The organism is Caballeronia arationis, from assembly GCF_001544975.2.
GTDB lineage: Bacteria > Pseudomonadota > Gammaproteobacteria > Burkholderiales > Burkholderiaceae > Caballeronia > Caballeronia arationis.
In genome coordinates, this window is the sequence record NZ_FCOG02000008.1 from 56,250 (window position 1) to 112,797 (window position 56,548).

At 64.2% G+C, this 56,548-nt stretch carries 54 protein-coding genes and 5 tRNA genes (2 of these 59 only partly in view); 17 read left to right on the top strand and 42 right to left on the bottom strand.

Going from position 1 to position 56,548, the window contains the following annotated elements; all coding sequences use genetic code 11:
* On the top strand, positions 1-1,099 hold the 3' portion of the coding sequence (locus AWB81_RS06820; RefSeq protein WP_062633517.1) for an ABC transporter ATP-binding protein. 722 nt of this gene lie to the left of the window's left edge; 1,099 of the gene's 1,821 nt are visible here — the last part of the coding sequence; its start codon lies beyond the left edge, outside the window; its stop codon occupies positions 1,097-1,099.
* Between the two features lie 40 nt (positions 1,100-1,139).
* Here the strand turns inward: AWB81_RS06820 and otsA are convergent, their stop codons facing one another.
* On the bottom strand, positions 1,140-2,519 hold the full coding sequence (gene otsA / locus AWB81_RS06825) for an alpha,alpha-trehalose-phosphate synthase (UDP-forming) (protein WP_062633519.1): 1,380 nt from the start codon (positions 2,517-2,519) through the stop codon (positions 1,140-1,142).
* Positions 2,516-3,280, bottom strand: coding sequence for a trehalose-phosphatase (gene otsB, locus AWB81_RS06830; RefSeq protein WP_062633521.1), 765 nt, complete (start codon positions 3,278-3,280; stop codon positions 2,516-2,518). Before otsB ends, otsA begins: the two co-directional genes overlap by 4 nt.
* A gap of 299 nt (positions 3,281-3,579) precedes the next feature.
* On the opposite strand from otsB, the gene AWB81_RS06835 reads away from it, so the two are divergent.
* Positions 3,580-4,209, top strand: a complete 630-nt coding sequence (locus AWB81_RS06835; RefSeq protein WP_062633524.1) for an SCO family protein — start codon at positions 3,580-3,582, stop codon at positions 4,207-4,209.
* A complete protein-coding gene (locus tag AWB81_RS06840) occupies positions 4,206-5,072 on the top strand; it encodes a cytochrome c oxidase assembly protein (RefSeq protein ID WP_062633525.1) in 867 nt (288 codons plus the stop codon). Before AWB81_RS06835 ends, AWB81_RS06840 begins: the two co-directional genes overlap by 4 nt.
* On the opposite strand, the gene AWB81_RS06845 is transcribed toward AWB81_RS06840, so the two are convergent.
* From AWB81_RS06845 to ltrA, 8 genes are all read right to left on the bottom strand, one after another.
* Positions 5,069-5,551, bottom strand: coding sequence for a GNAT family N-acetyltransferase (locus AWB81_RS06845; RefSeq protein WP_062633526.1), 483 nt, complete (start codon positions 5,549-5,551; stop codon positions 5,069-5,071). The genes AWB81_RS06840 and AWB81_RS06845 overlap by 4 nt on opposite strands.
* A gap of 149 nt (positions 5,552-5,700) precedes the next feature.
* Positions 5,701-5,774: transfer RNA gene (locus AWB81_RS06850), tRNA-Cys, on the bottom strand.
* Between the two features lie 92 nt (positions 5,775-5,866).
* Positions 5,867-5,942: transfer RNA gene (locus AWB81_RS06855), tRNA-Gly, on the bottom strand.
* A gap of 59 nt (positions 5,943-6,001) precedes the next feature.
* Positions 6,002-6,077: transfer RNA gene (locus tag AWB81_RS06860), tRNA-Gly, on the bottom strand.
* A gap of 59 nt (positions 6,078-6,136) precedes the next feature.
* A tRNA-Gly gene (locus tag AWB81_RS06865) sits at positions 6,137-6,212 on the bottom strand.
* A gap of 124 nt (positions 6,213-6,336) precedes the next feature.
* On the bottom strand, positions 6,337-6,933 hold the full coding sequence (gene pgsA / locus AWB81_RS06870) for a CDP-diacylglycerol--glycerol-3-phosphate 3-phosphatidyltransferase (protein ID WP_062633528.1): 597 nt from the start codon (positions 6,931-6,933) through the stop codon (positions 6,337-6,339).
* Between the two features lie 105 nt (positions 6,934-7,038).
* Positions 7,039-9,195, bottom strand: a complete 2,157-nt coding sequence (gene uvrC / locus AWB81_RS06875) for an excinuclease ABC subunit UvrC (protein WP_062633529.1) — start codon at positions 9,193-9,195, stop codon at positions 7,039-7,041.
* 169 nt (positions 9,196-9,364) lie between these two features.
* Entirely contained in the window at positions 9,365-11,083 is a 1,719-nt protein-coding gene (ltrA, locus tag AWB81_RS06880; protein WP_062633531.1) for a group II intron reverse transcriptase/maturase, read from the bottom strand.
* Positions 11,084-12,276: 1,193 nt separating this feature from the next.
* Between ltrA and earP the strand changes: the two genes are divergently transcribed.
* The 4 genes from earP to AWB81_RS06900 all read left to right on the top strand — a co-directional run bounded on the left by earP (position 12,277) and on the right by AWB81_RS06900 (position 16,384).
* Positions 12,277-13,479 (top strand): elongation factor P maturation arginine rhamnosyltransferase EarP, encoded by a 1,203-nt coding sequence (gene earP / locus AWB81_RS06885; RefSeq protein WP_062633532.1) that lies wholly within the window; start codon positions 12,277-12,279, stop codon positions 13,477-13,479.
* 172 nt (positions 13,480-13,651) lie between these two features.
* The gene (efp, locus tag AWB81_RS06890) at positions 13,652-14,209 is read left to right on the top strand and encodes an elongation factor P (RefSeq protein ID WP_062633534.1); all 558 of its coding nucleotides are present in this window, start codon (positions 13,652-13,654) and stop codon (positions 14,207-14,209) included.
* Positions 14,210-14,479: 270 nt separating this feature from the next.
* Entirely contained in the window at positions 14,480-14,815 is a 336-nt protein-coding gene (locus AWB81_RS06895; RefSeq protein ID WP_062633682.1) for a BON domain-containing protein, read from the top strand.
* Positions 14,816-14,998: 183 nt separating this feature from the next.
* A complete protein-coding gene (locus tag AWB81_RS06900) occupies positions 14,999-16,384 on the top strand; it encodes a sigma-54-dependent transcriptional regulator (RefSeq protein ID WP_062633536.1) in 1,386 nt (461 codons plus the stop codon).
* Between the two features lie 72 nt (positions 16,385-16,456).
* Here the strand turns inward: AWB81_RS06900 and nagZ are convergent, their stop codons facing one another.
* The 22 genes from nagZ to AWB81_RS07010 form a co-directional block, all read right to left on the bottom strand.
* Entirely contained in the window at positions 16,457-17,485 is a 1,029-nt protein-coding gene (gene nagZ / locus AWB81_RS06905) for a beta-N-acetylhexosaminidase (RefSeq protein WP_062633537.1), read from the bottom strand.
* A 22-nt stretch (positions 17,486-17,507) separates the two neighbouring features.
* On the bottom strand, positions 17,508-17,912 hold the full coding sequence (gene acpS, locus AWB81_RS06910; RefSeq protein WP_062633539.1) for a holo-ACP synthase: 405 nt from the start codon (positions 17,910-17,912) through the stop codon (positions 17,508-17,510).
* Positions 17,913-17,925: 13 nt separating this feature from the next.
* Positions 17,926-18,693, bottom strand: a complete 768-nt coding sequence (pdxJ, locus tag AWB81_RS06915) for a pyridoxine 5'-phosphate synthase (protein WP_062633541.1) — start codon at positions 18,691-18,693, stop codon at positions 17,926-17,928.
* Complete coding sequence (gene recO, locus AWB81_RS06920; RefSeq protein ID WP_062633543.1) at positions 18,690-19,577, bottom strand: DNA repair protein RecO; 888 nt, start codon at positions 19,575-19,577, stop codon at positions 18,690-18,692. The genes pdxJ and recO overlap by 4 nt, the downstream gene beginning before the upstream one ends.
* On the bottom strand, positions 19,564-20,463 hold the full coding sequence (gene era, locus AWB81_RS06925) for a GTPase Era (RefSeq protein WP_062633545.1): 900 nt from the start codon (positions 20,461-20,463) through the stop codon (positions 19,564-19,566). Before era ends, recO begins: the two co-directional genes overlap by 14 nt.
* Positions 20,464-20,518: 55 nt before the next feature.
* Entirely contained in the window at positions 20,519-21,604 is a 1,086-nt protein-coding gene (rnc, locus tag AWB81_RS06930) for a ribonuclease III (RefSeq protein WP_235025738.1), read from the bottom strand.
* 176 nt (positions 21,605-21,780) lie between these two features.
* Positions 21,781-22,674, bottom strand: coding sequence for a signal peptidase I (lepB, locus tag AWB81_RS06935; protein ID WP_062633547.1), 894 nt, complete (start codon positions 22,672-22,674; stop codon positions 21,781-21,783).
* 65 nt (positions 22,675-22,739) lie between these two features.
* Entirely contained in the window at positions 22,740-24,530 is a 1,791-nt protein-coding gene (gene lepA / locus AWB81_RS06940; protein WP_062633549.1) for a translation elongation factor 4, read from the bottom strand.
* Positions 24,531-24,680: 150 nt separating this feature from the next.
* The gene (locus tag AWB81_RS06945) at positions 24,681-24,938 is read right to left on the bottom strand and encodes a glutaredoxin family protein (RefSeq protein ID WP_062633551.1); all 258 of its coding nucleotides are present in this window, start codon (positions 24,936-24,938) and stop codon (positions 24,681-24,683) included.
* Positions 24,939-24,948: 10 nt separating this feature from the next.
* The gene (locus AWB81_RS06950; RefSeq protein WP_062633553.1) at positions 24,949-26,493 is read right to left on the bottom strand and encodes a DegQ family serine endoprotease; all 1,545 of its coding nucleotides are present in this window, start codon (positions 26,491-26,493) and stop codon (positions 24,949-24,951) included.
* A 16-nt stretch (positions 26,494-26,509) separates the two neighbouring features.
* Positions 26,510-27,562 (bottom strand): MucB/RseB family sigma factor regulatory protein, encoded by a 1,053-nt coding sequence (locus tag AWB81_RS06955; protein ID WP_062633555.1) that lies wholly within the window; start codon positions 27,560-27,562, stop codon positions 26,510-26,512.
* 3 nt (positions 27,563-27,565) lie between these two features.
* A complete protein-coding gene (locus tag AWB81_RS06960) occupies positions 27,566-28,198 on the bottom strand; it encodes a sigma-E factor negative regulatory protein (RefSeq protein ID WP_062633557.1) in 633 nt (210 codons plus the stop codon).
* Positions 28,199-28,282: 84 nt separating this feature from the next.
* A complete protein-coding gene (gene rpoE / locus AWB81_RS06965; protein WP_035925408.1) occupies positions 28,283-28,882 on the bottom strand; it encodes an RNA polymerase sigma factor RpoE in 600 nt (199 codons plus the stop codon).
* 96 nt (positions 28,883-28,978) lie between these two features.
* Positions 28,979-29,437: a protein YgfX gene (locus AWB81_RS06970; RefSeq protein ID WP_327371677.1), complete on the bottom strand. Its 459-nt coding sequence runs from the start codon at positions 29,435-29,437 to the stop codon at positions 28,979-28,981.
* A gap of 33 nt (positions 29,438-29,470) precedes the next feature.
* Positions 29,471-30,709, bottom strand: a complete 1,239-nt coding sequence (fabF, locus tag AWB81_RS06975) for a beta-ketoacyl-ACP synthase II (RefSeq protein ID WP_062633561.1) — start codon at positions 30,707-30,709, stop codon at positions 29,471-29,473.
* Between the two features lie 146 nt (positions 30,710-30,855).
* On the bottom strand, positions 30,856-31,095 hold the full coding sequence (acpP, locus tag AWB81_RS06980; RefSeq protein ID WP_004197638.1) for an acyl carrier protein: 240 nt from the start codon (positions 31,093-31,095) through the stop codon (positions 30,856-30,858).
* 232 nt (positions 31,096-31,327) lie between these two features.
* A complete protein-coding gene (fabG, locus tag AWB81_RS06985; protein WP_062633563.1) occupies positions 31,328-32,068 on the bottom strand; it encodes a 3-oxoacyl-ACP reductase FabG in 741 nt (246 codons plus the stop codon).
* Between the two features lie 23 nt (positions 32,069-32,091).
* Positions 32,092-33,024: an ACP S-malonyltransferase gene (gene fabD / locus AWB81_RS06990; RefSeq protein ID WP_062633565.1), complete on the bottom strand. Its 933-nt coding sequence runs from the start codon at positions 33,022-33,024 to the stop codon at positions 32,092-32,094.
* Positions 33,025-33,119: 95 nt separating this feature from the next.
* A complete protein-coding gene (locus tag AWB81_RS06995) occupies positions 33,120-34,109 on the bottom strand; it encodes a beta-ketoacyl-ACP synthase III (protein ID WP_062633567.1) in 990 nt (329 codons plus the stop codon).
* Entirely contained in the window at positions 34,109-35,275 is a 1,167-nt protein-coding gene (plsX, locus tag AWB81_RS07000) for a phosphate acyltransferase PlsX (protein ID WP_062633570.1), read from the bottom strand. Before plsX ends, AWB81_RS06995 begins: the two co-directional genes overlap by 1 nt.
* Positions 35,276-35,404: 129 nt before the next feature.
* On the bottom strand, positions 35,405-35,584 hold the full coding sequence (rpmF, locus tag AWB81_RS07005; RefSeq protein WP_062633572.1) for a 50S ribosomal protein L32: 180 nt from the start codon (positions 35,582-35,584) through the stop codon (positions 35,405-35,407).
* Positions 35,585-35,698: 114 nt separating this feature from the next.
* Complete coding sequence (locus AWB81_RS07010; RefSeq protein WP_062633574.1) at positions 35,699-36,343, bottom strand: YceD family protein; 645 nt, start codon at positions 36,341-36,343, stop codon at positions 35,699-35,701.
* Positions 36,344-36,632: 289 nt separating this feature from the next.
* Here AWB81_RS07010 and AWB81_RS07015 point away from each other — a divergent pair, with 289 nt between their 5' ends.
* Positions 36,633-37,241, top strand: a complete 609-nt coding sequence (locus tag AWB81_RS07015; RefSeq protein WP_062633576.1) for a Maf-like protein — start codon at positions 36,633-36,635, stop codon at positions 37,239-37,241.
* Positions 37,238-37,957, top strand: a complete 720-nt coding sequence (locus AWB81_RS07020) for an SAM-dependent methyltransferase (RefSeq protein WP_062633578.1) — start codon at positions 37,238-37,240, stop codon at positions 37,955-37,957. Before AWB81_RS07015 ends, AWB81_RS07020 begins: the two co-directional genes overlap by 4 nt.
* 56 nt (positions 37,958-38,013) lie before the next feature.
* On the opposite strand, the gene AWB81_RS07025 is transcribed toward AWB81_RS07020, so the two are convergent.
* The 4 genes from AWB81_RS07025 to rluC are packed head-to-tail and all read right to left on the bottom strand — an operon-like array spanning position 38,014 to position 41,111.
* Positions 38,014-39,024, bottom strand: coding sequence for a S49 family peptidase (locus AWB81_RS07025; RefSeq protein ID WP_062633580.1), 1,011 nt, complete (start codon positions 39,022-39,024; stop codon positions 38,014-38,016).
* Positions 39,025-39,060: 36 nt separating this feature from the next.
* Positions 39,061-39,450, bottom strand: a complete 390-nt coding sequence (locus AWB81_RS07030) for a Rieske (2Fe-2S) protein (RefSeq protein ID WP_062633582.1) — start codon at positions 39,448-39,450, stop codon at positions 39,061-39,063.
* Positions 39,447-40,106, bottom strand: a complete 660-nt coding sequence (locus AWB81_RS07035) for an HAD-IIIA family hydrolase (protein ID WP_062633584.1) — start codon at positions 40,104-40,106, stop codon at positions 39,447-39,449. The genes AWB81_RS07030 and AWB81_RS07035 overlap by 4 nt, the downstream gene beginning before the upstream one ends.
* Positions 40,107-41,111, bottom strand: a complete 1,005-nt coding sequence (gene rluC / locus AWB81_RS07040) for a 23S rRNA pseudouridine(955/2504/2580) synthase RluC (protein ID WP_062633586.1) — start codon at positions 41,109-41,111, stop codon at positions 40,107-40,109.
* Between the two features lie 918 nt (positions 41,112-42,029).
* Here rluC and AWB81_RS07045 point away from each other — a divergent pair.
* The 6 genes from AWB81_RS07045 (at position 42,030) to AWB81_RS07070 (ending at position 49,608) form a co-directional block, all read left to right on the top strand.
* Entirely contained in the window at positions 42,030-45,419 is a 3,390-nt protein-coding gene (locus AWB81_RS07045) for an Rne/Rng family ribonuclease (protein WP_062633588.1), read from the top strand.
* 208 nt (positions 45,420-45,627) lie between these two features.
* Complete coding sequence (gene moaA / locus AWB81_RS07050) at positions 45,628-46,737, top strand: GTP 3',8-cyclase MoaA (protein ID WP_062633590.1); 1,110 nt, start codon at positions 45,628-45,630, stop codon at positions 46,735-46,737.
* Positions 46,738-46,807: 70 nt separating this feature from the next.
* Positions 46,808-47,362 carry a molybdenum cofactor guanylyltransferase MobA gene (mobA, locus tag AWB81_RS07055; RefSeq protein ID WP_062633684.1) on the top strand — a complete coding sequence of 185 codons (555 nt, stop codon included), beginning with the start codon at positions 46,808-46,810 and terminating at the stop codon, positions 47,360-47,362.
* 141 nt (positions 47,363-47,503) lie between these two features.
* Entirely contained in the window at positions 47,504-48,805 is a 1,302-nt protein-coding gene (moeA, locus tag AWB81_RS07060) for a molybdopterin molybdotransferase MoeA (protein WP_062633592.1), read from the top strand.
* A 48-nt stretch (positions 48,806-48,853) separates the two neighbouring features.
* Entirely contained in the window at positions 48,854-49,129 is a 276-nt protein-coding gene (locus tag AWB81_RS07065; protein ID WP_062633594.1) for a hypothetical protein, read from the top strand.
* On the top strand, positions 49,129-49,608 hold the full coding sequence (locus tag AWB81_RS07070; protein ID WP_062633596.1) for a GNAT family N-acetyltransferase: 480 nt from the start codon (positions 49,129-49,131) through the stop codon (positions 49,606-49,608). The genes AWB81_RS07065 and AWB81_RS07070 overlap by 1 nt, the downstream gene beginning before the upstream one ends.
* Positions 49,609-49,616: 8 nt before the next feature.
* Here AWB81_RS07070 and AWB81_RS07075 read toward each other — a convergent pair whose 3' ends face one another.
* The 5 genes from AWB81_RS07075 to pncB all read right to left on the bottom strand — a co-directional run bounded on the left by AWB81_RS07075 (position 49,617) and on the right by pncB (position 55,478).
* Positions 49,617-51,083, bottom strand: coding sequence for a DNA recombination protein RmuC (locus AWB81_RS07075; RefSeq protein WP_062633598.1), 1,467 nt, complete (start codon positions 51,081-51,083; stop codon positions 49,617-49,619).
* Complete coding sequence (locus AWB81_RS07080) at positions 51,080-52,060, bottom strand: 2-hydroxyacid dehydrogenase (RefSeq protein WP_062633600.1); 981 nt, start codon at positions 52,058-52,060, stop codon at positions 51,080-51,082. The genes AWB81_RS07075 and AWB81_RS07080 overlap by 4 nt, the downstream gene beginning before the upstream one ends.
* A 9-nt stretch (positions 52,061-52,069) precedes the next feature.
* Positions 52,070-53,476, bottom strand: a complete 1,407-nt coding sequence (locus AWB81_RS07085; RefSeq protein ID WP_062633603.1) for a sodium:proton antiporter — start codon at positions 53,474-53,476, stop codon at positions 52,070-52,072.
* Positions 53,477-53,481: 5 nt separating this feature from the next.
* On the bottom strand, positions 53,482-54,153 hold the full coding sequence (locus tag AWB81_RS07090; RefSeq protein WP_062633605.1) for a LutC/YkgG family protein: 672 nt from the start codon (positions 54,151-54,153) through the stop codon (positions 53,482-53,484).
* Between the two features lie 134 nt (positions 54,154-54,287).
* Positions 54,288-55,478 carry a nicotinate phosphoribosyltransferase gene (gene pncB, locus AWB81_RS07095; RefSeq protein WP_062633686.1) on the bottom strand — a complete coding sequence of 397 codons (1,191 nt, stop codon included), beginning with the start codon at positions 55,476-55,478 and terminating at the stop codon, positions 54,288-54,290.
* A 323-nt stretch (positions 55,479-55,801) separates the two neighbouring features.
* Here pncB and fdxA point away from each other — a divergent pair, with 323 nt between their 5' ends.
* Positions 55,802-56,125, top strand: coding sequence for a ferredoxin FdxA (gene fdxA / locus AWB81_RS07100; RefSeq protein ID WP_062633607.1), 324 nt, complete (start codon positions 55,802-55,804; stop codon positions 56,123-56,125).
* A 112-nt stretch (positions 56,126-56,237) separates the two neighbouring features.
* A tRNA-Asn gene (locus tag AWB81_RS07105) sits at positions 56,238-56,313 on the top strand.
* A gap of 104 nt (positions 56,314-56,417) precedes the next feature.
* Here AWB81_RS07105 and AWB81_RS07110 read toward each other — a convergent pair.
* Positions 56,418-56,548 carry the 3' portion of a LutC/YkgG family protein gene (locus AWB81_RS07110; RefSeq protein WP_062633609.1) on the bottom strand. The gene runs 454 nt beyond the window's last position, so 131 of the gene's 585 nt are visible here — the last part of the coding sequence; its start codon lies beyond the right edge, outside the window; the stop codon is at positions 56,418-56,420.

Here is a 56,548-nt window from a genome sequence, read left to right on the forward strand (position 1 = left end):
CTTCGGCTCGACCGTGAAGGCTGAAATGGTCGCGCGCCAGCAAAGCCTGCTGTATCTGGAAAAGCTGCGGCTTTTCCACGCGGTCGTGACCGCGATCCTCTCGGCCGGCCTGCTCGGCTGGGCGCTGTGGCTGTGGTCGCAGGGCAGGGCCACATCCGGCGACATCGTGCTCGTCAGTTCGCTCGGCTTCACGATCCTGCACGGCACGCGCGATCTGGCCGTCGCGCTGGTCGATGTCACGCAGCACGTCGCGCGCCTTTCGGAGGCCGTGCAGACGCTGCTCGAACCGCACGGCATGCCGGACCGCTCGGACGCGACCGAACTCGTGCCGCAGGGCGGGCGGGTCGATTTCGAGGGCGTGACGTTCGCGTATCCGCGCCGCCGCCCGATTCTCGACACCTTCCACCTGCACATCGAGCCGGGCCAGCGCGTCGGGCTGATCGGCAAATCGGGCGCGGGCAAGTCGACCGTGCTCGCGCTCCTGCAGCGCTTCTACGAGCCGCAGGGCGGCACGATCCGGATCGACGGACAGGACATCCAGTCGATCACGCAGGACAGCCTGCGCCAGTCGATTGCGCTCGTGCCACAGGACATTTCGCTGTTCCACCGTACGGTGTACGAGAACATCGCGTACGGGCGCCCGGACGCGAGCCGCGAGGAAGTGCTGGCGGCCGCCCGCGAGGCGCGCTGCACGGACTTCATCGAGGCGATGCCGGAAGGATTCGACACGATCGTCGGCGATCGGGGCGTGAAGCTGTCCGGCGGCCAGCGCCAGCGAATCGCGATCGCGCGCGCCATCCTGAAGAATGCGCCGATCCTGCTCCTCGACGAGGCGACCTCCGCACTCGACAGCTCGTCGGAAGAAGCGATTCAGCAGGCGCTCGACCGGCTGATGGTCGGCCGCACGGTGATCGCGATCGCGCACCGCCTTTCGACGCTGCAGAACTTCGACCGGATCATCGTGATGAGTTCGGGCAAGGTGATCGACGACGGCTCGCCGCAGGAACTGCGCGACCGGCCGGGCTTGTATCGCGAACTGCTGTCGAAGCAGCACGGCAAGCTTCCGGTAGCGCCGGTGCCTTCGCAGCAGCCGGCCTGAAATCAAAAAGGGGCGCTTCGAAAAGCGCCCCTTTTCACACTCACTGCTGCAAATCCCGCAGGAAATTATCCCGCCACACGGAGACGTTGTTCTCCCGCAGCGATTCGAACATTCCCCGATACCGCGCCTGCCGCTCGTCGAGTGACATGGCCAGCGCGGTCGCGAGCGCGTCGGCCATGCCGTCGATGTCGAGCGGATTCACGATCAATGCGCCGTCCAGTTCCCGCGCCGCGCCTGCAAACTGCGACAGCACGAGCACGCCCGGATCGTCCGGGTCCTGCGCCGACACGTATTCCTTCGCGACCAGATTCATCCCGTCGCGCAACGGCGTGACGAAGCCGACGTGCGATTCGCGGAACAGCGCCGCGAGCACCGGCCGCTCGTACTGCCGGTGGATATAGCGGATCGGCGTCCAGTCGAGTTCGGCGTAACGCCCGTTGATGCGCCCCGATTCCGCCTCGAGCTGGAGCCGGATGTCGCGATAGGCGTCCATGTCGGCGCGCGTCGGCGGCGCGATCTGCAGGAACGACACGTTGTTGCGCTGCTGCGGCTGGTGCTCGATCAGCCGCTCGAACGCGCGAAACCGCTCGACGAGGCCCTTCGAGTAATCCAGCCGGTCCACGCTCATCACGAGCTTGCGCTCGTGCAGCGTCGCCTTGACGATCTGCACGTCGCGACCGCTTTCGCCGTCCTTCGCGAGCGCCGCGATCTCGTCCGGATAGACACCGATCGGGTACGCCGCCGCCTTCAGCGTCTTGCCGAACGCGCTGATCCGGCACGGCTCGTCCGCGCGGCGCTCGATCGAACCGTTCGCCTCCGATTCGATGTAGTCGCAGAACGCACGCAGGTCGGGCGCCGTCTGGAAGCCGAGCAGGTCGAAGGAACAGAGTGCTTCGGCGAGTTCGCGGTGACGCGGCACGGAAAGCAGGATCTGCGACGCGGGAAACGGAATGTGCAGGAAAAACCCGATCCGGTTCGTCACGCCGATTTCGCGCAGCGCCTCTGCGAATGGGATCAGGTGATAGTCGTGGACCCAGATCACGTCGTCGGGTTTGAGGAGCGGCGCGAGTTGCTCTGCGAGCCAGCGGTTCACGCGGCAATAGCCCTCGAACTCGTGGCGTTCGAACTGGATCAGGTCCGGGCGATAGTGGAATGCGGGCCAGAGCGTCGCGTTCGAGAAGCCGCGGTAATACTGGTCGTAGTCGCGCTGCACGAGGCCGATGGTCGCGAAGGTCACCGGCCCGCGCTCTTCCAGACTGATGCCGTCGGGCGGCGCCGAGAGCACGTCGCCGCTCCAGCCGAACCACATGCCGCCGGTTTCCTTAAGCGCATCGTAGACGCCGACCGCGAGCCCGCCCGCCGCCGGGCCGCCTTCGGAGATCGGCGCGACGCGGTTCGAAACGATGATGAGGCGGCTCATGTACCCGCCCCGGCGCCCTTCCCCGCCGCGTCGGCCACGCCCTGCAGCCAGCCGAGGAACGCCGGAACCGACTCCAGGCGCGCATGCGCGAGCGTGTCGCCGCCGCCGACCTTGATAGACAGCCCGCCGAATTCGTTGACGACCGCGAAACCTTTCTCGTCGGTCAGGTCGTCGCCGACGAAGACCGGCTTCCTGCCCGTGAACGGCGGCTCGTTCATGAACGCACGCACGGCACGTCCCTTGTCGACGTCCTTCGGCTTGATCTCATAGACCATCTTGCCGGGCTGCAGCACGTAGGCGTCGGCGTATTGCGCAACGAGGCGCTCCGTCGCCACGCGTGCCGCCGCTTCGCGGTCCGGCGCGTTGCGATAGTGGAGCGCGAGCGCCGCGCCCTTGATTTCGAGCAGCATGCCGGGGTTCCGGCCGACCACGTCTTCGAGGACGTGCTCCATGCGCAGGAGCCGCTCATCGTTGAATCCGATGCGCTCTACGTCGCCGTTCGAGTCGCGCCGCTCGGCGCCGTGCAGGCCCGCGACCGGCAAGTCGGGCATCGACACGAACGAGTCGATGCTGTCGATGCCACGTCCCGAAACCACCGCGACCGCGCCGTTGGTCGCCCGCCTGAGCGTCGCGAGGAGTTCGGGCACGACGCGCGGCACGACGATGCCGTCGGGCGTCGGCGCGAGTTCGACGAGCGTGCCGTCGAAATCGAAGAAAAAAGCCGTGTCGGCGAGAGACAGGGTGCGAGGAAGTTCTTGCATCGATGTAGACCTTCGAACCGGAGATGACCGGAAAAGTTTGCGCATATTACCGCGAGCCGCGCCATTTTCGAGAGAGCAAGGTTTTCGCCAGACGCCGTTCGCGCGAGACGGCTCGATGGCGCCGCACCGTTCCAAATCCGCTTGCGAGCGCGCCTCATCGCCCTTACAGCCTTATTCGGCGGGGCTGCGGCAAAACGCCCCATTTTCGAGATGATGCGCCGAGTCGCCGAAGCAGGCTTCTATTTTGCGATAGAGTCGCGAGAGCCGGTCTTGCCCGGCTGCATCTGATCGAGTCCGAAATGCCCTCTTTGATCCAGTTTCGGCGTGACGGACGGCTCGTCGCCGCCACGCTCGCGCTTTGCGCGCTTTGTGCGTTCCTCGCCGGCTGTTCGCGGCCCGCAGAACCCTGGCGCCTGACCGATGTCAGCGGTCATCTACCCGACCTGTCGTTCTCGCTTGTCGACGACGACGGCCGTGCCGCGAATGGCGAGTCGTTCGCCGGCCACGCGACGCTCGTCTACTTCGGCTATACGCACTGCCCGGACGTGTGCCCCGAAACCATGGCGCGGCTCATGCAAGTGCTGCAGCAGATCGGCGCCGATGCGAACCGCGCGCGGATCGTCTTCATCACCGTCGATCCCGCGCGCGATACGCCCGCCGCATTGCACACCTACGTGCGCGCGTTCGACGCGCAGCACGCGGTCGGACTGACGGGTTCGGACCGGGCGATCGCGTCGCTCGCGAAACGCTATCGCGTGGCGTACCAGATGGAAAAGCGCGACGCGAACGGCACCTATGAGGTCACGCACAGTTCGGCGGTCTATATCTTCGATGCGCAAGGCCGCGCGCGCCTGCTCGCGACCGACAACGATTCCATCGACGCCATCGCGCACGACCTGCGACGCGTCATCGAGACGGCGAAGTCATGATCGAATCGCTTTTCTACTGGCTCGAACCATGGGAATTCTCGCCGACGGTCGTCATCGCCGTGCTGATCGCGGCGATTCTGTTCGCGCGCGGCGCGCGGCACGCGCGGGTGTCGTTTGCGCGTCGTCTGTCGTTCTGGCTGGGTCTGGCGGGCATCTACGTCGCGCTGCATACGCGGCTCGACTACTTCTTCGAGCATGAGTTTTTCATGCACCGGTTGCAGCATCTCGTGCTGCATCATCTCGGGCCATTCCTGATCGCGCTGTCGTATCCGGGCGCGGCGCTGCGCGCGGGCATCCCGTTTCGCTGGCGACAGCGCGGGCTGACTCCCGCGATGAACACGTGCGCGGCGCGCGTCATCGCCGATGTGCTGTTCCATCCAGTGGTCGCGGTGACGCTCTTCGTCGGCCTGATCTATTTCTGGCTGCTATCGCCGATCCACTTCAAGGCGATGCTCGACTGGCGCCTCTATCGCGTGATGAACTGGAGCATGGTGCTCGACGGACTGCTGTTCTGGTGGCTCGTGCTCGATCCGCGACCCGCGCCGCCCGCACGGCTCGCGCCGGGTCGGCGCATCCTGCTCGTGATCGCCGCGATCCCGCCGCAGATTCTGCTCGGCGCCTACATCTTCTTCACGCCGCACGAGCTGTATCCGATCTATTCGATCTGCGGGCGCGCGTTCACCTGGATCAGCCCGATGCGCGATCAGCAGGTCGGCGGGCTGCTGTTGTGGATTCCGGGATCGATGATGAGCGTGATCGGCGCGCTGATCGCGCTGCGTCACTGGCTGCGGCTGTCGGCGCGCTCGCGTCTGCGTGAGACACGAGCGCGCCGCCCGTCGGCTGCGACACCCGTCAGGGCTTAAGGACGGCGCATCCAGACGTGCGGAATGTCGTCTTCGTCGTGGATGTCGGAGATCGGCTCGAAGCCGAACGCCCCGTAAAATTTCTGCAGATGCGCCTGCGCGTGCAGCCGGATCGGCTGTTGCGGCCACTGCTTCAGGATATGTTCGAGCGCGCGTTCGAGCATCGCGTTGCCGAGCTTCATGCCGCGAAAGCCGGCGGTCGTCAGCACGCGGCCGATGCGGATATCGGTCTCCGATGCGTCCGGGTATCCGGGCAGAAGTACGCGCAGATAGCCGGCGAGCGCCGGGCGCGTTTCGCCTTCGCCATACGCGAAGAGATGCCACGCATCGACGTCGAGGCCATCGACATCGCCATAAACACAGTTCTGCTCGACGACGAACACGGCGCTGCGCGCGCCGAGCATGTCGTAGACCTCGGTGGTCGAGAGTTCGTTGAATGGCTTCCAGCGCCAGTCGAATCGGGAAAAGTGGTCGGTCATGATCGGCTGCGGACGGGCGGTGCGGCACGTGGCCGCCGTTGGAAAATCCTGCGATTATGCCGCGCGATGCAAACGCGCGGGGATGGGCGCTGGAAACGGACGCGCAAAACAAAAAGCCCCGACCGAGAGGTCAGGGCTTTTCTCTTACTTGGAGGCGCGAACCGGAGTCGAACCGGTCTAAACGGCTTTGCAGGCCGCTGCATAACCGCTTTGCTATCGCGCCGTAAGCGGTGTTGGTGCCGGTTGCGCTTCGAAGTGTTCTGAAGCATCCGTCCGGGCCACCAAACAAAAAGGGAAGCTCGGCTTCCCCTTGATTGGAGCGGGAGACGAGTCTCGAACTCGCGACCTCAACCTTGGCAAGGTTGCGCTCTACCAACTGAGCTACTCCCGCATTGTCCTGCACTTTCCTGCCACATCACCGCTGTGCCAGACAGCGACGACTTCAAAACCTGGAGCGGGAGACGAGTCTCGAACTCGCGACCTCAACCTTGGCAAGGTTGCGCTCTACCAACTGAGCTACTCCCGCATTGTCCTGCACTTTCCTGCCACATCACCGCTGTGCCAGACAGCGACGACTTCAAAACCTGGAGCGGGAGACGAGTCTCGAACTCGCGACCTCAACCTTGGCAAGGTTGCGCTCTACCAACTGAGCTACTCCCGCATATTGCTTCTTTGCCTTCGTTTTGCGCTTTGTTTCAGCGCTCACTCGACAGAAACGAGATTATGTAGAAGCCTCGATGCGGTGTCAATAGTTTTGTATGCGCCCTTTCACTCTTCGACGCAATTTATAACGTGCCGCCGCGTTCGCGGATCTGCGGCCACGCGAGCTTCATGTAGTAGAGCATCGACCACACGGTGAGGAACGCCGCGACATAGATGAGCCACAGGCCCCACACACGCGTATCGATGACGAACTGCGTCCCGTAGATGTGCAGCGGCCCGTAGAAAAGCAGCATCGGGATAGCGACCATCTGGCACACGGTCTTGAACTTGCCGAGCTGGTTCACGGCGACGCTCTTCGACGCCCCGATCTGCGCCATCCATTCGCGCAGCGCCGAAATGGTGATCTCGCGTCCGACGATCACGAGCGCGATCACCGCGTTCAGGCGCATCAACTGCACGAGCACGAGGAGCGCGGCGGTGACCATCAGCTTGTCGGCGACGGGATCGAGAAACGCCCCGAATGACGACGTCTGGTTGAGCTTGCGTGCGAGAAAGCCGTCGAACCAGTCGGTGAGCGCGGCGAGCACGAAGATGACCATCGCGAGCAGGTTGCGATGCTCCGGGCTCATCATCACGTCCGGCAGATAGAAGATGCCCACGACGAGCGGAATCAGCACGATTCGCAGCCACGTCAGAAAGATCGGTAGGTTGAACGGCATCGGCTCAGGCGAAGCAACGTGTAAGGGAGGTGCCATTGTGCCGCTTGACACCTCATGCCACAAGGCAAGCGCCACGGCCGCCCCCAGGCGGCCCGGCGCGGCGGTTCAGTGCAACTGCTTGTAGATCTGCTCGGCGAGCGCGTGCGAGATGCCTTCGACGCTCGCCAGGTCCTCGACGCTCGCCGCCTGCACGCCGCGCAATCCGCCAAAGCGCGACAGGAGCCGCTGGCGCCGTTTCGCGCCGACGCCTTCTAGTTCTTCCAGCCGCGACGTCTGCCTCGTCTTCGCCCGCTTCGCGCGCATGCCGGTGATCGCGAAGCGGTGCGCCTCGTCGCGGATCTGCGCGACGAGCATCAGCGCCGCGCTTTCCTTGCCGAGTTCGAGCGGCGCCCGTTGATCGGCGAAGATCAGCGTCTCCAGGCCGACCTTGCGCCCTTCGCCCTTCGCGGCGCCGACCAGCATCCCGCGATCGAGCCCGAGTTCCGCGAACACCTGGCGCGCGATTTCCACCTGACCCTTGCCGCCGTCGATCAGCACGATATTCGGCAAGAGACCGCCCGCCGCGACCGGCTCGGCCGCATCGGGCGTGACGTTGGGATCGGCGGCGTCTTCCGGTTGCAGCGTCGTAGCTTCGTCGGCGGCGTTGGCCGCGGCCTGCGCGACCATTTTCTCGTAGCGGCGCGTGAGGACCTGGCGCATCGCGGCGTAGTCGTCGCCGGGCGTGATGCCGGTGATGTTGTAGCGCCGGTATTCGCCCGACTGCATCTTGTGATGGTGGTACACGACGCACGACGCCTGCGTCGCCTCGCCCATCGTATGGCTGATGTCGAAACACTCGATGCGCAGCTGCGCGAGGTCGTTCATTTCGAGGCTGAGCGTCTCGGCGAGCGCGCGCGTGCGGGCCTGTTGCGAGCCTTGCTCGGAAAGCAGGCGCGCGAGCGCGAGCTTCGCGTTCTGTTCGGCCATCGAGAGCCATACGCGCTTTTGGCCCTGCGGCTGGCGCAGGAGCGTGACCTTGTGCCCGGCCTGCTCGATCAAAAGATCGACCAGCTCGCGGCTCGCCGGCGCGTGGCTCACGACCAGCACGGGCGGCACGCGGTTGCCGATGTAATGCTGCGCGATGAACGCTTCGAGCACTTCCGATTCGAGCGCGCCTTCGCGACTCGGTGCCGGTTCGGGCTCGGGCGACGATTCCTGCTCCTGCTCCTGCTCCTGCTCGGGCGCGGTTGCGTCCATCGCGCCGCCGCTTTCTTCGGGCGCGCCATCGAGCAGCAACGCGGTCTCCTCGACCCCGACTTCCTCGATGACGATCGGCGCCACGCCCTCGATCAGTTCGAGGTCATCAGGGTGCGCGGCGTCCTCGGCGGTTTCGTCCCCGATGCCGAGCGCCGATTCGACGTGCGCCGGGAAATAGGCCTTGTCGCCGAGATGACGGCCGCCGCGCACCATCGCGAGATTCACGCACACCTTCCCGCCCAGCGCGACAACCGCGAGGATATCGACGTCGTTGTCGCCGCCCACTTCGATCGCCTGCTGGTGCAGCACCGTCGACAGCGAACTCATCTGGTTGCGCACGGCCGCGGCCTGCTCGAATTTCAGTTCGGCGGCAAAGCCGTGCATCTTCTGTTCGAGCTCCTTCATCACTTCGCCCTGCCGTCCGAGCAGGAAGCGCGATGCATTGGCGACGTCGCGCGCGTAGTCTTCCTCGTTGATCGCGCCGACACACGGCGCGGTGCAGCGCGAGATCTGGTGCAAAAGGCACGGCCGCGTGCGGTTGGTGAAGACCGAATCCTCGCAGGTGCGCAACTGGAACACGCGCTGGAGGATCTGGATGCTCTCGCGCACCGCCCACGCGCTCGGGAACGGGCCGAAGTACTGGTTCTTCTTGTCGACGGCGCCGCGGTAGTACGCCATCCGGGGAAACTGATGGCCGGTCAGTTTCAGATACGGATATGACTTGTCATCGCGAAACAGGATGTTGTAACGCGGCGTCAGCGCTTTGATGAGATTGTTCTCAAGCAACAGCGCCTCGGCTTCGGAACGCGTGACGGTCGTCTCGATCTTGCGGATGCGCGTCACCATCATCGCAATACGCGGCGAATGCAGCGTCTTCGTGAAATAGCTCGACACGCGCTTTTTCAGGTTGCGCGCCTTGCCGACGTACAGCACGGCGCCCTCGGCGTCGTAGTAGCGATATACGCCGGGCAGGTTCGGCAACTGGGCGAGAATCTTCTTGGGGTCGAAAACGTCGGTGTCTGTCATGCAGCTAAACGAAGCGGAAAGTGCGCGGCGAGCGGGCCATGCCTGCTGTCAAGCGGCAGTGGGCTGGCTGTGAAGCAATCGGCGCTGTCTGTCGGGTAGCCCGACTTTCTTGCGAAAGCCGGGCCCCCCGAGAACCGTACGTGCGAGTTTCCCCGCATTCGGCTCAAATCTACAAACAAAGTTCTGTCGACGACAGAACCGGCTTAGTTACAACCAGCTTACCAGCGTGCACTTGCTGATGGCAGTGCGGGTGAAGCAGCACCCGGTTGGATAAAGCGTCGGTACCGCCATGCATCCGATATTCCAGTTGATGGTCGTGCCAGCCCGATTCGTCCGTTAAGGCACAGCCACAATGCGCGCAATGCCCGCCTTGTGACATATACAGCGTCGCCCACTGCTTTCGGTAGCGCATTTGTTCCCACATGCGCCCCTGCCGCAGGGTCTCGCCATATTGCTCCCATGTCGGATCAAAAGGATTGAACTCGCCCTTGATCCTCGTGTGCCGTTTGATAGCCATACCGCTAAGCTGGTATAGCTCATTCAGCCCCCAACTGCCGTCTTCGCGTACCGTACGAACCGCAAACACCCAGCGCCGGGCACCGATAGAGTGAAAGTACTTCTGTTTCACCCACACAGCGCTCTTTTGCGGGTGCCTCCGCTTCGACCACCGCCAGAGCTTCCGAAAAATCAGATGCTCCATGCGGCTGTACGTCTGCTTGGCCGAGACCGGACGGTGGTACTGCGCCCATCCGCGCAACATCGGGTTCAGCAGTTGGATTAGACCCCCCTGCTTTACCGTTTTGTTGCCGCTGATCGTTTCCGCCACGTTGCGATAAAACGCTTGCGCGTTTTTCTTGCTCGGCTTGATGAGCAATTTTCCCGAGTACTTCCGGAAATTCCACCCAAGGAAATCGAAGCCTTCATCAATGTGGGTGATGCGCGTTTTCGCCTCAGACAGTTGCAGGCCCCGAACCGCAAGGAACGCTTCCACCCAAGGCCTGACCACGCGTTCCAGTATCTCTTTCGAGTCACCGGTAATCACGAAGTCATCCGCGTATCGCACCACATTGACCTTCAACTTCTTAGCTTTGACGATCCCGAATTTCGCACCGAGGTGCGCAACCAGTTCACGCTCCAGCCCGTTCAGCGTCACATTCGCCAGCGTCGGGGAGATGATCCCTCCCTGCGGCGTACCGGCCTCAGTCGCCTGTAGCTGACCCTTGTAAATCAGGCCAGCCTTCAACCACTTCCGGAGAATCTCCCTGTCCATGGGGACATGGTTTGCCAGCCAGTCGTGGTTGATGTGGTCAAAGCAGCCTTTGATATCCGCTTCCAGTACCCATCGGGACGAATCCTTCCGGGACGTGCAAGCGCGTACCTGACCCATAGCATCAGCTGTCGAGCGGTTTATCCTGAACCCATATGAATTCGGGTCGCTCGTCGATTCCGACACTGGCTCCAAAGCCAGCAGATACAGAGCCTGCATCGCCCTGTCCCGCATGGTCGGAATGCCCAGAGGGCGTTCCTTTCCATTGGCTTTGGGGATAAAGACTCTCCGTAATGGCAGAGGCTTGTATCCACGCCGCTTCAACCTGCCGATAGCTTCCCACCGGCTTTCAGGCGAATCCCACAGTTCGCGATCGACTCCAGCCGTTCGCGCCCCCTGGTTCTGCGTAACACGTCGTACCGCATACAGCTTCGCGGATAACGTGCGAGTCAGCATCCATTGCAGGGCTTTCACCCTGCGCCAGTCACTTTCCCGCGTCGCCTTCGCAATTCGAATCTGCATCCCTCGCACGTTCCGTTCAACCCGACGCCAATCTACGGCGTTCCAATTGTCCGGCGCGTGGGTAAGCGCAGACCCGGTCTTTCGACCAGATACTTTCATGCTGCTCTCCTACTTGGAAGAAGTCCCCAGGCAGAAGGCGCATCTCCCCCAGAGGGGCAGACACACCCCTCTGGGGAACAACAGACATCTCAATAGGAGCGCATGCGCCCCTATCTCGGACAAACACCTCAGTACGAGCGCATGCGCTCGCACCTAACCAAGTTACAGAGTGTAGTCAGCCGCCTTGCGACGGTAGACCAGACGGAAGTCTGCCCGCTTTCGCGTGGAGTAATGTCTCAACCCCTATCCAGGCCATTACAGCCGACATTCGCTTTTTCCGTCCTCCCATACCTGCACAATCAACAGCGTCCCTTACGGTTCGCCTGCCAGCCAAAAGACAGCTGGCAACCATACAGGCTTACCACGTTCCCGGCATGTCACACGACTGACGTAGGTTCTGCCTATCCCCCGGTGGCTTGACAACGACGTAGCCCAAATTCTAAGTGGACTAACCAGCCACGTACCTTTTGGTTAGAGCCCGATGTTCAAGCAGCTTTGGCTCCTCACTGGTAACGAGGTTTATCAGCAGTTCACATACGTTAACCCTATCAGCCAGCCTAGCTCCTCGACCGCTTTGCTGCTAGGAGTGTCCAGACCAATCCCTCGCGGGAAGGGCCTGCCCGAAACATCCGGAGGCTACATTGTCAGAAGAGCTTCACACCCCACCGTTGCCAGTGACGCATGTCTTCTTAGGCTACTGCTGGTCGTACAGCAGGTTCACTGTCCTCGCCGTACAACTGACGAGGCCAAACAATGACACACCGAGCTTTCGCTCGTATCGGTTCGCGAATCCATTGCCGCTGACGGCGCAGGAATTACATACATCACTCCACCCTGTCGGCGGAGGTGAAGCCGCTGACGGGGCGGAACCTGACGGTAATCAGGTCAATGCAATGCGAGCTCTCGGAGAATGTGCTCTACCGAGACTCGTATGAACGAGACCCGGCAAACCTCTACCGGCTCTCGCTTCGCTAAAAGAGATACCCCGCTTCTGAGCAGTTGCGTCGAGGGACTCACGCCCCTTCCCGATGCTCCACGTGATATCTTCGCGACCGGTTAGGCTCATACAGACGCCTCCTTTGTCGCTAGTCGATGCCCCTTACGTTGGGGCTACCCGGACACGAGCGTGCGTGTCGCACTAGAATCGCCAGTTTAGATCATTACGCGGCTCGTTCGCCGCGCGAGGCGCGTCCATGGCCACAGCCGCTCACTCCCCGGAAATCGCGTGCGACATTTTCTGCGCGGTCATCGACAACTTCGGCGACATCGGCGTCTGCTGGCGCCTAGCGCGCCAGCTCGCTGACGAGCACGGCTGGCAGGTGCGCCTATTCGTCGACGATCTGCGGGCTTTTCACGCGCTCTGCCACGCCGTCGACCCGGCCCTCGCGCGGCAGGAGGCGGCCGGCGTCGTGATCGAGCACTGGCACGAGCCGTCGCACGCGGGCGAGGTCCTGCAGATCGCCGATGTCGTGATCGAGGCGTTCGGGTGTGAACTGCCGCCCGTGTACGTCGCGGCGATGGCGCGGCGCGAGCGCAAGCCGGTGTGGATCAATCTCGAATATCTGAGCGCGGAGGACTGGGTTGCGGATTTCCATCTGCGGCCGTCGCCGCATCCGCGCTTTCCGCTCGTGAAGACGTTCTTCTTTCCCGGCCTCGGCCCCGGCACGGGCGGCGTGCTGAAGGAGCGCACGCTCGATGCCGGGCGCGTCGCGTTCGACCGCGATGCCTGGTGGCGGGAGCGTGTCGGCACGGCGCCGCCGAGCGCGGAACGCACGGTCGTATCGCTGTTCGCCTACGAGAATCCCGCGATCGACACGCTGCTGGCTCAATGGCGCGATGCTGCGTCGCCGGTCGTGCTGCTCGTGCCGCAAGGGCGCATTTCGGGCGCGGTCGCCCGGTTTTTCGGCCTCCCGCAGTTCGCGGCGGGCGACTCGGCCACGCTCGGCTCGCTCGCCGCGTACGCGATCGGGTTCGTCGAACAGCCGCAATTCGACGCCCTGCTGTGGGCTGCCGATATCAACTTCGTGCGCGGCGAGGATTCGTTCGTGCGAGCACAGTGGGCGCAAAAGCCGTTCGTCTGGCACATCTACCCGCAATCCGACCACGCCCATTTGCCGAAGCTCGACGCCGCTCTCGCCCATTACGCGAGCGGCCTGCCCGACGCGGCCCGCGAGTCGGTCGCGCGCTTCTGGCACGCCTGGAACGGGGCCGGAACGCCGGACTGGGCGGATTTCTGGCGACATCGCGCGCTGCTCGACGCGCGCGCTGCGCAATGGGCGACGGAACTCGCCGCCGTCGGCGATCTGGCGGGCAATCTGGCGGCGCATGCGGCGTCGCATCTCGATGGCAATCTGCCCGCCGAACTGGCCGAAACCGCAAAAACTCAGTTAAAATAAGCGGTTATCCAACGGCTCGCGTCTTGCGAACTCCGGTTGCGTCGCCGAGCGATGCACGGAAGCGCAGCTCGCGCCGTCCAGATTTCCCGGCTCCCGCTAATTTGTCGGCGTCCGCCAGCGAAGCTTCGCGGGGCGCTGAAGTATCGAAAGAAACCACAGGACAGTTTTACTTATGAAGACCGCACAAGAACTCCGCGTTGGCAACGTCGTCATGATCGGCAACGATGCCATGGTCGTGCAGAAGGCTGAGTACAACAAGTCGGGCCGCAACTCGGCTGTCGTGAAGATGAAGTTCCGCAACCTGCTGTCGGCGGGGAACATGGAGTCGGTGTACAAGGCCGACGACAAATTCGACGTCGTGTTGCTCGACCGCAAGGAAGTGAGCTACTCGTATTTCGCCGACCCGATGTACGTGTTCATGGACGCCGACTACAACCAGTACGAAGTCGAAGCCGAAATGATGGGCGACGCGCTGAACTACCTCGAAGACGGCATGCCGTGCGAAGTCGTGTTCTACAACGAGAAGGCGATCTCGGTCGAACTGCCGACCACCGTGGTCCGCGAGATCATCTACACGGAACCGGCCGTCAAGGGCGACACGTCGTCGGGCAAGGTCCTCAAGACCGCGAAGATCAACACCGGCATGGAATTGCAGGTGCCGCTCTTCTGCAGTATCGGCGACAAGATCGAAATCGACACGCGTACCAACGAATACCGCAGCCGCGCTTGAAGCGCTTGAAGTGCATGAGCTGCAGCGGCGCCGGCATCGTCCGCGCCGCGTGATTCGCAGCAGTCCGCGAAGCAAAAGAAAAGCGCCCCGCTCGGGCGCTTTTTCTTTTGCGTGAAGTTTTGGCCGTGTTCAGGCAAACTTTACCGGGATTATCTTGAAATAATGGCGCGATCGTCAGTCTGAACAACGACCCGGGCCCTGTTTTCCCGGAATTCGGGCATTGGCACGATTTCTGCTGTATCCATGAATCTCCTACTCGACGACGAACCAATGCGAAAACAAAACAACGTCGCCGCCCGGCTTTTGATCGCCGCCGCGCTGGTCGCGCCAGCGATTGCGCTCACTGCCGGGTGCTCATCGACATCGACGAGCGAATCCGCTGGCGAGTACACGTCGGACGCCGCGATCACCGCCCGCGTCAAGGCGGCGCTGCTCGCCGACCCCGGCCTGAAATCGCTGGCGGTGAGTGTCGAAACTTATCGCGGCGTCGTGCAGTTGTCCGGATTTGTGAACGCGGAGGTGCAGATCGAGAAGGCAGTCGCCGTTACCCGCAGCGTGTCGGGCGTTCAGTCCGTGAAGAACGACCTTCACGTGAAGCCGCAGTAGCGGGCCGCACTGAACGACGCGGAAAGATACGCGCAGGACGCAGGAGACCGAAGCGAGGCTGCGTGCTCGCAGCCGGATCGGACGTCGCGCCAGTTGGCGATGACGCCCCGGCTGCCAGCCCGCCCGTCGTGCTGAAGTCCGGTTTCGAGCGATTACAGACCATTTTGATACGTTGTGTCCGCCATGCCACACGCACTGATTGTCGAAGACGATCCCAATAGCCTATCCGGCCTGTCCGCGATCCTGTCGGCGGACGGTTTTTCCGTCGACACCGCGACGACGCTTGCCGAAGCGCGGGCCGCGCTCACCCGTTTCATTCCCGATGTCGTGCTGATCGACCTGAACCTGCCTGACGGCAGCGGTCTCGATCTGCTGCCGAGCCTGCCCGCCCAGCCGCCAGACGGCGCGCTGCCGGTGATCGTGATGACGGGTAACGCCACCGTGGAAAGCGCGATCGAAGGCTTGCGGCACGGCATCTGGGACTATCTGCTGAAGCCCGTCAACATCCCGCGGCTGCGCAGCCTGCTCGCGCGCATCCCGCGGCCCTACGAGCTGACGGAAGAAGTCCAGGTGCTGCGCACCAAGCTGCGCGAGCTCGGCCATTTCGGCGCGATGCTCGGCCGCAGCAGCACGATCCAGCATGTCTATGACCTGATCGAGCAGACGGCGCCGACCGAAGCCGCAGTGCTGATCTGCGGCGAGCCGGGCACCGGCAAGAAGATTGCCGCGCGCACGCTGCACGAGCTGAGCCGCCGCCGCAAGGGCCCGTTCATCGCGTTCGACTGCGCCATGTCGCGCGATTCGACCCTGCGCTCGATGGACAGCCTGCTGTTCGGCCATGAACGCGGCGCGTTTGCCGGCGCGGAAAATCGCGAGCCGGGCCTGCTCGAACAGTCGGGCGGCGGGACGCTCTTTCTCGAACAAATCGACGCGCTGCCCAACGCACAGCAGGAAGCGCTCTTGCGCGCGCTCGATTCGCAGACCTTCATGCGGGTCGGCGGCAGCAACCGCATCATGACCGACTTCCGCCTTATCGCCGCGACACGCACGCCAGTGCGCCAAGCCATCGACGACGGCACATTGCGCGAAGACCTGTACCTGCGCCTGAACGCTTCGTCGATTGCGCTGCCGCCGCTGCGCGACCGCGACGACGATGTCGCCCTCTTCGCGGAGCATTTCGTCGAGGAACTGAACCGCGAAAACCATATCGTGGGCGTGACGAGCGGGTCGCCGAAGCGCATCAGCCCGTCGTTCATCCGCGAATGTCTCGCGCAGGAATGGCCGGGCAATGTACGGGAACTGCGGGAGCGCGTGCGGCGCGCGTATCACGCGTCGGGCGATGTCATCGAAACGCTTCACGCCGACGAGCACGGCGGCATCGGCGGGCGCGGACTGAACGGCAGCAGCGTGCAGGTGACGGTCGGCACGGCTCTCGCGGATGTCGAGGACATGCTGATTCGCGCGACGCTCGAAGCGGTCGGCGGCACACGCCATCGCGCGGCGACGCTGCTCGGCATCAGCCCGAAGACGCTCTACAACAAGCTGCAGCGGATGAAGCTCGAACCCTGAGGGTTCGCGCTCCGCTTCAAATGAAAACGCCACGGCATCGCTGCCGTGGCGTTTTTTTCGCACAGTTGCCGATCAGCCGAGCGCGCTTTGCAACAGCGCCTTCGCCTGCTGATAGACGACCTGCTTTTGCAGCTTGTCCCAGTGCGGCGCCTTGCCGCGCGCACGCATTTTCTTCAATCGCTGCTGCGACGCTTTCGAAGGCGTAAAGCGCAACCGTTCGAGCACCTTCTCCGCTTCCTCGGGCTGGTTGCAGATCAGGACCATGTCGCAGCCCGCGGTGAGCGCGGCGCTCGCCGCTTCGGTCAGCGTGCCGCCAGCGCGCGCGGCTTCCATCGAGAGATCGTCGCTGAAGATCGCGCCGTTGAAGCCGAGCCGGCCGCGCAGGATCTCCTGCAGCCAGACACGCGAAAACCCGGCGGGCTTCTCGTCGACCTGCGTGTAGATGACATGCGCCGGGATCACCGACGCGAGCGCCATCCCGAGCCAGTCGTACGGTTTCACGTCGGCGGCGAGGATTTCGTCGAGAGGGCGGTCGTCGGTCGGCAACGCGACGTGCGAATCCGCCGACGCGAAGCCGTGCCCCGGAAAGTGCTTCCCGCAGTTCGCCATGCCCGCGAGCGCGAGCCCGTGATTCAGGCTCTTCGCAAGCATCGCGACCACGCGCGGATCGCCGTGCAATGCGCGGTCGCCGATCACCTTCGACTGGCCGTAATTCAGGTCCAGCACAGGCGTGAAGCTCATGTCGATGCCGCATGCGCGCAACTCCGACGCGAGCACGTAACCGAACGCGGTCGCCGCCTTCGTCGCGAGCAGGACGTCGCGGTCCCACAGTTCGCCGAGCTTGCCCGGCGCGGGCAGCACCGTGAAGCCGTCGGTGCGGAAACGCTGCACGCGGCCGCCTTCGTGATCGACGGCGATCAGGATGTCGTCGCGGACATCGCGGATCGCATCAGTGAGCGCGACGAGCTGCGCGCGGTCGGTGAAGTGGCGCGCGAACAGGATGATGCCGCCCGTCATCGGATGGGCGATTCGGCGAATGTCCGCCTCGGTCAGCGTGGTGCCGACCACGTCGAGCATGACGGGTCCGGGAGTGCGTTTCATTGAGTCCAAATGGTTGGTCTTTTCAGGAGGGGTCGGGAATTTCCGCGATCACGAACGACACCGCATAGTCGCGCTCGTCGCTGACGGTGACTTTCGCCGTGATGCCGCGCGCGTCGAGCCACTGCGCCAGTTCGCCCGACGCGACGACCATCGGCTTGCCGCTCGGTTCGTTGAGTGTCTGCAGCGCACGCCAGGTCATCGGCCAGCGCATACCGAGGCCGATCGCCTTCGAGAATGCTTCCTTCGCGGAGAAGCGCGTCGCGAGGAACGCGAGGCCGCGCACTTCGGAGCGCGCCTTTCGCGCGTGATAGATGCGCAGTTCGTCGGCGCCGAGCACTTTTTCGGCGAAGCGCCCTTTCGTGCGCTCCATCACCGCCGCGACGCGGCTCACCTGGACGACATCGGTGCCGATTCCGTAGATCGCCATCGCGCGGCCCCGTTCAGCGCGCGGCCGCGAGACGCGACGCGACCATGATCGCCTTCATCTCGCGCACGGCGTTTTCCCAGCCGGCAAAAATCGCATGCGCGACGATCGCGTGGCCAATGTTCAGTTCGACGATCCCTTCGACCGCGGCGATGGGCTGGACGTTCGTGTAGTGCAGGCCGTGACCCGCGTTCACCTTGAGCCCGAGCGAATTGCCGAAGTCGACGCCGCGCGCGACGCGTTCGAATTCGCGTTGCTGCTCGGCTTCTTCATGCGCTTCGGCGTAGCGGCCCGTGTGCAGTTCGATGACCGGCGCGCCCGCTTCGTGCGCCGCGCGGATCTGCGTTTCGTCGGCGTCGATGAAGAGCGAGACGCGCGCGCCCGCATCCGCGAGCTGGCGGCAGGCGGCTTTCACGGCTTCGAATTGGCCAGCGACGTCGAGGCCGCCTTCGGTCGTCAGTTCCTGGCGCTTTTCCGGCACGAGGCAGACGTCGTGCGGCTTGATCTCGCACGCGATGTCGAGCATTTCCTTCGTCACCGCGCATTCGAGGTTCATGCGCGTCTTGAGGAGCGGGCGCAGCGCGCGCACGTCCGCGTCGACGATATGGCGGCGGTCTTCGCGCAGATGCAGCGTGATGGCGTCGGCGCCGGCCTCCTCGGCCATGAGCGCGGCGCGGATCGGATCGGGATAGTTCGTGCCGCGCGCGTTGCGCAGCGTGGCGACGTGGTCGATATTCACGCCGAGATCGATCACATTCGACGATGACGACAGAAAGAAGCTCATAGATTTTGCAGGTCGATCAGGATCTGACGGGTGGCGAGCGGCGTACCGCCCAGATAGACGTTGAGCAGGAAGCGCATCAGCGTCTTGCTTTGCGCCGCCGTTTGCGGGCGGCTGTAGTCGTCCTCTTCCATGTCGAGGAGCGTCTGGCCGGCGATCACCGGCCATTGCGACGGCAGTTCGTCCGACGCCTCGCGCACGCCGCGCTCGGGATCGAACACGTATTTGCGGTCGGCGAGAACCGGCTGGCGACTGATCGTGCGGTTGAGCGCCATCGCGTAGCCGGTCTCGCGCAGCAGCACGCGCTCGAACGAACGCAGCACCTGCACGGGCGGCTCGTCGTGCGCGAGGCGCGAAAGAGTCAGCACATAGTGGTTGAAGAGCGCGGGATGCGCGTCTTCGCGTGCGCAGAACTTGACCAGCAGCTCGTTGACGTAAAAGCCGCAAAGAAGCGCATCGCCCGCCAGCGGCAGCATGCCGCCGACCCATTCGGCCGTCGTCAGCGTGCGGACTTCGCCCTTGCCGGACCATGAAAGCCCCAGCGGCTGGAACGTCTGCAACACGCCGCGCAGCGCGGAATGCGGACGCTTTGCGCCCTTCGCGACGAGCGCGACGCGGCCGTAATCGCGCGAAAACACGTCGATGACGAGGCTCGTCTCGCGATAAGGATAGCTGTGCAGCACGAAGCCGGGCTGCTCGGCGATACGGAAGTCGGAACGCGGCGCTGCGCGCGGACGTTTGACGGCAGGCGGCGTGTCGGCGGAAGACGACGAAGAAACCCGGCGCTTTCTGGGCGCGGCAGGCTTTGACTCGGCGTCGAAGTTATCGTCGTCGAGGCTGGCGGAAGCGTCGGGGTTGCGGGTCACCCACGCCTCATTCGTACCCATAGGCGCGCAATCCTGCCTCGTTGTCCGCCCAGCCGCTCTTCACCTTGATGAAGGTTTCGAGATAGACCGGACCGTCGAAGAGCCTTTCCATGTCGTGCCGCGCCTCGGTGCTGATCTGCTTCAGCTTCGCGCCCTTCTGGCCGATGATCATCGCCTTGTGGGTGTCGCGATCGACCATGATCGTCGCGAAGATGCGGCGCAGACGCCCTTCGGTCTCGAACTTGTCGATGAGCACCGTGCTCGTGTACGGCAGCTCGTCACCGGTCCAGCGGAATACCTTCTCGCGCAGGATTTCGGCCGCGAGGAAGCGCTCGCTGCGATCGGTCAGGTCGTCCTCGCCATAGATCGGCTCGCCTTCCGGCAAGTACGGCTTCACGACATCCATCAGACGCTTGATGTCGTCGGGATTTTTCGCCGACATCGGCACGATCTCGCGGAAGTCGAAGAGCGCGCCCATCTTCTGCATGAACGGGAACAGCGTGTTCTTGTCGCTTACGTGGTCGAGCTTGTTCGCGATCAGGAGCGTGGGCGTACCCTTCGGAATCAGGTCGAGCACTTTCTGGTCGTCCGGGCCGAAACGGCCTGCTTCGATCACGAACAGGATCGCATCGACGGACGTGAGCGTCGACGTCACCGCGCGGTTCAGCGAGCGGTTCAGCGCGCCGCTGTGGCGCGTCTGGAAACCGGGCGTGTCGACGAAGATGTACTGCGCGTCGTCGAGCGTGTGAATGCCGGTGATGCGATGGCGCGTCGTCTGCGCCTTGCGCGAGGTGATGCTGACCTTCTGGCCGACGAGCGCATTCATCAGCGTCGATTTGCCGACATTCGGCCTGCCGACGATCGCGACCATGCCGCAGCGAAAACCAGTGGAAGTGGAAGCGTTCATATGTGTGTGCGGCAATTTCGTAAGGCGCACGCTTGCGCCGGGGCCCGGGGCGGCGTCAGCGACCGGTATCGGCGGCGCGCGCGACCTGGTGCGTCTCGTGGCTGTCTTGTGTTTCGTGATTCGATTGCGCTTCGGCGGGTTCTATCGTCTTTTGCTCGGCACTCGCCTGAGCGGTCTGCGACTCGGCGGCCTTCTCACCGGCCTTGTCGTTGACCTTTTCCGATCGATGGATCACGGCCCGCTCGGGCCTCTCCGCCGCAGCGAAAGCGTTCGCGGACGGCTCGACGTGTGCCGCGCGGATCACGGCCACAGGCGCTGTCTCGGCTGCGCGCAGCCGCTCGCGTTCTTTCCTGTCGGGCGAACGCAGATCGAGCGCCGTCTGCACGCCGGTCACGCCCGGCACGACTTCAGGCTCGGCGTGCTTCGCCGCGCGCGCACCCTTGCGCTTGGGCTTCACGGCGAGCGCGGGCGCGGCGGCCATCACTTCGTCGAGCGCCATCTTCGCCGCCGCCTGCTCGGCTGCGCGGCGGCTCGCGCCGGAGCCCGACACCTTCACGTCGAGCTTCGGCACCGTGCATTCCACTTCGAACTGCTGGTTGTGCGCAGCGCCGTGCGTCGCGACGACGGTATAAGTCGGCAGCGCGATCTTGTGGCCTTGCAGATATTCCTGGAGCAGCGTCTTCGCGTCCTTGCCGATGGTGCGCGGATCGATGTGATCGAGAATCGGTGCGTAGAGACGCTTGATGACCGTATGCGCCGCGTCGAATCCGCCATCGAGGAAGACCGCGCCGAAGATCGCTTCGAGCGTGTCGGCCAGAATCGACGGACGACGGAAGCCACCGCTGCGCAGTTCGCCTTCGCCGAGGCGCAGCGCCTCGGAGACGTTCAGCGCCTGCGCGATTTCGTAAAGCGACTGCTGTTTGACGAGATTGGCGCGGACTCGGGAAAGATCGCCTTCGTCGAGTTTTCCGAATCGTTGGAACAAAAGCGCGGCTACCACGCAATTTAGAACGGAATCGCCGAGAAATTCGAGCCGTTCGTTGTGCGTGGCACTATGACTGCGGTGGGTCATCGCCTGGCGCAGCAATTCCGCATTGCGAAATTCGTACCGCAGCCGGCTTTCCAACGGAGATGAGGGCATGGACAGAGTATAACGCGGCGCCGGGAGCGGGGATTCCGGCCGGAAAACGGGGGAAAGCGCGTGAAGATGCGACGTTAGCCGCGCTTCTTCACGCCGTTTCGAAGCATTGAGGATCGAGTGCGACACACGACCGGCGTCGCTGCGTACTTACTCGAATCGAACGCACACGATGTGTGTCACTGAAACGAACCGATGCGCTTCAGGTTGCTGAAGTTCATCCAGATGAAGAACGCGCGGCCGACGATGTTGTTGTCCGGCACAAAGCCCCAGTAGCGGCTGTCCGCGCTGTTGTCGCGGTTGTCGCCCATCATGAAGTAGTGGCCCGGCGGCACCTTGCAGGTCACGCCCTGCGCGTTGTAGACACAGTTGTCGCGATACGGGAAGTCGTCCGCGCCGATGACGAACGGCGGCACTTGCGGATTGTTCAGGATCGCGTTCCTGCGGCCACCGAGGTCCTCGACGAACTGCTTCGCGTAGCCGATGCGTTCGTCGTCGAAGTAGTCAGGCTGCGCGGTTTCGGGCACCGGCTTGCCGTTGATGGTGAGCTTCTTGTCTTCGTACGCGACGGTATCGCCCGGCAGGCCGATCACGCGCTTGATGTAGTCGACCGATTCGTCTTTCGGATAGCGGAACACGACCACGTCGCCGCGCGTAAGCGGCTTGCCTTCGGTCAGCTTCGTGTTGCTGATCGGCAGACGCAGGCCGTATTCGTACTTGTTCACGAGGATGAAGTCGCCGACCAGGAGCGTCGGCACCATCGAGCCCGACGGAATCTTGAACGGCTCGACCACGAACGAGCGCACGACGAACACGACCAGAATCACCGGAAAGAAGCTCGCCGTGTATTCGAGCCACCATGGCTGGCGCAGCTTGTCGTCGCGCAGCCGGGCGCGTGTCTCGGTTGCGTTCTCATCGGCGAAACGCTCGCCGACGCGTTCCTGCTGCCGGTCGAATTCGGCGACTGCGGCATCGGCGGCATGGCGCCGTTGCGGCAGGAAAACGAGCTTGTCTAGCACCCACGCAATACCCGTCAAAATGACGAGGATCAAAAGAATCAACGCAAAATTCATCAATCGTATCCGGTTGTTATCGCCGTTTTTTCGTTATGGACTGCGCGCGGCGCAAACGCGCGGCGTCAGTCGTCGACGCGCAGGATGGCGAGGAACGCCTCCTGCGGAATCTCGACGGAGCCGACCTGCTTCATCCGCTTCTTGCCCGCCTTCTGTTTCTCGAGCAGTTTCTTCTTACGCGAGATGTCGCCGCCGTAGCACTTCGCGAGCACGTTTTTGCGCAGCGCCTTGATGTTCTCGCGCGCGATGATGTTTGCGCCGATGGTCGCCTGGATCGCGACGTCGTACATCTGGCGCGGAATCAGCTCGCGCATCTTCGACGCCACCTCGCGACCGCGATGCTGGCTCTGCGAGCGATGCACGATCACCGACAGCGCGTCGACCTTGTCGCCGTTGATCAGCATGTCGACCTTCACGACGTCCGCCGCGCGGTATTCCTTGAACTCATAGTCCATCGACGCATAGCCGCGCGACGTCGACTTCAGGCGGTCGAAGAAGTCGAGCACGATTTCCGCCATCGGGATTTCGTACGTGAGCTGAACCTGGCGCCCGTGATACTGCATGTTGATCTGCTGACCGCGCTTGTTCGTGCAAAGCGTGATGACCGAGCCGACGTACTCCTGCGGCATGTACAGGTTCACGGTCACGATCGGCTCGCGCACTTCCTCGATCTTCGGCGGTTCCGGCATCTTCGCCGGGTTCTCGACCTGGATCACGGTGCCGTCGCGCTGGACGACCTCGTAGACCACGGTCGGCGCGGTCGTGATGAGGTCCATGTCGAATTCGCGTTCCAGCCGCTCCTGCACGATCTCCATGTGCAACAGGCCGAGAAAGCCGCAACGGAAGCCGAAGCCGAGCGCCTGCGACACTTCCGGCTCGTACTGCAGCGAGGAGTCGTTCAGCTTCAGCTTTTCGAGCGATTCGCGCAGCGCGTCGTACTGGTTCGCTTCGACCGGATAGAGGCCCGCGAACACCTGCGGCTTCACTTCCTTGAAGCCCGGCAGCGGTTTGGAAGCCGGCTTCGCGGCGAGCGTGACCGTATCGCCGACCTTCGCCGCCGTCAGTTCCTTGATGCCCGCGATGATGAAGCCCACCTGCCCCGCCGACAGCGACGCGAGACTGGTCGACTTCGGCGCGAACACGCCAAGGCTTTCGACCGGATACTGCGCGCCGGTCGCCATCATCTTGATCTTGTCCTTCGGACGCAGCGTGCCGTTCACGATGCGCACGAGCATCACGACACCGACGTAGTTGTCGAACCACGAATCGATGATGAGCGCCTGCAGCGGTGCTTCCGGGTCGCCCTTCGGCGGCGGCACCTTGACGATCAGCGCTTCGAGCACGTCCTGCACGCCCAGCCCCGTCTTCGCACTGCAATGCACGGCGTCGGTGGCGTCGATGCCGATCACGTCCTCGATTTCCTCGATCGCGTTCTCGGGATTAGCGGCCGGCAGGTCGATCTTGTTCAGGACCGGCACGACTTCGACGCCGAGTTCGATCGCGGTGTAGCAGTTGGCGACGGTCTGCGCCTCAACGCCCTGGCTCGCGTCGACAACGAGCAACGCGCCTTCGCACGCCGACAGCGACCGGCTGACTTCGTAGGAGAAGTCGACGTGGCCCGGGGTATCGATGAGGTTCAGGTTGTAGACCTGGCCGTCGCGCGCCTTGTAGCTGAGCGCAGCAGTCTGCGCCTTGATCGTGATGCCGCGCTCGCGTTCGAGATCCATCGAGTCGAGAACCTGCGCTTCCATTTCGCGGTCGGACAAGCCGCCGCACAACTGGATGATGCGGTCGGCGAGCGTCGATTTGCCGTGGTCGATGTGCGCAATGATCGAAAAGTTGCGAATATGATTCATTCAGTGCCGATCAAGCGAAAAAGGCGCGCCCTGACTAAACGCGGAGCACGCCTTGAGAATGGGGGAAAACCTCAGCATTTTAGCCGAAACGGGGTCCGGCCGGCGTTTTTTGCGGCGCGGGCCCTTGTTGCCCGGCCGCGCCGACCGATTTCAGGAGGGCGCGAGGCGCGCTTCGAGCGCCGCGCGCACGCGGGGCGCATCCAGCCGGTAGTGGCAAAGCTCGACGCCATCGAGCACCAGAACGGGCACCAGTTCGTCGTAGCGCGCCGCCAGGACCGGATCGGCGTCGATATCGATGTCGATCCATTCGATGGCAGCGCCGAATTGCGCCGCCACCGGTTCGAGTTCGGCGCGCATCTCGTCGCACAGATGGCACCACGCGCGCCCGTAGAGCGTGAACGATGCCATCGCGCCTTCCTTACTTCTGCGGCTGCACACGCGGGCGCAACGGCACGAACTGCGTGTTGTCGCCGCGCCGCACGAGCACCGCGACCATCTTGCCCGGATCGACGTTCTGCGCGACCGCTTCGAACTGCTTCGCGCTTGTGATGTCGGTGTCACCGATGCGCAGGATGATGTCGCCCTTCTGGAAGCCCGCGCGCGCCGCCGGTCCTTCCACCGCATCGATCAGCACGCCGTTCGTCAGCTTCAGCGCCTTCTTCTGGTCGGCGGAAATGTCGCTGACTGCCATGCCGAGCGAATTGCTCGCGCGCTCCTTCGGTGCCGGCGGCTTCTTCTGCTCGGTCTTGGCGACCTTATCCGGCTGCATCTCGGCGATCGTGATCGGCAGGTCGCGCGTCTGGCCCTTGCGCCACACGGTGACGGTCGCCTTCGAGCCCGGCTTGCTGTCGCCGACCATGCGCGGCAGGTCGGTCGCGGTCTCCACGTTGTGGCCGTTGAACTTCAGGATGATGTCGCCCGGCTGAATACCCGCCTTGTCGGCCGGGCCGTTCGGTTCGACGCTGGATACCAGCGCGCCCTGCGCCTTCGGCAACCCGAGCGATTCGGCGACGTCCTTCGTCACCTCGCCGATCGCCACCGCGATCCGGCCGCGCACGACCTTGCCCACCGTCTTCAGCTGGTCCGCGACGCGCATCGCCTCGTCGATCGGAATCGCGAACGAGATGCCCATGAAACCGCCGGTGCGGCTGTAGATCTGCGAGTTGATGCCGATGACTTCACCCGCCATGTTGATGAGCGGACCGCCGGAGTTGCCTGGGTTCACCGCGACATCGGTCTGGATGAACGGCAGGTAGTCGCCCGTATCTCGCCCTTTCGCGCTGACGATGCCGGCCGTCACCGTGTTGTCGAGCCCGAACGGCGACCCGATCGCGAGCACCCATTCGCCCACGCGCACCTTGTTCGAATCGCCGATGGTGATCGCCGGCAGGTTCGACGCGTTGATCTTCACGACGGCGACGTCTGTGCGCTCGTCCACGCCGACGAGCCGCGCCTTGAACTCGCGCTTGTCGGTGAGCGTGACGTAGATGGTGTCGGCGTCGTCGACGACGTGCGCATTCGTCATCACGTAGCCGTCTGTCGAGAGAATGAAGCCGGAGCCGACGCCGCTGCTCTGCTCGGCGTTGTCCTGGCTGTCGTCGGGCAGCGCGCCGCGGCCGCCGCCGCCCTTGCCGCCGTCGCTTCCGCCGCCCTGGCCGCCCCCTCCTCCACCGCCACGCGGCGCGCCCGGCTGGCCGGGCATCGGAATGCCGAAGAAACGCCGGAAGAAGTCGGACATGTCGCCTTCGTCGAGGCCGGGCGGGAGTCCGCGCAGATCGCTGCTCGTGCCGACGCGCGATGTCGTGCGAATATTCACGACCGACGGACCCACGCGGTCGACGAGGGTCGCGAAATCGGGCAAGGTCACTGTCGGCGTAGGCGCGGCTACCGCGTTCGAAACGAACGGCAGGCAGACCGCGAGCGCCGCGGCCGCGAGAAACCTGCGCAGCGAGGAGTTGCTCATATAGGAGGCCGAGGGATTACTTGGAAGGCTTGTATTCTATGGCAGAAGCAAATTGCTGCAACGTGGCTTGCGGCACTTCCCCTAGCAAAGTAATCCAGAAATCGCCGCGGCGCTTGACCAGAACGTGCGTCGCGCCGGTATTACCCGCGCCTTCCTTGCGCGAATTCTTCTCCACCGGCTCGACGAAGATCGAAATGGCGGCGAGGCCGTCGGAAAACACGGCCTGGTCGACCGGGATCGGCGGCTGACCCTCTTCGCGCGACGCCATCGGACGACGCAGTTCGCGAATCTTTCTGAAGCCGGCGATGTTCGGCGTCAACTGCCAGCCTTGCGCTTCCATGTCGACCGGTTGAACGGGCGGACGCACGACCGTCCAGCCGGTCGTATTGCGGATGCCGTTCGCGATCGCGGCCTTGTCGACCGGCCCGCCGATGCGTACCTGCGAAAACGAAAGCTGCTCGAGCACCTGACCGTCCGGATCGAGCGTCTGCGCGCGCAGCAGCAGACCTGTCCTGGCATCGGCCCAGAGCTTGTAGGCGAAACGATAGGAATCTTTCGGATCGAGTTCGATGACCTGGCTGTCGACGCCCGCGACGCGGTCCGTCCCGAGCATTTTCGGCTCATAGACCGACAGCACCTGATCGCCGCTCGTTGCAAGCAGCGCGGGGAACGAGTCTTTGTTCTGCCGCTTTTCGACGACGCACAAATGCCGTTCGGGGACGAACGTGTACATGTCGTCGTCGTGGCGAAGCATGCGGCGCGGCTTGCCGTCGAGACTTTCGAGCGATTCGTATTCGCCGTCGCCACGCGCGGCGACGTGCGTGATGCGCGACGACTGCACCGTCGCCCCGCGCTGATAGACGAACGTGCCTTCGTAGTTCTGCTGCTGCGCCGCTTCGTGGATCCGGTTGAGCAGTTCCGCCGCGGCACGGCGCGTGGCGACGGGATCGTCGCCTTGCGCAAAAGCACCCGATGCTGCGGTCAACAATGCGGCTGCACAGAACATCAATGCCGGCAGCCGCCCCCAATATCCCCGATAGGTCGTCTTGTTCAACCGCAATCTTTGCATCGATTATTGGCCTTGCGTGGTGGCGGCTGCGCGAATCAGAGGCATCGAGCCGGGCACGACGGGTTGCTGCGAGAACTGTTGATGCGCTTCGAGATATTGATCGAGGTTCGCGTCGCGGATGATGTTCGCTTCGACGATCGCCGGACGCGCCGTGGCCGCCGGAATCGACGCCATAGCCACGCGCTGCATCGAATCCGCCGGAGCGACGCTCGCGATTTGCGCGCCACCGCGGCTGTCGACGCCCTGCAACTGCGGCACGACGATCCACGTCAGCGTGGCCGCGGCGGCGGCAACCGCGAACGCCGGCACGACGCGACGGCGCAGCATGCCTGCGCGCGACTTCGCGGAAGCCAGTACAGACAGCGCGGCGGGCGCGAGCATATGCACTTCCGCTTCGAAGCGCTGCGAGAACGACGCCATGAATGCACTGCTGGTTGCGGGACTGACCGCCAGATCGTCGGAACGCAGCGCGTCGCCGATCAGGTGGTACTCGGACCATGCTGCACGGTCCTCGTTCTTCAATTCCGACAGAAACTGACTGATGTTCCCAAGCTCGTCGAGCGATTCCCCGTCAACGAACGCCGACATACGCTCGCCACGCGAGCCCGCTTGCGATTGCATCGAGACCGACCCCATGATGCTCCCCATCCTTTGACTACACCCCGTAGTGACACCAACTAACCCAGATATTGCATCCTTGTCCCGCGCGAATTTCGCCGCTTACCAGCGCTTGCCTTCGGGAGTGTCCAACAACGGACGCAATTTTGCCGCAATGGCTTCGCGAGCACGGAAAATTCTCGATCTGACGGTGCCGATCGGGCAGCCCATCATCTCGGCGATTTCCTCGTAGCTCAGTCCCTCGATTTCTCGAAGGGTTATGGCGGTGCGCAACTCTTCCGGTAAAACCGCCATCGCAGCATTGACCGTCTGTGCGATCTGCTTGCTCATCAACATCGACTCAGGCGTGTTGATATCCCTTAGTTGGTCCGCGTCGGAGAAAGTTTCCGCTTCTTCTGCGTCTGCCTCGGTAGAAGTTGGAGCGCGGCGCCCCTGGGTGGCAAGGTAATTCTTTGCGGTGTTCACCGCAATCCGGTAAAGCCACGTATAAAACGCCGATTCGCCACGAAATTGCGGCAACGCGCGGTAAGCCTTGATAAAGGCGTCCTGGGCGACGTCCTCGACCTCGGCGGGGTCCCGCACGAGGCGCGAGATCAGTCGAATGATCTTGCGGTGGTATTTGGCGACCAGTAGCTCGAACGCTGCCTTGTCGCCTTTCTGCACGCGTTCGACCAAAACCTGGTCGATTTCTTTTTCGCTCACCTGGGAAATCCGTTAACTTTTGGGGTGCTTCGCGGACGGCTATTGTAGCGTTCCCGCCGATGCGCCACGGCGGGTGCTCATGAGCCGTTACAGTCGTTACAGAACGGCGTGGGCACCGCGGCGCGCCCGCACGGAGAGTTCGCGGAAGACATCGCGTTCGACGGCATCGGCGGCGATCAGGACGCGCGCCTCGTGCCCGTCGGCCGACAGCAGCGTCAGCGCGAGCAGGCAGTCGCTCCATTGAGCGCAGCCGGTGATCTGCCCATATTGCGCCGTTCCGGCCCGATTCCAAGTGGTGAGGCCGCCGGATGTGAACCGGAACGCGACCGGCTGGCGCCCCGCCCATGCGCGGGCACCGAGGCTCAGAACGAAGAAGGCGACGAGCGCGGCGATGACGCCATCGAGGAAACCCGACCTCGCGGCGACGCACTGAAACACCGACGCCACCGCGACACCGACAAAACCGGCCGTCGCGCCGAGCAGCATCCGCGAAGCTCGCAGGAGGTGGCGGGCCGGCGCGTGGCCGCCATGATGAGGTTCGAAAGCGCCCGGCAACGACTTTCCCCGACGATGCCGAGCGCCAGCCGCTCAGTGACGCTTGAACACGAGCGAACCGTTCGTTCCGCCGAAGCCGAACGAGTTCTTCACCGCCACGTCGATCTTCATCTCCCGCGCGGTGTTCGCGCAGTAGTCCAGGTCGCATTGCGGGTCCTGGTTGAAGATGTTGATGGTCGGCGGCGACACCTGATTGTGGATCGCGAGCACGGTGAACACCGATTCCAGGCCGCCCGCGCCGCCGAGCAGGTGCCCGGTCATCGACTTGGTGGAGTTCACCACGACCTTCTTCGCATGATCGCCAAGAGCGCGCTTGATGCCCGTGGTTTCCGCGATGTCGCCAAGCGGCGTGGAGGTGCCGTGCGCGTTCACGTAGTTCACCTCGTCCGGGTTGATCTTCGCGTTTTTCATCGCGTTGACCATCGCGCGGCGGCCGCCGTCGCCGTCTTCGGGCGGCGCCGTCATGTGGTACGCGTCGCCGCTCATGCCGTAGCCCGACACTTCCGCGTAGATCTTCGCGCCGCGCGCCTTGGCGTGCTCGTACTCTTCGAGCACCATCACGCCCGCGCCTTCGCCGAGCACGAAGCCGTCGCGGTCCTTGTCCCACGGACGGCTGGCGGTCGCGGGATCGTCATTGCGCTGCGACAGCGCGCGCGCCGCCGCAAAGCCGCCGATACCGAGCGGCGAAACCGTCGCCTCCGCGCCGCCGGCGATCATCACGTCGGCGTCGCCGTATTCGATCAGGCGCGACGCCTCGCCGATGCAGTGCAGGCCGGTCGTGCAGGCCGTGACGATCGCGAGATTCGGGCCCTTCAGGCCGAAGCGGATCGACAGATGGCCGGAGATCATGTTGATGATCGACGCCGGCACGAAGAACGGCGAGATCCGGCGCGGGCCGCGGTTGAGCAGCTCTGTCTGCGTGATTTCGATCATCGGCAGGCCGCCGATGCCCGAGCCCACGACCACGCCCACGCGCTCCGAGTTTTCCTCGGTGATTTCGAGCCCGCTGTCCTGCATGGCCTGCACGCCCGCGGCGATGCCGTAATGGATGAAGGTATCCATATGGCGCGCTTCCTTGCCGGGCATGTAGTCCTCGACATTGAAGCCCTTCACCTCGCCCGCAAAGCGCGTGGAGAAGTTCGACGCGTCGAACTTCGTGATCTCGGCGATGCCGGACTTGCCCGCCACCAGATTGGCCCAGCCGTCGGCAACGGTATTGCCGACAGGCGAAATCAGCCCAAGGCCTGTAACAACAACACGACGACGGCTCACGGTAACCCCTTATCCATAGATGACAATAAAGCAAAAGCCACAGCGGCCACAGGAACTTGCCCTGTTAGCCCTGTGGCTGTTATATCGGTCTCGGTCGCGACAGAGCGTCAAGCCCGCTTGCGATGAGGTGCTGGCGCGTCCGGGCCTTAGGCCTTGACGTTCGCGCGAGCGTAGTCGATCGCCTGCTGGACGGTCGTGATCTTCTCGGCTTCTTCATCGGGGATTTCCATGCCGAATTCGTCTTCCAGAGCCATCACCAGTTCGACGGTGTCGAGCGAGTCAGCGCCCAGATCGTTGACGAACGAAGCTTCGTTCTTGATTTCGGCTTCGGCGACGCCCAGTTGTTCCGCGACGATCTTTTTCACGCGCTGTTCGATATTGTCCATGCAGCCCTCCGAGGGAAATTAGGTTCAGAAATGCGAGTGCGCGCATTTTATCAGGTTTGTACCCGCAAAAAGCGGCGCTTCAGTTTCGTGCTTTCGACGCGCGACGCAGGCTCATGGCCGGTCACGCGCGATCCATCGACTTCGTTCATTACAGCGCATTTTGCAGGCGCGCGCGATGCTCATTGGAGCATTTTGCGTTCCGCCCGCGGCGCGGATATTAAACGAACGCCTATTACATGTACATGCCGCCGTTTACATGCAGCGTCGTCCCGGTGATGTAGCCCGCGAACGGCGAAGCCAGGAAAGCCACAGCATGCGCGATATCGTCCGGGCTGCCCAGTCGGCCGAGTGGTATCTGGGCCGTGAGCGCGGTGCGCTGCTCTTCCGGCAGGACCTTGGTCATGTCGGTGTCGATGAAGCCCGGCGCGATGCAGTTCACCGTGATTCCGCGACTGCCGATCTCGCGCGCGAGCGCGCGCGTCATGCCCGCGACGCCGGCCTTTGCGGCCGCGTAGTTCGCCTGTCCCGGATTGCCCGACGATCCCACCACCGACGTGATGTTGATGATCCGGCCGCCGCGTGCCTTCATCATCGGGCGCAGCACGGCGCGCGAGAGACGAAATACGGCACGCAGGTTGGTATCGATGACGGCGTCGAATTCGTCGTCCTTCATGCGCATCGCGAGCTGGTCCTTCGTGATGCCCGCATTGTTCACGAGCACGCTGAGGCCGCCGAATTCCTTCACGGTGGCGTCGATGAACGCGTCGGCCGCTGCCGCGTCGTTCACGTTCAGCACGGCGCCGCGCCCCTTCAAACCCGCCTGCTCAAACGCTTCCGTGATGCCGGCCGCGCCGCTTTCGCTCGTCGCCGTGCCGATGACGGTCGCGCCCTGGCGCGCCAGTTCCAGCGCGATCGCGCGCCCGATGCCGCGCGATGCGCCCGTGACGATGGCTACCTGCTTGTCCAAGTTCATGTCGTTGTCCTTGCTCTTCGTTTTTATCCGGCGATCAGCTTGCGCGTTTCTTCCAGCGACGCCGGATCGAAGACCGACGCGCCGACGAGCGTTCCGTCGATGCGCTTCGTCAGCCCTGCGAGCACCTTGCCCGGGCCGCATTCGATCACGTGCGTCACGCCATCGCGGGCCATCGCCTGCACGCATTCGACCCAGCGCACCGGACCGGCCGCCTGACGCACGAGCGCGTCCTTGATCGCGGCGGGATCGTAGGTGATTGCGACGTCGATGTTATTGATCAGCGGAATCTGCGGCGCCTTCACGTCGACTTTGGCGAGATAGTCGCGCAACTGGTCAGACGCCGGCTTCAGGAGCGACGAATGGAACGGCGCCGACACCGGCAGCGGCAGCGCGCGCTTTGCGCCCTTCGCCTTCGCGATCTCGCATGCCTTCTCGACGCCCGCCTTCGCACCCGCGATCACGACCTGCGACGGTGCGTTGAAATTCACCGCCTCGACGACGCCCGCTTCCGATGCCTCGGCGCAGACGGCGCGCACGGCGTCGTCGTCGAGGCCGAGAATCGCGGCCATGCCGCCGACACCGACCGGCACCGCGTTTTGCATCGCCTGCGCGCGAAAACGCACGAGCGGCACGGCGTCCGCGAACGCGAGCGCGCCGGCCGCAACGAGCGCCGTGTATTCGCCGAGGCTATGCCCCGCGACGATCGCGGGTTTCACGCCGGCTTCCTGCTCCCAGACGCGGTAGATCGCATAGGCGGCCGTCAGCATGACGGGCTGGGTGTTGGTCGTGAGATTGAGTTCTTCCGCCGGACCCTCGGCGATCAGCTTCGCGATGTCCTGGTTGAGCGCGTCGGACGCCTGTTGCAGCGTCTCGCGCACCACGGCGTGATCGGCGAATGCGTTGAGCATGCCGACCGATTGCGAACCCTGTCCGGGAAAAACGAACGCAAATTTCATATCGTCCTCGATGAATTGGGATGGCTGACGTGACCGGCGCGGCGCCGGTCGCGGCGCGGGCGATCAGGGGCGCGACGCTCGGCGCCCCTCGACGGTCAGTAGCGGAAGACCGACGCGCCCCAGGTGAAGCCGCCGCCTACGCCTTCGATCAGCACGTTCTGGCCGCGCTTGATGCGGCCGTCGCGCACGGCGACGTCGAGCGCGAGCGGAATCGACGCTGCCGACGTGTTGCCATGCTCGCCAACGGTCACGACCATGCGCTCCTGCGGCAGCCGCAGCTTGCGGCAGGTGCTTTGCATGATGCGGATGTTGGCCTGATGGGGAATCAGCCAGTCAACGTCTTCGGCGGAGAGCTGCGCCTTTTCGAGCGCCTCGACGGCGACTTTCTCCAGCACGTTGACCGCGAGCTTGAACACCGCCTGGCCGTCCATGTGCAGGAAAGCGCTGCCCGCGACCACGCCGCCGTACACGTTGCCGGGGGTGCAGAGGATGTCGGAATAGCTGCCGTCCGCGTGCAGCGCGCTCGCGAGCACGCCCGGCTCCTCGGACGCCTGGAGGATGATCGCGCCCGCGCCGTCGCCGAACAACACGCAGGTAGTGCGGTCCTTGAAGTCGAGGATGCGCGAGAAGGTTTCCGCGCCGACGATCAGCGCCGTGCGGTGCGCGCCGCTGCGAATCAGGCTGTCGGCGACGGCTACGGCGTACGCGAAACCCGAGCAGACGGCCTGCACGTCGAACGCTGCACCGTTGTTCTTGATGCCGAGCTTGTTCTGCAACAGACACGCCGTGCTTGGGAACACGAAGTCCGGCGTGGAGGTCGCGACGATGATCAGGTCGATCGACTGGGGATCGACGCCCGCCGCCTCGATCGCGCTATTGGACGCGCGGAGCGCGAGATCGCTCGTGGTTTCGTCCGGTGCTGCGAAGTGCCGGGCATGGATGCCCGTGCGCGCCACGATCCATTCGTCGCTCGTCTCGACGCCCTGCTTTGCCAGACGGTCTGCCAGATCCTGATTCGTGACGCGGTCGGCCGGCAGATAGCTGCCCGTGCCGAGCACGCGAGAGTAGAGATTGGATTGAGCCATTATGCCTTCGAGGGTAGCGCGGCACCGGGTTCGTCCGGCGCGGGCGGGTGTGGCGGATTAAGCCGACCGGCCGCGACGCCGTTCTCGAGTGCTCCGGCCGCATTGGGTTCGGCGGCCGTGCCGTTTGCGAGACCGGCGTCGAGGGCCGCCTGCTGCATGGGTGCGGCGTTTTCTTCCATCGCGCGCACGAGGCGTTCAAGGACGCCATTTTTGACGGCATCATACCCGCGTTTGATGGCCCACTCAAACCCGTAGGCCTCGGCCGATCCGTGGCTCTTGATGACGAGCCCGCGCAGACCAAGCAGGGCTGCGCCGTTGTACTGGGCCGGGTCGACGCGTCGCTTGAAACGTTTGAGCACCGGCATCGCGACGACCGCCATCAGCTTCGTGGCGAGCGAGCGGCCGAACTCTTCCTTGATCATGTCGGTGAGCATCTTCGCGAGACCTTCGGAGGTCTTCAGCGCGACGTTGCCGACAAAACCGTCGCATACGACGACATCCGTCGTGCCTTTATAGATGTCATTGCCTTCCACGTTGCCGTAGAAGTTGAGCGTGCTCGCGCGCAGCAGCTCGCCCGCGCGCTTGATGGTTTCGTTGCCCTTGATGACTTCTTCGCCGATGTTCAGAAGCCCGATGGTCGGCCGCTCGCGCCCTTCGATCGCGGAGACGAGCGCGTGGCCCATCTCGGCGAACTGCAACAGATGCTGCGGCTCGCAGTCGACGTTCGCGCCGAGGTCAAGTACGGTGGTGTAGCCGCGCTGGCTCGGCATCGCGAAGGCGATCGCCGGCCGCTCGATGCCGGGAAGCGTCTTGAGAACGTAGCGGGAAACGGCCATCAGCGCGCCGGTGTTGCCGGCGGAGATGCAGGTCTGGGCCTCGCCTTCCTTGACGAGATTCAGCGCGACGCGCATCGACGAATCTTTCTTCTTGCGCAGCGCGACTTCGACGGGATCGTCCATCGCGACGACTTCCGTCGCGGGAACGACGGTCAGGCGCGCCTCGTCGGCGGCCTTGCACTTCTTGAGTTGCGCGCGGATCGCGGGCTCGATGCCCACGAGCAGCAGATGTGCGTCCGGATGCGAACGCACGAAATTGACGGCAGCGGGAACCGTCACGGCCGGGCCGTGGTCGCCTCCCATGCAGTCGATGGTGATCTTTACAGTCATGGAGTGCGACGAATTTCAGGCACAAAAAAGCGGCAGTGAAATGCCGCCTTCTTGTCGTACCGAGGAAATGTCAAGCGCGAGCGACCGTAATTCAAAACGGTGACGCGGGACGCAGCAAGCGTCGTGCGCTTAGTCGTTCTTCGTCTTGATGACTTTCTTGCCACGGTAGTAGCCGTTCGGGCTCACGTGGTGACGCAGATGCACTTCACCCGTGCTCGGCTCAACGGCCAGCGGCGCTGCGTTGAGAAAGTCGTGCGAACGGTGCATGCCGCGCTTCGACGGCGATTTCTTGTTTTGCTGAACTGCCATGATAACTCCAGAAAAATTTTGCGAATTCTAACACAGCCCGACGTGCCGGCGACCGCTGGCCGAAAGGCCAGTCAAGGTGCGAAAAAACGTAAACTCGGCTTATCGCGCTACCAGTTAATGCTTCTTGTCGTCGCCGGGGCCGCCCTGCTTGAGCTTTTCGAGCGCGGCGAACGGGTTGGGCCGTGCGGGTTCGTCACCCGATGCGCCTTCACCCCCGTCGGTCTCGCCTTCGATGCCTTCCGTGCCCTCGCCCGAAACCAGGCTTTCGTGCACTTCCGGACACACATCGTGTTTGGGCACGAGCGGCAAGGCCAACAACAACTCCTCTTCGATCAAGTCGACGAGATCGAACTGGCGCGAACCCACGATCACTTCGACTTCATCGTCGTCGAGCGGAAACTCGTCTGCTTCTTCCTCCGTGTCCACGATGCGATAGGTTGCATCGACATCGAGATGCTGCGAATACGGCGAAAGACAGCGCTGACACTCGATCCAGACCGACCCGTGCACCGCAAGCCGCAGATAGGGCTGCGGCGCCTCGGTGCCGTCGTCCTGCAGTTCGGGCTGGGTCGAACCTTCGGCTTGCCAGGTGAACACGGTGTCGCGGTCTGGCGCATCCGCCGGCACTTCGTTTAACATGCGCGGCAGTTGCGAGACGCGCACAGCACCGGCGGCTTGCCGGCCACTCTGAGCGAATTCGTAGATGTCGAGCGCGCGCAGATCGGCGGGGCTCGCAGGTTTGCCAGGATTCTGAGTCATGTGCGCTCCTGCATGTGCCGACGTTAGGACGGATGTTTCTTCCGGTGTTTCCTTCATCTCGCCAGTATGCACCGTGCCGGCAGGTCCGACTGGTGTGGTTTGCCCGAATTCTGCAACCGCCATTTTCGGACCCGTTCCCGGAAAGGCCTTTCGCCGATCCGGCGTGCCCAAGGCAAGGACATACCGATGAAAAGCCCAAAATCATATCGGTTTTGTCTTTACGCGTCAAATACTTAAGGGGTGATTCGTCACCGCCCTTCTTTCCAACGCTTATCCGCCGATTCCATTCATGTCCGACGTTCCCAATTCGCCGCCGCGCCTCGTTCTCGCGTCGGGTTCGCGCTATCGCCGCGAACTGCTCGAACGCCTGCGCATTCCCTTCGATGTGATCGTGCCCGATATCGACGAAACGCCGCTTGACGGCGAAACGCCCGAAGCGACGGCCCTGCGCCTCTCGCTCGCGAAAGCGCGCGCTGCCGCCGGGCGTGCGCCCGGCGCGCTCGTGATCGGCTCCGACCAGGTTGCGACCTTCGACGGCCGCCAGATCGGCAAGCCCGGCACGCACGACAACGCGGTCGCGCAACTGCGGGCGATGCGCGGGCGCAGCATCGCGTTCCACAGCGCGCTGTGCCTCTTCGACAGCCGCTCGGGCGAAGCGCAATCGGCGGATGTCGTCACGCGCGTGCAGTTCCGTGACCTGTCCGACGCCGAGATCGAGGCCTATCTGCTGGCCGAAACGCCCTACGACTGCGCCGGCAGCGCGAAATCCGAGGGACTCGGCATCGCGCTGCTCGACGCGATCGATTCGAACGACCCAACGGCGCTCGTCGGCCTGCCGCTGATCGAGCTGTCGCGGATGCTGCGCGCCGCCGGCTTTCCGTTGCTGGAGGCGCGATGAGCGGCGTCCTGTACCTGATTCCCAACACGCTGGGCGAAGGCGACGCCGACGGGCTCGCGCAAGTCCTTCCGGCGCCGGTCCGCGCACAAGCCGCGGCGCTCTCCTATTACATAGGCGAAAACGCGAAAACGACGCGCGCGTTCCTGAAAAAGGTCGGCACCGAGCGGCCGATCCAGGAAATCGAGGTGCGCGAACTGAACGTGAACACGCCGCCGGGCGAAGTCGAAAAGCTGCTCGCGCCGATTCTCGCTGGCACCGACGCCGGATTGGTCTCGGAAGCGGGATGCCCGGCCGTCGCAGATCCGGGTGCGCTGCTCGTGCGGCGCGCACACGAACGCGGCGTGAAGGTCGTGCCGTTCGTCGGACCGAGTTCGATCCTGCTCGCGCTGATGGCGTCGGGCATGAACGGCCAGAGTTTCGCGTTCAACGGCTATCTGCCCGTCGACGCCAGCGAGCGCGCGAAGCGCCTGCGCGAGCTGGAGCAACTGTCGCGCAAGGCGAACCAGACGCAGATTTTCATCGAGACACCGTATCGCAACCGCGCGCTCCTCGACACGCTGATCGCGACCTGCGCGCCGTCGACGCTCGTGTGCGTCGCCGTCGACCTGACACTGCCCGCCGAAACGATCGTCACGCGCACGGTCGCCGACTGGAAGAAGAAGCCGGCGCCCGACCTGCACAAGCGGCCGGCGATTTTCCTGCTGCTCGGCGCCTGAAATGCAAACGCCACGGTCATCCGTGGCGTTTTTTCATGGCGAGGCGAACCGCGGGATCAGCGCAACTGCATCTTCCCGCCGACGATCAGCGTATGCATCGCGGCATTGCCGACCGCCGCACCGAACTTGCGCGCCACGCGCTCGCTGATGCTCTCCTTTTGCGTGTAATCGATGATATCCGGCTGCTTGATCACCTCGCGCGCGACGTAATCGGCGTCGCCGAAACCGTCGGCGAGACCGAGCGCCACGCCCTTTTCGCCCGTCCAGAACATGCCGGAAAAGAGTTCCGGATCGTTCTTCAGGCGTGTGCCGCGGCCCTGTTTGACGGCGTCGATGAACTGCGCGTGGATCTGGTCGAGCATCTCCTGGGCGTGCGCCGTCATTTGCGGCGTTTCCGGCGAGAACGGGTCGAATGCGCCCTTGTTGTCGCCCGACGTGTGCATCCTGCGCTGGACTCCGAGCTTGTCCATCAGGCCCGTGAAACCGAATCCGTCCATCAGCACGCCGATCGAGCCGACGATGCTCGCACGGTCCACATAGATCTTGTCGGCGGCCGCGGCGACGTAATAGCCGCCCGACGCGCACATGTCGTCGACGACCACATAGAGCGGTTTCGACGGATATTTCGCGCGCAAGCGCTTGATTTCGCGATAAATGATGCCGGCCTGCACGGGCGAGCCGCCCGGACTGTTGATCCGCAGGATCACGCCGGCCGTGCCGTTATCCTCGAATGCGCTTTGCAGGGCCGCGTTGATGTTGTCGGCGCTCGCGTTGCTGTTCGCGGCAATTTCGCCTTCCAGTTCGACGAGCGCCGTGTGGCGCGCGGTTTTCGACACCTTCTCGCCGGTGAAATCAAACGCGCCCCAGACGAGCAGCGCGAGCACGCCCAGCGCGACGAAGCGAAAGAATATTTTCCAGCGCCGCGCGGCGCGCTGCTCGTTGATCGCTGCGAGCGCGATACGCTCGAGCGCGGCACGTTCCCAGTTTTCACCGGCCGGCGGCGGCGTGCGCTTCGAATTTTCTTGGCTATCGGGACTGGCGGGATCGTTCGGAAATTGGTCGGACATGCGGCGTCTGTTTGGAAAATCGATATAAGGGGGAAATCAGGCGGGGCGAAGCGTGTCGTCCGGAATCCAGAAGACGGACCGGCCTTCTGGCGTGTCGCGCTCCTCGACCTGCACCTGCCGCAGGCGCGCGCCGCGGCACGGCCCGCCGACGCACTTGCCGGTATCCGGCTCGTAGATTGCCCCATGCGTGGCGCACATCAAGTATAGGCCCGAGCTTTCGAAGAACTGTCCCTCGTTCCAGTCGAGCTCCATCGCGACGTGCGCGCAGCGGTTCAGATAGCCAAAGGGCTTGCCGTCGTAACGTACGAAGAACACGACCGATCCGCCGCCCGATTTCTCGACGGCATTGCGGCGAATGCCCATGCCGCCGTCGACGAGTTCCTCCGCCGCGCAGACCCGGACCGCTTCATCCGACCCTGCGCTCATGCGTGCTCCCGCAGCCAGCCGACGAGCGACGCGACGCTGTCCGCGCAGAATTTCGGCTCGAGCGCCACGAGCGAATCGGCCGGATGTGCGCCGTAACCCACGCCGATGCCCGCCGCGCCCGCGTTGATCGCCATCTGCAGGTCGTGCGTCGTGTCGCCAATCATCACCGTGCGCGACAAATCCTGGCCGAGTTCGCGCGTCAGTTCGTGCAACATCGCCGGATGGGGCTTCGAGAAGGTCTCGTCGGCGCAGCGCGTGCCGTCGAAAAGGCTCGTGAGCCGCGACTGGTCGAGCGCGCGATTCAGCCCGACACGGCTCTTGCCGGTCGCCACACCGAGCAGATAACCCTCGTCGCGCAGTTCCTGGAGCATGTCGCGCACGCCGTCGAAGAGTTCGGTGTGCTGGTCCTTCACCAGATAATGGAAGCGGTAGCGCTCGGCAAGCCGCGGATAGTCGGCCGGATCGAGCGTCGGCGCGGCGATCTGCAGCGCGTCGCGCAGGCCAAGGCCGATCACGTAGCTCGCGGATTCGGTCGAGGGAACCGGCAGACCAAGGTCGCGGCAGGCCGCCTGGATGCTGCGCGTGATGTGCGCCGTGGAATCCATCAGCGTGCCGTCCCAGTCGAAGACGATCAGATCGAATTGCTGCCGCGCCATTTATTGGGTCTCGCTGGAAAGCTGCTTGAGTTGGTCGATGAAACGCCGGCATTCGGCGGGCAGCGGCGCTTCGAGTTGAAGCGGCTCGCCCGTCGCCGGATGCGTGATTTTCAGCCGGTAAGCGTGCAAAAACATCCGTTTTAGCGACGGTTTCGCGTTCGGCCGCGCCAGATTCTTGTTCAGCGCGAAGTCGCCGTACTTGGCGTCGCCCGCAATCGGCAGGCCGAGGCTCGCCATGTGAACCCGGATCTGATGCGTGCGCCCCGTTTTCAGTTCCGCCTCGACCCACACGTAATCGGTCCAGCGCTCGATCAGGTTGAACACCGTGTGCGAGGGCAGGCCGTCTTCCTGGATCCGCACGCGCCGTTCGCCGTCGCCCGCGACGTACTTGTGCAGCGGCGCCTTGACGATGCGTCGGCGGCCCCAGTCGCTCGCCCAGTCGCCGTGGCCGACCGCGTAATAGCGCTTGTCGACGCGGTTTTCGCGAATCTGCTCGTGCAGGTCGACGAGCGCCGAGCGCTTCTTCGCGAGCATCAGCACGCCCGAGGTTTCCCGGTCGAGCCGGTGCACCAGTTCCAGGAACTTCGCGTGCGGCCGCGCGTTGCGCAACTGTTCGATGACGCCGAACGCCACGCCGCTGCCGCCATGCACCGCGACACCCGACGGTTTGTCTATGACGATCAGGTGGTCGTCTTCGAACAGGATCGGGAATTCGGCGGCGGGCGCGTTCGACGAAACCGGCGTCTCGTCGGGTTGCGCGACGCGAATGGGCGGAACGCGCACGAGATCGCCGAGTTCGAGACGGTACGCGGCATCGATCCGGCCCTTGTTCACGCGCACCTCGCCGCTGCGAAGAATGCGGTAGATATGGCTTTTCGGCACGCCTTTGCAGACGCGCAGCAGGAAATTGTCGATGCGCTGCCCGGCGGCTCCTTCGTCGATCTCGATCATCGAGACCTGCTCGCTTGCGACCTTTTTATGGGATGTTTTGCCTAACTCATTCATTATGAATATAATTTGCGAGCAATCTGAAAAAGGCGAAAAATTTCGCCACGATCCGTCAGACTGTACAGGTGCAAGCGATAAACCATCATTTTACTTGCGCCCAGGGACGGTTGCTCGCCCGGAAAATCGAGCGACGAGTTGCACGCACGGCGATATCGCACGGCAAGGACGACGCCCACAGGCGCGTTCGGTCGGGTCGATCGCTGATCGGTAACGGATTTTTGGTAAAAAAGAATTTTTCGGCGAGATGCGAAGGCGTCCGGTTTGATTATCGGAGGCCGCCGCGCCCGGCTCGGGTATCAAGAGTATCGAGCGGGACGGAAAATCGAAGCTCGCCGATTGCGAATAACGTCGACGTGAAACGCTGCTGCGCTGAAATCTGCGAAGCGTGCCGAACGTCGCACATGAGGCGAGACACCCAAAGGCAGGTCGCCGGGAGCTTTCGACACCCACGATCTGCCGCCGCGGCCTGGCCGCAGCTTCGACGTCGTCGGTCATCCGTCATCCGCGCGCGGTACGCGCGGGCCGCCTTCGCAGAAGCCGCATCAGGAGGAACACGGCACTTTCGCGCACGGCTCTCGGCACATCGGGGCGCGCGTCTGGTCGCAACGGACGTGAAGCCGGATGATCCCGGAATGGCGTGCCGTCCGGGCCGCGAGCCGCGTCGGATGCATGGCGTGTCGAAGCCGTTTTTCGCATGTGCCCCAGGGCTTGGCCGCCGCGACGCCGTTCGTCGTTTCGTCGCGAACACGGCCGATGTCTCTTCCCAGGCAATTCTCCCCGCCAGATTTCCCGCTCCAGCGTGCTTTGTGACAACACACAAAGAAGCGCGGCACGCCCGCCCTCTTCGCTTTGCGCGCCTGACAACCGCGCGAATTCGCCAGACGAGGGACGGCATAGCCGCTCTGGAGCCGTTCAATGAAACGCATGCTGTTTAATGCGACGCAGCAGGAAGAATTGCGCGTCGCCATCGTCGATGGGCAAAAACTCATCGACATCGACATCGAAACCGCCGGGCGCGAACAGCGCAAAGGCAATATCTACAAGGGAGTCGTCACCCGCATCGAGCCCTCGCTCGAAGCCTGTTTCGTCAACTACGGCGAGGACCGCCACGGTTTCCTCCCGTTCAAGGAAGTCGCCCGCCAGTATTTCCGCGACGGCGTCGACATGCGCTCCGCTCGCATCCAGGACGCGCTGCGCGAAGGCCAGGAACTCATCGTCCAGGTCGAAAAGGAAGAGCGCGGCAACAAGGGCGCGGCCCTGACCACCTTCATCTCGCTCGCTGGACGCTACCTCGTCCTGATGCCGAACAACCCGCGCGGCGGCGGCGTGTCGCGCCGGATCGAAGGCGACGAGCGGCAGGAACTGCGCGAAACGATGGCGCAGCTCGAACTGCCGGAAGGCATGAGCATCATCGCGCGCACGGCCGGCATCGGCCGCTCCGCCGAAGAACTGCAGTGGGACCTGAACTACCTGATGCAACTGTGGCGCGCGATCGAAGCCGCGTCGCAGAGCGGCGTCGCCGGCACGCCGATGCTGATCTATCTCGAATCGAGCCTCGTCATCCGCGCGATTCGCGACTACTTCCAGCCGGACATCGGCGAAATTCTCATCGACACGACCGAAATCCATGACCAGGCGCGCGCCTTCATGGACATCGTGATGCCCGACAACCTCCCGAAGGTGAAGCGCTATCACGACGACGTGCCGCTCTTCTCGCGCTTCCAGATCGAGCACCAGATCGAAACCGCGTATTCGCGCACGGTGCCGCTGCCCTCGGGCGGCGCGATCGTGATCGACCACACGGAAGCGCTCGTTGCCATCGACGTGAACTCGGCGCGCTCGACCAAGGGCGCGGACATCGAGGAAACGGCGACCCGCACGAACCTCGAAGCCGCCGACGAAGTTGCGCGCCAGTTGCGTCTACGCGACCTGGGCGGCCTGATCGTGATCGACTTCATCGACATGGAGTCGGCGAAGAGCCAGCGCGAAGTCGAGCAGCGCCTCAAGGATGCACTGAAGCACGACCGTGCGCGCGTCCAGATGGGCAAGATCTCGCGCTTCGGCCTGATGGAACTGTCGCGTCAGCGGCTGCGTCCGGCGCTCTCGGAAGGCAGCCACGTGACGTGCCCGCGCTGCAACGGCACGGGCCATATCCGCGATACCGAATCGTCCGCGCTGCAAGTGCTGCGGATCATTCAGGAAGAAGCAATGAAGGAAAACACCGCGGCGATCCATTGCCAGGTGCCGGTCGAGGTGACCGCCTTCCTGCTCAACGAAAAGCGCTCGGAAATCAACAAGATCGAATCGCGCTTCAAGGTCAACGTCGTCCTGATCCCGAACAAGCATCTCGAAACGCCGCACTACAAGCTGGAGCGCCTGCGTCACGACGACGCGCGTCTCGATGAGCCGCGCGCTTCGTGGAAGATGGCCGTGGAAGCGGCAACCGAGCTGGAATCGGAAACCGGCTACAGCAAGCGCACCGAAGAAGTGAAGCCGAAGCAGGAAGCGGCCGTGAAGGGCATCACGCCGGCGTCCCCGGCGCCGAGCGCGCCCGTGAAGCCGGCGCCTGTCGAAGCGGCCGCGCCAGCGGCACCAGCGTCCGCGCCGGCTGCCGGCGGCTTCATCGGCTGGCTGAAGAACCTGTTCGGCATGCAACCGCAAGCGCAGCCCGCACCGGCTCCGCTCGAAACGACAACACCCGCTCGGCCGACGCGCGAGCGCGGCGAACGCACGGAGCGCGGCGAGCGTCCGGGCGGCGACCGCAATCGCAACCGACGCAACGGCGCAGCCGCACGCGACGGCGCAACCGCAGGTGCAACCGGCGCTGCGGGCGGCCGTCAAGGTGGCCGTCGCGAGGAACGCGAGCCGCGCGAAGCACGCGCCGGACGCGAAGGTCGCGAGGGGCGTGAAACGCGCGAGCCGCGTGAAGCCCGCGAAGGCCGTGAGCCGCGCGAGGCACGTGAAGGCCGCGAACCGCGCGAAGGTCGCGAACCGCGCGAAGGTCGCGAGCGCGGCGAGCGCGCCCAGGAACGCGGTGCCGAGCGCACGGAACGTCCGGAAGCGGGTGAGCGCCAGGAACGTCGCGAACGTCCGGATCGTCCGGAGCGCGCCGAACGTGGCGAGCGCAAGAAGCCGCAGCCCGAAGCCGCCGTCGAAGCACTGACGCAAGGCGAAACCGTGGCATCGGAGATCGTCGAGAAGTCGGAAACGCAATTCGCAGGTGCCGATACGGCTCAAGGCATCGCCCAGGGCGATCAGTCGGCTGCGGCGCGGGAAGGCGAAGAGCGTCGTCGCCGTCGTCGCGGCCGTCGCGGTGGCCGTCGCGAGCGTGACGAGGAAGGCGTGACGGTGAATCACGCAGCCGACCTCGCGGAAAGCGAAGGTGCCGCGGACAGCATGTCCGCCCAGGCTGGCGTGTTCGACACGAGTTCGTCGCAGGAAGCGGGCGAGCGTCGCGAGACGCGTCCGGCCGCCCCGGTGGCCGCAGTCGCCGTGCCGGTTGCGGCGGCAGCGATCAGCGTGACGGAACTGCGCGAAGAAGTTCGTGAAGAAGTGCGTGAGCCCGTCGCCGAAACGCCGCAGCCCGCTGCGGCCGAACGCGCCGAAGCGCCGGCAGAGGCCAGGCAGGAAGAGCCCGCTCCGACGCCCGATCTGTTCGCGAAACCGGCAGCGCCCCAGCCGGTCGAGAACCCGTTCGGCGCGGAACCGAAGGTCGCGAAGACGGAGCCGGCGGACCCGTTCGCTCCCGCGTTCACGCCTGCCGTCGAAACGCCGAAGGCGCCTGAGCCTGCGCAAGTCGCCGAAGCAGTAGAGACAACGCAAGCCTTCAGGCCCGTCGAAGCGCCGGAACCGGTGAAGGCGGAGGAAGCACCGCAGGCGGTCGTTGCCGAGCCGATCAAGCCGGCGCCCGTCGCGGCAACGCCCGTGTCGGAAATCGTCGAGACGAGCGCGGCGGCGGAGCCGGTTGCGGCGCCCGCTCCCGTCGAACCGGAACCGGAGCCGGTCAAGGCGTTCGAAGCGGCTGTGGCCGAACCGGTTGCCTCGGCGGCTCCCGCCGCCAGGCCCGAGTCCGCACCGATCGCAACCGGCGGACTGAAGGAAGAAGCGCTCAAGCCGATGCTGGAAACGGCTGGCCTCGTCTGGGTGAACACCGACGCCGACAAGCTGCGCGCCGCAAGTGCCGCCGCTGAGCAGGTGGAAAGCCCGAAACGGGTGCCGCGCGAGCGCAAGGCGCTTCCGCCGGTCGATGCCGCGCCGATGCAGCAAGTCGAAACGGCTGGGAACGCCCATTCGGACGCCCACTAAGGCGTATGAACAGCCTGCGCCGCGACCACGGCGCAGGCGAAAAGCGTGACGATGCACACAGCGCCACCGGTGAAAACCGTGTGGCGCTTTTCTTTTGTGCCCGGTGTAACGCTCCTTGCCAAAGGGTCTACGGGTTTCACGTCCTTACATCCGTTAAAATAATTGGATAGCCTCAAAAAAACAGAGCGCAGTCCTCGATAGAGCAGCCATGTCCCGACGCATCATTCCCGTAGCCGATGTCAGCGCGATTCCGGATTTCTCCGGCGTCGCGACGCCGCCGTCGGGGCTCCTGACCGATACGCTTCACCGTCCGTTGCGCGATCTGCGCATTTCGGTGACAGATCGTTGCAATTTCCGCTGCGTCTACTGCATGCCGCGCGAAGTCTTCGACAAGGACTACCAGTTCCTGCCGCACGCGGCTTTGCTGTCGTTCGAGGAAATTGAGCGGATCGCGCGGATTTTCGTCGCGCATGGCGTCGAGAAAATCCGGCTGACGGGCGGCGAGCCGCTCTTGCGCAAGAACATCGAATTCCTGATCGAGCGCCTTGCGCGTCTTGCGACGCCCGAAGGCCGCCCGCTCGACATCACGCTCACCACGAACGGCTCGATCCTCGCGCGCAAGGCGCGTTCGCTCGCGGACGCCGGTTTGTCGCGAGTAACGGTCAGCCTCGACGCCCTCGACGACGCCCTCTTCCGCCAGATGAACGACGCGGATTTCGCGGTCGCCGACGTGCTCGAAGGCATCGAGGCCGCGCACGCCGCCGGCCTCGCGCCGCTCAAGGTCAACATGGTCGTCAAGCGCGGCACGAACGACCAGGAAATCGTCCCGATGGCGCGCCACTTCAAGGGCAGCGGCACCGTCCTGCGGTTCATCGAATACATGGACGTGGGCGCCTCGAACGGCTGGAACATGACCGAGGTGCTGCCCTCGGCCGAAGTGGTCGCGCGCATCGCGGAGGATTTCCCGCTGCGCCCGCTCGAAGCGCATTCGGCCGCCGAAACCGCCCAGCGCTGGGGTTATGTCGACGGCGGCGGCGAAATCGGCGTGATTTCCAGCGTGACGCGCGCGTTCTGCGGCAGCTGCACGCGCGCGCGCCTCTCGACCGAGGGCAAGCTCTACCTGTGCCTGTTCGCGAACCACGGCCACGATTTGCGCGGCCTCGTGCGGAGCGGCGCGAGCGACGACACCATCGCCACCGCGATCGCCCGCATCTGGGAGCGGCGCACCGACCGTTATTCGCAACTGCGCGGCAGCAACGCGCTGCCGGTTCCCGATCCCGACGCGCCGCGCGTCGAGATGTCGTATATCGGCGGCTGACTTGTCTCATTCCGGCATCGCGCAATCCGACATCACCGGCGTCGTGCTCGCGGGCGGCCGCGGTTCGCGCATGGGCGGCGTCGACAAGGGCATGCAGCCGTTTCTCGGCGAACCGCTCGCACTTCACGTGCTGCGGCGTCTAGCGCCGCAGGTTGGCGCGATGCTGATTAGCGCGAATCGCAGCATCGACGAATACGCGCGTCTCGGCGAGCCGTTCGGCGCGAAGGTCGTCGCCGATACGCTTCCCGACTATCCCGGTCCGCTTGCCGGCATCGCCGCGGCGATGCGCGCGGCCCAAACGCGGTACGTGCTTACCGCGCCCTGCGATGCGCCCTATGCCGACGAGCATCTCGCCCGCACGCTCGCCGACGCGCTCACGGCTGCGCAAGCCGACATCGCGACCGCGGTGATCGTGGACGCGAACGGCCAGCGCAATCTGCATCCGGTGTTCGCACTCGCGCGCGCGTCGCTTGCCGACGACCTCGAAACCAGTCTGCGCGCGGGCGAGCGCAAGGTGCGCGCGTGGTACGCGCGCCACAAGACGGTGGAAGTGGCATTCCCCGATGTGCACGCGTTTTACAATGTCAACGATTTGCAGCAGCTAGCCGAGCTGGAGCGCCGATAGCGAATTGGCGAACCCAGGGGTTTCAGGCGACATCGAAACCAGTCGGACGCCGCCTTCTCCCGACTCGTGCGTCAGGCGCACCCGGCGTCGCGAGACATCCCGTTCAATCGCCCGACTCCGGTCGCGACCCGTCCCGATTCAATGACCACGTCCAAGCCCTTTCCCGGTTGCATCGCCCAGTACGACCCGAACGCCCTGCCCGTCGGCGCGGCGCAGGAGATCGTGCGCCAGTGGGCTGCGCCGCGCGGGCAGGCTGCGTCGTTCGAGCGAGTGAGCCTCTTCGATGCACTGGATCGCGTGCTGGCCGAAGATGTCGTCTCGCCGATCGACGTGCCCTCCCACGACAACTCCGCGATGGACGGCTACGCGTTCGCGGGCGCTTGCCTCGGTGGCGCACGCGAGGTCGATCTGAAAGTGGTCGGCACGGCGCTCGCGGGACAGCCGTTTCTCGACACACCGTCCGTCGCGCAGTGCGTGCGCATCATGACGGGCGCGCTGATTCCGCCCGGCTGCGACACCGTCGTGCCGCAGGAACTCGTCACGCGCGAAGGCGACGCGATCCGCTTCGCGGCGGGCGCCGTGCAGCCGGGCCAGAACCGGCGCCTCGCGGGCGAGGATCTCGCGAAGGACCGGCCGGCGCTCGCGGCGGGCCGTATCATGCGGGCATCGGACCTGGGCTTGCTGGCGTCGCTCGGCATTGCGGAAGTCGCGGTTCGGCGACGTCTGCGGATCGCGTTCTTTTCGACCGGCGACGAACTGCGTTCGGTCGGCGAAACGCTGACTCCGGGCAGCATCTACGACAGCAACCGCTACACGCTCTACGCGATGCTGCGCCGGCTGAATGTCGAGCCGATCGATCTGGGCGTGGTCCGCGACGATCGCGCATCGCTCGAGAAGGCGTTGCGCCACGCGACCGAAACAGCCGATGTCGTCATCAGTTCGGGCGGCGTATCGGTGGGCGATGCGGACTTCACGCGCGAACTGATGAATTCGCTCGGCGATGTCGCGTTCTGGAAGATCGCGATGCGCCCGGGCCGCCCGCTCGCGTTCGGCCGGCTGTGGTCCGGTCCGCGCGCGGGCGAAGGCGAATCGGCGCTCTTCTTCGGCTTGCCGGGCAATCCGGTCGCGGTGATGGCGACGTTCTATTTCATCGTGCGCGAAGCTTTGCTCGCGATGTCGGGCGCGACGCGCGAACCGCTGCCGCTGATCCAGGCCGTCAGCCCGCAACCGATCAGGAAACGCGCGGGCCGCACCGAGTTCCAGCGCGGCATCGCGCGCCGCGACGACGACGGGCGCTTCGTCGTCGTCACAACGGGACCGCAGGGTTCGGGCGTACTCAGTTCGATGAGCAATGCAAACTGCTTCATCGTCCTGGAACATGACCGCGGCGACGTCGACGCTGGCGAAACGGTCGACATCCTGCCCTTCGCCGGACTGATCTGAAACGCGCAACAGGCTTTTGAAACACCGACAGACGGGGATTTTCCTTCAATGAAAAAGCAGATTTCCTTCATCGCACCGGGACAAACGGCAAAGGCGCTGATCCTCGTGTACCTGACGTTCAGCGTGCCGATCGTGCTGCTGGGCGTGCTGGTCGCGTTCTTCCGCTTCGGCTCGGTCGAACTCAGCACGGTGACGAGCGCGCTGCTGCTCAACGCGATCCTTGGCTTCGTCCTTCTGTGGATCGCGTGCCACGCGTACAACTGGGTGGCGTCGCGCTTCGGCGGGATCGAGATCGTCTTGTCCGACGCGCCGGAGGAAGCGTGATGAGCGCGCTGATCCGCACGGCCACACCCACTGACGTCGGCGCGATCTTCGCGCTGATGCTCGAACTCGCCGAATTCGAGAAGCTCACGCATCTCTTCGTCGCCACCGAAGACGGCGTGCACGATGCGCTATTCGGCGCGCGGCCCGCCGCCGAAGCGCTCGTCGCAGAGGAGAACGGCGCGGTGGTCGGTTATGCGCTTTTCTTCCACAACTTCTCGACGTTCCTCGGCAAACGCGGCCTCTACCTCGAAGACCTGTACGTGCGTCCTAATCTGCGCGGCAGCGGTCTCGGCACGAAAATGCTGCGCGCGCTCGCGGCACTCGCCGTCGAGCGCAAATGCGGCCGCTTCGAATGGTCGGTGCTCGACTGGAACCAGCAGGCCATCGACTTCTACGAAAAGATGGGGGCGACCGTGCTGCCCGACTGGCGCATCGTGCGCATCACGGGCGACTCGCTCGACAAGCTGGCTCACGGCTGACTGGTCTATCAGGCGTCGTCGGGATCTTCGCCCGGCGACGCCCCGAGCATCCCCGCCACCTGCTCTCCCGGCAACGCCTCGACATCGCGCAGCTTCTTGTTCATCTGACGCGTGCGCGTCTCCGCCGCTTCGATCGATCGCGTCACGGTTTCGAGTTGCCGTCTGGTGTTCGCGAGCACATCGCCGAACTTGCGGAACTCGGTCTTCACCGCGCCGAGCACCTGCCACACCTCGCTCGAACGCTTCTCGATGGCGAGCGTACGGAAGCCCATCTGCAAACTGTTGAGCAACGCGGTCAGCGTCGTCGGCCCGGCGACGCTCACCCGATACTCCCGCTGCAGCATGTCCGTGAGTCCGGGACGCCGCAGGATCTCCGCGTACAAGCCTTCGGTCGGCAGAAAGAGCAGCGCGAAATCCGTGGTGTGCGGCGGCGCGACGTACTTCTCCGCGATCGTCTTCGCCTCCGCGCGCACGCGCCCTTCGAGCGCACGCGACGCTTCTTCCACTGCGACCGGATCGGCGCGTTCCTGCGCGTCGATCAGACGTTCATAGTCCTCGCGCGGAAACTTCGCGTCGATAGGCAGCCAGACAGGCGTCGCGACGCTGCCGGCGGTGCCGGGCGTGTCGTGCCGCCCGGGCAACCTGATTGCGAACTCGACGCGCTCGCTGCTCTTCGGAATCGTCGCGACGTTCTTGGCGTATTGATCGGGCGTGAGCACCTGTTCGAGCAGCGACTCAAGTTGCACTTCGCCCCACGTTCCGCGCGTCTTGACGTTGGTCAGCACCTTCTTGAGATCGCCGACGCCCGCCGCCAGCGTCTGCATCTCGCCGAGCCCGCGATGCACCTGCTCCAACCGTTCGGACACGAGCTTGAACGATTCGCCGAGCCGTTGCTCCAGCGTCGCGTGCAGCTTTTCGTCGACGGTGCGGCGCATTTCGTCCAGCTTCGCCGCGTTGTTCGCCTCGATATCCTTCAGCCGCGCTTCGAGCGTCGCGCGCACTTCGGTCAGGCGCCGGTCGTTTGTCTCCGACAGTTGCGCGAGTTGCAGCGCGAGCGTGTCACCGAAGCGCTTCAGCGCATTGCCCTGCTCGTCGCGCGCATGCTGGAGCTGCAGCGCATTGCTTTCCGTGAGCTTCACGAGCTGCTGCGCGAAGGCTTCGATCTGCGCGTTCTGCACGGTCGCCATGCTGGCGAGCTGCGTCGCGAGCGTCTGCTGGAACTGCGCGAAACCGCTGCTCGCCTCGGTGCGCGACGCGCGCGAGCTCTCCGTGATGTCGCTCCGCAAGCCGCGTTCGAGCCGTTCCTGCGCGCGCGCATGCGCCTCGCCCATGTCGTTGACGCGATCCGTCAGCGCCGCGAATTCCTCGTCGATGTCGGCGTGCGCATTGCGGCGCGCGAGCACGAACAGCGCGATCGAAACAATGACGAGCGCGATCGCCAGGAACGCGACCGCGCCGGGCAACAGCATGGTCATTTCTTCAGCACGTCGGGGTTGATCGGATTAGGCGGGTTGCCGGCGCGCGGACCTTCGCCCAGACCGGCGATGAGGTTGTCGGCGGCCAGATTCGCCATCGCGCGGCGCGTCGCTTCGCTCGCGCTCGCGATGTGCGGCGTCAGCACGACATTCGAGAGCGTCAGGAAATCGCGGTTGAAGTTCGGCTCGCCTTCGAACACGTCGAGACCCGCGCCCGCGATCTGGCGGCGCCGCAATGCCTCGATCAGCGCCGCGTCGTCGACGATGCCGCCGCGTGCAATGTTGGTCAGCGTTGCCGTCGGCTTCATCAGCGCGAGTTCGGCCCCGCCGATCGTGTGATGGCTCGCGCTGCTGTACGGCACGACGAGCACGACGTGGTCGGCGTGCTTGAGCAAGTCCTCTTTCGACGCGTATTCGGCGTTCAGTTCAGCTTCGATCTCAGGCGCGACGCGCGAGCGGTTGTGATAGATCACGCGCATGCTGAAGCCTTTCGCGCGCCGCGCGAGCGCCTGGCCGATGCGTCCCATGCCGATCACGCCGAGCGTCGAGCCGTAGATGTCCGATCCGGTGAACGCGTCGTACGACCACTCCTGCCATTTGCCGGCGCGCAGATAGTGCTCGGATTCCGTGACGCGGCGAGCCGTCGCCATCATCAGCGCCCAGCCGAAATCGGCCGTGGTTTCGTTCAGCACGTCTGGCGTGTTGGTGCCGAGCACGCCGTGCGCGTTGAACGCCTGCATGTCGAAGTTGTTGTACCCGACCGCCATGTTCGACACCACTTTCAGGTTCGGCGCGCCTTCGATTGCCTTCGCGCCGACCGGATCGCCCGCTATGAACGCGCCGTCCTTGTCGGCGAGACGCGCGGCGATCTGATCGGCGGGCAGCGCCGGGCCGTCGTGGGCATCGACTTCGAAATACTGTTTCAGGCGCTCGATCACATCGGGGAAGATGGGACGTGAGACAAAAACCTTCTTCATCGGTTGCTCCTAGAAAAATAGCCAGCCAGTGACGACGAAAACGGGCAGCAGCACGATCGCGGACCATCCGAGATAGCCGAAAAAACTCGGCATGCGGACGCCGCGCGACTCGGCGATCGCCTTGACCATGAAGTTCGGCGCATTGCCGATATAACTGTTCGCGCCCATGAAGACGGCGCCCGCGGAAATTGCGGCGAGCGTCGATGCGCCGGTAGTCATGAGCGTTTGCGCGTCCCCGCCCGCGAGATTGAAGAACACGAGATAGGTCGGCGCGTTGTCGAGGAAGGACGAGAGGATGCCCGTCGCCCAGAAGTAGGCGATGTCGACCGGCTTGCCTTGCGCGTCCGTCACGAGATGCACGATGCTCGCGAACGCGCCCGACTCGCCCGCGCGCAGGATCGTGATGACCGGCACGATCGTGATGAAGATCGCGGCGAAGAGCTTCGCGACTTCCTCGATCGGCGCCCAGTTGAACGCGTTGCCCGCACGCGCGCTTTTCGGCGTGAGCGCGAGCGAGGCCAGCGCGACGACGACGAGCAGCACGTCGCGCGCGGCGTTCTGCAGCGCCAGATGCGTGCCGAACACGTCGAATTCGATGCCCGGCTTCCAGATGCCGCTCATCAGCACGAGCGCGATCACCGCGCCGAGCAGCAGGAAGTTGACCTTGCCGTCGATACCGAGCGGCGGCGAATCAGGCGTCGGATCGAGGAACGCGCTGCGTGCCTCTTCCTTCATGCGGAAATAGTAGCTGTCGAGCGCGTAGAACAGCGCGAGCAGCACGACGCAAATGAACAGCATCGGCAGCGCGAGATGGACCGTCGTCCAGAAGAAACTGACGCCGTTCAGGAAGCCGAGGAACAAAGGCGGATCGCCGAGCGGCGACAGCGAACCGCCCGCATTCGCCACCAGGAAGATGAAGAACACGACTACGTGAACGACGTGTTTGCGGTTGTCGTTCGCGCGCAGGAGCGGCCGGATCAGGAGCATCGCGGCGCCGGTCGTGCCCATGATGCTCGCGAGCACCGTGCCGAGCGCGAGCAGCGCCGTGTTCAGGCGCGGCGAGCCGTGCAAGTTGCCGCGCACGCAGATGCCGCCCGCGACCGTATAAAGCGCCGCCAGCAGGATGATGAACGGCAGGTACTCTTCGAGCATCGAGTGAATGAATGCGCCGAAGGCGACGCCCGCGCCGAAGGAATGCGCGAACGGCACGAGAAACGCGACGGCCCAGGCGGCCGAAATCTTGCCGAAATGGTGATGCCAGAATCTGGGCGCGACGAGCGGAAAGACGGCGATGGAAAGCAGGATGCCGATGAACGGGATGCCCCAGAGCGCGGACAGCGTGGCGCCGTCGAGTGTGGCCGCGGATGCGCCGAGCGGCAGCGCGGCGAGCGCGCCGCCGATAGTCAGACGCCGCATCGTGCTCACGCCTCCCGCACGACAATCACATGCACGCGATACGGCCCATGCGCGCCGAGCACGATGGTCTGTTCGATGTCGCCGGTACGCGAGGGCCCCGACACGAAATTCACCGCGCGCGGCAACTCGCCCCGCTCCGCGCGCATCAGCGCAAATGCGTCCTCGTGAGCCGCGACGATGCGCGAGACCGGCACGATCGCGATGTGCGTCTGCGGCAGCAGCGCGCCCGATGCGGGCGTGTCCGGGCCGCCGAGCAGCACGAGCGAGCCTGTTTCGGCCGTTGCGCAGAAGCATCCGGTGATGCCGACGAGATCGGCGTCGACGGGCTTGCGCAACTGCACCCGCATGCCGGCAGCGGCCCACGGCAAGTCCGCGAGCGACGGCCACGCGACCGCCTCGGTGCCGAGGTTCAGCGACTCAAGATAACGAAGGGCTTCGGCGGGCGCATCGCCGAGCGACTGCACTTCGGCGACGGTGGTGGAAAGACGTTCGGCTTCGAGCGTGAAGCGTGCAACGAGCTCGGCCTGCGTCGAGGGCAGTTCGGGACGCGGACCGGCAGGATGGCGAGCGAGATAGTCTTCGGCGGCGGCGCGTTCGGCATCCGTCGGCGCGAGCGGTCTGCCCTGAGCGCTGCGAATCCGCGCAAGAATGTTGCGGCGAGCAGCCGATGTGTCCATGTCGATGTCCTCGTTAGCCTTGGTCGATGCGCTTCGTCGATGCCGACACGATTATAGCGAGCGGTCCGCGAGGCCTGCCCCTCGGCCGAATGGCTAACGCAGCGCGCGCCCGAACCCGAAACGCGCGCGGGCGGTTACGCTTCCTGCGTCGGCTGCTCGATGCCGAACACCTGACGCAGATACGCGAGATAGGCCTTGTCGTCGCACATGTTCTTGCCCGGCGAATCGGAGAGCTTGGCGACCGGCTGGCCGTTACAGCGAACCATCTTGATGACGATCTGCAACGGCTGGTAGCCGAGATCGTTCGTCAGGTTCGTGCCGACACCGAAGGCGAGTTGGCAGCGTCCGCGAAAGCGCTCGTAGAGTTGCAGGACCTTGGGAATGTCGAGCGCGTCGGAGAACACGAGAACCTTCGTGCGCGGGTCGCAGCGATTCTCTTCATAGTGTCTGATGAGCCGCTCGCCCCAGTCGAACGGGTCGCCGGAATCGTGGCGGGCGCCGTCGAAGAGCTTGCAGAAGTACATGTCGAAGTCGCGCAGAAACGCCTTCATGCCGTAGACATCCGACAGCGCAATGCCGAGGTCGCCGCGATATTCCTTCGCCCACATTTCGAAGCCGAAGGTCTGCGAGTCGCGCAGGCGCGGCCCGAGCGCCTGGCACGCCTGCAGGTATTCATGCGCCATCGTGCCGAGCGGACGCAGGCCGTGCTTCATCGCGTAGAAGACATTGCTCGTGCCTGCGAACTGTTCGCCGAGACCTTCTTTCAGTGTGAGCGCGACTTCCTCGTGCCACTGCTTGGAGAAACGGCGCCGGGTGCCGTAGTCGGCGATCTTGCAGTCGGAGAATTCGGGCGGCGTGGCGAGCAGCTTGATCTTGTCGCGCAGGCGCTCGCGGCCGATCGCATAGTCGGGCTTGCCCTGCGTATTGCGGAAGTAGACCTCGTTGACAATGGCCAGCACCGGGATCTCGAACAGGATGGTGTGCAGCCACGGGCCGTCGATCACGATGTCGATTTCACCATTCTTCTTCGGCGAGGGTGAAATGACGATCGATTTTTCGTTCAGATGAAAGAGCGCGAGGAAATCGATGAAATCGCTCTTGATGAAGCGCATGCGCCGCAGATAGTCGAGCTCTTCTTCCCTGAAGCGCAGGTTGCAGAGCTGGCGCACTTCGTCGCGGATCTCGTCGATGTAGGGGACGAGATCGACCTCCGGCGTGCGGCAGCGGAAACGGTACTCGACGTGCGCCGCCGGGAAGTGATGCAGGACGACCTGCATCATCGTGAACTTGTAGAGGTCGGTATCGAGCAGCGTATTGATGATCATGATTGTCGGTCGAACATCGATGAAGAGCGCGCACATCCCGGGCACGCTCGCGGGCGCGGCCGGAGCCGCGTCGCGTGGCCTTCTACGGCCCATGTTACCCGAATGCGCGTGCCGTCACGGGGAACGCCGAGGCCTCGCGCCATCACATAAACACATCACGAAACGATATAAGGCCCGCCCCGTGGGGCTCGCGCTGAAATTTACCGGTACGCTACAATATCGGTTTTGGCAGGCCCGGCTGCACACATCAGTGAAAGACTCGAGTGCACGGCCCAAGTAGCCGCCGGCCGCCGCCCCCACGAATTCCGCATGCAGGAGCCTGAATGACTCACGTTGTGACCGAAAGCTGCATCAAGTGCCGCTATACCGATTGCGTCGACGTGTGCCCGGTGGATTGCTTCCGTGAAGGTCCCAACTTTCTCGCGATCGATCCGGACGAGTGCATCGACTGCGCCGTGTGCGTGGCCGAATGTCCGGTGAACGCGATTTACGCCGAAGAAGATGTGCCCGGCGACCAGCAGCATTTCACCGAACTGAACGCCGAACTCGCGCGCAACTGGCCGAGCATCACGAAGACCAAAGCGCCGCTTCCCGAAGCCGACGAGTTCAAGGACGTGAAGGAAAAACTCGACCTGCTCGAGCGCTGAAGCGCTTTGCCGTCACTCGCGTTCCTCGGATAAAAAATTTTAAAAGAGAGAAGGCAGGGTGTTGACAGGGTAAGAAACCCTTCATATAATTTCATCTCTCTGCTGTTGATGTTCCCCGATAGCTCAGTCGGTAGAGCGCCGGACTGTTAATCCGTAGGTCCCTGGTTCGAGCCCAGGTCGGGGAGCCAAAAAGATTCAAAGCAAAAAGCCCAATCGAATGATTGGGCTTTTTGCTTTTGGGCTTCGGGCGCTTGCGTTCTTCGCCATTCGAATCGCGCTCGCGCTTTAAAGCCTACGCACCAAGCCACACCACCGTCAGCGAGCGCACGCCCTGCGCGCCCCGGATCAGCACGCCTTCGATATCCGCAGTCGCGGACGGCCCGGTCACGAGCACCGCGTAGCGCGCCGACTGAAAATCGTCCC

Bases quoted from the DNA above. Each gene is read 5' to 3' on its own strand.
- otsA (WP_062633519.1), bottom strand. From the start codon at position 2,519: ATGAGCCGCCTCATCATCGTTTCGAACCGCGTCGCGCCGATCTCCGAA.
- otsB (WP_062633521.1), bottom strand. From the start codon at position 3,280: ATGCAAGAACTTCCTCGCACCCTGTCTCTCGCCGACACGGCTTTTTTC.
- AWB81_RS06835 (WP_062633524.1), top strand. From the start codon at position 3,580: ATGCCCTCTTTGATCCAGTTTCGGCGTGACGGACGGCTCGTCGCCGCC.
- AWB81_RS06840 (WP_062633525.1), top strand. From the start codon at position 4,206: ATGATCGAATCGCTTTTCTACTGGCTCGAACCATGGGAATTCTCGCCG.
- AWB81_RS06845 (WP_062633526.1), bottom strand. From the start codon at position 5,551: ATGACCGACCACTTTTCCCGATTCGACTGGCGCTGGAAGCCATTCAAC.
- pgsA (WP_062633528.1), bottom strand. From the start codon at position 6,933: ATGCCGTTCAACCTACCGATCTTTCTGACGTGGCTGCGAATCGTGCTG.
- uvrC (WP_062633529.1), bottom strand. From the start codon at position 9,195: ATGACAGACACCGACGTTTTCGACCCCAAGAAGATTCTCGCCCAGTTG.
- ltrA (WP_062633531.1), bottom strand. From the start codon at position 11,083: ATGAAAGTATCTGGTCGAAAGACCGGGTCTGCGCTTACCCACGCGCCG.
- earP (WP_062633532.1), top strand. From the start codon at position 12,277: ATGGCCACAGCCGCTCACTCCCCGGAAATCGCGTGCGACATTTTCTGC.
- efp (WP_062633534.1), top strand. From the start codon at position 13,652: ATGAAGACCGCACAAGAACTCCGCGTTGGCAACGTCGTCATGATCGGC.
- AWB81_RS06895 (WP_062633682.1), top strand. From the start codon at position 14,480: ATGCGAAAACAAAACAACGTCGCCGCCCGGCTTTTGATCGCCGCCGCG.
- AWB81_RS06900 (WP_062633536.1), top strand. From the start codon at position 14,999: ATGCCACACGCACTGATTGTCGAAGACGATCCCAATAGCCTATCCGGC.
- nagZ (WP_062633537.1), bottom strand. From the start codon at position 17,485: ATGAAACGCACTCCCGGACCCGTCATGCTCGACGTGGTCGGCACCACG.
- acpS (WP_062633539.1), bottom strand. From the start codon at position 17,912: ATGGCGATCTACGGAATCGGCACCGATGTCGTCCAGGTGAGCCGCGTC.
- pdxJ (WP_062633541.1), bottom strand. From the start codon at position 18,693: ATGAGCTTCTTTCTGTCGTCATCGTCGAATGTGATCGATCTCGGCGTG.
- recO (WP_062633543.1), bottom strand. From the start codon at position 19,577: ATGGGTACGAATGAGGCGTGGGTGACCCGCAACCCCGACGCTTCCGCC.
- era (WP_062633545.1), bottom strand. From the start codon at position 20,463: ATGAACGCTTCCACTTCCACTGGTTTTCGCTGCGGCATGGTCGCGATC.
- rnc (WP_235025738.1), bottom strand. From the start codon at position 21,604: ATGCCCTCATCTCCGTTGGAAAGCCGGCTGCGGTACGAATTTCGCAAT.
- lepB (WP_062633547.1), bottom strand. From the start codon at position 22,674: ATGAATTTTGCGTTGATTCTTTTGATCCTCGTCATTTTGACGGGTATT.
- lepA (WP_062633549.1), bottom strand. From the start codon at position 24,530: ATGAATCATATTCGCAACTTTTCGATCATTGCGCACATCGACCACGGC.
- AWB81_RS06945 (WP_062633551.1), bottom strand. From the start codon at position 24,938: ATGGCATCGTTCACGCTCTACGGGCGCGCGTGGTGCCATCTGTGCGAC.
- AWB81_RS06950 (WP_062633553.1), bottom strand. From the start codon at position 26,493: ATGAGCAACTCCTCGCTGCGCAGGTTTCTCGCGGCCGCGGCGCTCGCG.
- AWB81_RS06955 (WP_062633555.1), bottom strand. From the start codon at position 27,562: ATGCAAAGATTGCGGTTGAACAAGACGACCTATCGGGGATATTGGGGG.
- AWB81_RS06960 (WP_062633557.1), bottom strand. From the start codon at position 28,198: ATGGGGTCGGTCTCGATGCAATCGCAAGCGGGCTCGCGTGGCGAGCGT.
- acpP (WP_004197638.1), bottom strand. From the start codon at position 31,095: ATGGACAATATCGAACAGCGCGTGAAAAAGATCGTCGCGGAACAACTG.
- fabG (WP_062633563.1), bottom strand. From the start codon at position 32,068: ATGAACTTGGACAAGCAGGTAGCCATCGTCACGGGCGCATCGCGCGGC.
- fabD (WP_062633565.1), bottom strand. From the start codon at position 33,024: ATGAAATTTGCGTTCGTTTTTCCCGGACAGGGTTCGCAATCGGTCGGC.
- AWB81_RS06995 (WP_062633567.1), bottom strand. From the start codon at position 34,109: ATGGCTCAATCCAATCTCTACTCTCGCGTGCTCGGCACGGGCAGCTAT.
- plsX (WP_062633570.1), bottom strand. From the start codon at position 35,275: ATGACTGTAAAGATCACCATCGACTGCATGGGAGGCGACCACGGCCCG.
- rpmF (WP_062633572.1), bottom strand. From the start codon at position 35,584: ATGGCAGTTCAGCAAAACAAGAAATCGCCGTCGAAGCGCGGCATGCAC.
- AWB81_RS07010 (WP_062633574.1), bottom strand. From the start codon at position 36,343: ATGACTCAGAATCCTGGCAAACCTGCGAGCCCCGCCGATCTGCGCGCG.
- AWB81_RS07015 (WP_062633576.1), top strand. From the start codon at position 36,633: ATGTCCGACGTTCCCAATTCGCCGCCGCGCCTCGTTCTCGCGTCGGGT.
- AWB81_RS07020 (WP_062633578.1), top strand. From the start codon at position 37,238: ATGAGCGGCGTCCTGTACCTGATTCCCAACACGCTGGGCGAAGGCGAC.
- AWB81_RS07025 (WP_062633580.1), bottom strand. From the start codon at position 39,024: ATGTCCGACCAATTTCCGAACGATCCCGCCAGTCCCGATAGCCAAGAA.
- AWB81_RS07030 (WP_062633582.1), bottom strand. From the start codon at position 39,450: ATGAGCGCAGGGTCGGATGAAGCGGTCCGGGTCTGCGCGGCGGAGGAA.
- AWB81_RS07035 (WP_062633584.1), bottom strand. From the start codon at position 40,106: ATGGCGCGGCAGCAATTCGATCTGATCGTCTTCGACTGGGACGGCACG.
- rluC (WP_062633586.1), bottom strand. From the start codon at position 41,111: ATGAATGAGTTAGGCAAAACATCCCATAAAAAGGTCGCAAGCGAGCAG.
- AWB81_RS07045 (WP_062633588.1), top strand. From the start codon at position 42,030: ATGAAACGCATGCTGTTTAATGCGACGCAGCAGGAAGAATTGCGCGTC.
- moaA (WP_062633590.1), top strand. From the start codon at position 45,628: ATGTCCCGACGCATCATTCCCGTAGCCGATGTCAGCGCGATTCCGGAT.
- mobA (WP_062633684.1), top strand. From the start codon at position 46,808: ATGGGCGGCGTCGACAAGGGCATGCAGCCGTTTCTCGGCGAACCGCTC.
- moeA (WP_062633592.1), top strand. From the start codon at position 47,504: ATGACCACGTCCAAGCCCTTTCCCGGTTGCATCGCCCAGTACGACCCG.
- AWB81_RS07065 (WP_062633594.1), top strand. From the start codon at position 48,854: ATGAAAAAGCAGATTTCCTTCATCGCACCGGGACAAACGGCAAAGGCG.
- AWB81_RS07070 (WP_062633596.1), top strand. From the start codon at position 49,129: ATGAGCGCGCTGATCCGCACGGCCACACCCACTGACGTCGGCGCGATC.
- AWB81_RS07075 (WP_062633598.1), bottom strand. From the start codon at position 51,083: ATGACCATGCTGTTGCCCGGCGCGGTCGCGTTCCTGGCGATCGCGCTC.
- AWB81_RS07080 (WP_062633600.1), bottom strand. From the start codon at position 52,060: ATGAAGAAGGTTTTTGTCTCACGTCCCATCTTCCCCGATGTGATCGAG.
- AWB81_RS07085 (WP_062633603.1), bottom strand. From the start codon at position 53,476: ATGCGGCGTCTGACTATCGGCGGCGCGCTCGCCGCGCTGCCGCTCGGC.
- AWB81_RS07090 (WP_062633605.1), bottom strand. From the start codon at position 54,153: ATGGACACATCGGCTGCTCGCCGCAACATTCTTGCGCGGATTCGCAGC.
- pncB (WP_062633686.1), bottom strand. From the start codon at position 55,478: ATGATCATCAATACGCTGCTCGATACCGACCTCTACAAGTTCACGATG.
- fdxA (WP_062633607.1), top strand. From the start codon at position 55,802: ATGACTCACGTTGTGACCGAAAGCTGCATCAAGTGCCGCTATACCGAT.